This is a genomic window from Periweissella fabaria (assembly GCF_918814575.1).
GTDB classification, from domain to species: Bacteria; Bacillota; Bacilli; order Lactobacillales; family Lactobacillaceae; genus Periweissella; species Periweissella fabaria.
In genome coordinates, this window is sequence record NZ_CAKKNS010000005.1 from 57672 (window position 1) to 115342 (window position 57671).

The following is a 57671-nucleotide window of genomic DNA, read 5'->3' on the forward strand; positions in this document are numbered from 1 at the left end:
GATTTAAATTAGCTAAAGTCGTGGCTGTTGTTGCAATTTGATCATTGGTGGTCCTGACCATCTCGCTAACTTCGGTTAATTTAACCAGTAACGTTTGTTTTTGGGCATTATTTTGCGCAAGCTCTTTTTGTTGAACTTCGAGTTGTTCAATAGCCGTTTTAATTTCAGTATCAGTTACTGTTTGATGATTAATATCATTAATTGCTGGGTGCTCTAATGCCCCACAAACAATACATGCTTGCCCATCTGTAAGTTCATTTTGTAATTGCGCAATCATGAGTGCTTGCCGGCGCTCGCGTTGTTGCTTGACTGCGGTAGTAGCCGCAGCAATGTCACTCGTCAATTGTTTAATTTGGTCATTAATCGTCTTAATTTGGGCCGCTTCTTGACTTGCTTGGTGTTCCAATTGGGTTAATTGTTCAGCAACCTTAGAAGCTTGTTTAATATCGGCAATCACATTCACACTTGCTGTCTGAAGTTTTGGCAAATCCGCCAATTGGGTTAATTGTTCATCATTAGCTAACAATTGTGCTTCAATTGTTCGTAATACCGCATTTTGTGTTCCAATTTGTCCTTGAATATTGTGGGCATTTATATCGGCTGCATCCATGTTAGCAGTCAAGCGCATTTTACGTTGAGCCAAAGGAATTAACTGGTTCGTAATTTTACTTTGCTTAGTAATTGCTTCTTCGATGGCTGGTTTTTGGCTGGCCAGTTGTGCTACGGCGGTCGTTAATTCTTCATTTTGCGTTTGTAACGTTGCTACCGTTGCAGCAGCAGTTGTTACTTGCTCAGCTAACGTCGGTAATGTTTGTTGCGCTTGTTGATAGCGGGCGATTAAGCTTGTTTGTTGACTCACCCATTGTAATTTAGCTAGTTGTTCGGTATTGGCGGCCATCTCAGCTTGTTGCTCAGTTAACCCCGCCTGTTCCACTTGTAATGTCGCCAAACGGGCAAAGTCCTTTTCCAAGACCTTCCCAGCAGTTAAAGCTTGATTTTGAGTCGTTAACTGTTCATCTAAACGGGCTAATTCAGCTTGAATTTTGGCATGTTCAGCTTGTTGGGCTGTGACCCGATTGGCTAAAAGAACTTGTTTTTCAGCTACCGTCCGTGTTGCTACCATTGCATTGGTTTCCGTTACTGACCAATCTACTTGGGCAAATAAATTATCAATTTGGCTATTTTGGGCAGCTTGTTTTTTGCCAAGTTCACTTGCTTGAATTTTGAGCCGTTCACTAAACTCTAAAAATATTTTCGTCCCAAATAAATCACGTAACACTTTTTCTTTGTCACTACTATCGGCCGTTAGAAATTTTTGAAATTGGGCTTGGGGTAGTAAAATAATTTGCCGAAATTGCTCGGCCGTTAATGATAATAATTCTTCGATGAATTCATCGACATCTTTTTTCTTAGTATAGCTTGTACCTTGCTCTTGTGCTGTAGCGATATCATATTCAGATACCGCACACCGGGCACTAGCCATCGTGGTCCCACCACCCCGCTTAGCTGCGCGTTCTTGGGTTGGCGTCCGTGTTACTAAATACGTTGTTCCTTGATGTTCAAACCAAAAGCGGACACTAGTCGTATCATTTAACGTTGCAAAATCTGAGCGCATTGCTTCAGGTTTACGATTTCCACTACCTTCACCAAATAACGCATATGTCATCGCATCAAAAATCGTAGTTTTACCCGCCCCTGTTTGGCCACTAATTAAAAATAATGGACTAGCCGTGAACTGATCAAAATCTACTACTCCATGCGCATAGGGGCCAAAATAATTCATTTCAATTTTAACTGGTCGCATTATTGTTGGTCCTCACTTTCACTACGTAGGGTTGTTAATGTCTCATCAATCAATGTTGCTTGCGCTGAACTCAATTCGTTTGGTGCCATCACCGCTGCATAGAATTGTCGAATAATTTCGCTATCGGATACTTGCGCACGCGCTTGGACTTGTTGGTGACTTGGCATCGCTAAAGTCGTGGTAACGTGATATTGAATTTCGACAACATCCCCATAAATATCTTCCAATTGTTGGCGGATATTTTTTTCTTGTGGCCGATCTAGTAATTGGATACTAAAAAAAGCCGCTCCTTTGGCTGGGTATTGTTCATAAGTGCTTGCCGCTGTTAATTCTGCAAATGTTCCACGTAAAACATATAAGTCTTTGTTTGGTTTAATCGGTTTAAACGTATATGTAACGGGGCCGTTGGTTGGAATATCGACAATATAAACACCTTTTTCATTCTGGGCTTCCTTCGTATTGAATTTAACTGGCGAACCACTATATCGAATATGTTTGCTTGGCGAAGCTTGCCATAAGTGTAAGTGTCCCAAAGCGACATAGTCAAAATCAGCAAACAAACTAGCGGCAACCGTATTCAACCCACCAACCGTTGAAGTTGTTTCAGAGGTTAGTTCATAGTCTTCATTATCGGTTCCTTGGACATTAAAATGGGTTACTAAAATATGCCGTTTTTGTGGGTCAAATTGGGCCACAATATCGCTAATTACCCGTGTCATTGCTTGTTGAATTGTCCGTAATTCATTACTCTCAACCGACACGTTATAAAAAATACGAGCATCTTGTGGATCAAAATATGGTAACAAAAAGATCTGGGCCGTCGGTGTTTCAACCGGTATAAGTGCTTCCTTAATTTTTGTATTTAAATATAATTTCTGAGCCCCAAACCAGTCACGCGCAAAGTTCAAACGATTCGCCCCATCATGGTTACCAGAAATTGCGTAAATGGGTAAATTTTGCTCTAAGTTTAAGTGTTTCAACATCGCATCAAAGTTTTTAACTGCGTCTACACTCGGAATTGCCCGATCGTATAAATCACCAGCAATGATAATGCCATCAACAGCCTCAGCATGGGCAATCTCACTTATTTGTTGAAAAGCATCTTTTTGCACATCCATTAAATTAAATTGATTTAGTTGTTTACCGATATGCCAATCGGCGGTATGTAACAGTTTCATCTCTAATCCCTCCAAGCTAATAGCATACGTTGTTATTTTCCAGTATACCGTTTTAAATTCTATTGATTAAGTCTAAAATTTCGGATATTCCCGAATCTTTCAAATTGTAATATAATTATTTTAATTGATTTCTCATTTAATTAACGTTAAGATGGCACTAGTAAATATTTCGGAGGTTGGTATCATGAAAAACTTTTTTGGGATTATCGGTGGAATGGGCACAAAAGCCACTGAGACATTCATTACTGCGATCAATGACTTAACACCTGCCCATTCAGATCAAGAATACCTAAATTATTTGGTTATCAATGATGCCCAAGTTCCTGATCGTACGGCCTACATTTTAGGAACATCAGCTGCTGATCCGCTCCCATATCTTTTAGATGACATTGAGAAACTTAACGCTTGTGGAGCTGATTTTGCCGTCGTTACTTGTAATACGGCCCATTACTTCTTACCACAACTAAACCAAGCTGCTAACTTCCCTATTCTCAATATGCCTGAGTTAGCCGTTGCACAATGTTTCAAACCAACAATCAAACATCCCCGAATTGGTTTATTAGCAACTAAAGGCACGATTGATGCCCACATTTATCAACATTATATTGAAGCCCTTGGTGGTGAAGTTGTCGTACTTGAACCAGCGTGGCAAAAAATGACCATGCAACTAATTTATGAAGATATTAAAGACAATGACTATGTCGATCAACCTAAATACCATACGTTAATTAATCGTTTATTACTTGATGCGCGCTGTGATTATGTCATTCTTGGTTGTACTGAATTATCTGTCGCACAGGCTCGCGAACCATATCCTTCAGAATTCGTCATTGATGCTCAAGCTATTTTGGCCCAAACGGCTGTGACAATGGCACTTAACACAAGAAATAGTACGCAACCATTACATAATTAACCACAAAAAATCCTCCTTGAAGAAAATGTCTTCAAGGAGGATTTTGTCGTATTGCTATCAGGCTTCTAGAACCTATTTTGGCAGTAAAATACTACTAAAATTTAGTTATATCTCACCCGTTTTAATTAATGATTATTTTTCTTCATCTTGCTTGGCTTCAGTAATCACTTCATCTGCAAGAGATTGAACCTTGGTTACATCTGCTTCAGTACTTTCACTAATTACGACTTCTTCAGCATCAAGTTCAAGCACGATTGCTTCGGATGTATCAGCTTCAGCTTCTTTATCAACTTTAGCTAAAGTAGCCACTTTAGCACCATCTTCAAGACGAATCAAACGAACTCCCAACGTTGCCCGACCAGTTTCAGAAACATTTTCTGCTCCGAAACGAATCATTACACCGCGATCAGTAGTCAACATAATGTCTTCGCTACCATTAACAATCGCCATGCCTGCAAGTGGCCCATTCTTTTCAGTGATATTTGCGGTTTTAATCCCTTTACCACCACGGCCCTTAATTGGGTATTCACTGATTGGGGTTTGCTTACCATAACCATTTTCAGTAATAACTAAGACTTTGTGATCAGGAAGTAAGATATCCGCCCCAATTACATAATCACCTTCACGTAAGCGAATTCCACGAACTCCGGCTGCAGAACGGCCCATTTGACGTACATCTGCTTCCGCAAATGAAACTGCATATCCAGCATGCGTTGCAATCATCATATTAGCCGAACCATCAGTGATGTTAACACTAATTAATTGGTCGTCATCATGCAAGCTAACGGCCCGTAAACCACTCGTCCGAATGTTACTAAAATCAGCCACCGCTGTTCGTTTAACAACCCCGTTTAACGTTGTAAAGAATAAGAAGTCTTTACTTGTTTTGGCATCGCCACGTACATTAATTACGGCTTGGATTTTTTCACCACCTTCAACTCCGAGTAAGTTAATTACTGGAATTCCCTTGGCATTGCGACCGTATTCAGGGATTTCATACCCCTTCAAACGGTAAACTTTCCCAAGGTTCGTGAAGAATAAGAGCGTGTCGTGGGTTGATGCAGAAATTAAGTGTTCAACGAAATCATCATCGTGCACCCCAGTTCCTTGCACGCCACGGCCACCACGGTGTTGTGACTTGAATTCTGAAGTTGCTAAGCGCTTAGCGTAACCATTATGTGTCAACGTAATAATCACATCTTCTTCTTCAATCAAATCTTCATCTTCAATTGAGGTAACATCCCCCACTTGAAGTTCCGTCCGGCGTTCATCTCCAAATTTATCTTGGATTTCAAGTAATTCTTGGTAAATAATTTCATTGATTCGGGCTGGTTTAGCCAAGATATCTTGTAAATCAGCAATCAATTCCATCAAATTATTGTATTCATTTTCAATCTTATCGCGTTCCAAACCAGTCAAACGAACCAAACGCATATCTAAAATTGCTTGCGCTTGCTTGTCTGATAATTTGTAATTGTCCATTAATTGCTTTTTAGCAACTTCGGCCGTTTCTGAAGAACGGATAATTTTAATAATCGCATCAATATGGTCTAAGGCAATTCGTAAACCTTCTAAAATGTGCGCACGTGCTTGGGCCTTTTTCAAGTCAAATTCCGTCCGACGACGAATAACTTCTTGTTGGTGTTCCAAGTAGGCAACTAACATTTCTTTTAGGCCAAGCACTTTTGGTTGCTTGTCTTTGATAGCCAACATGTTAAAGCTAAAGGTTGTTTGTAATAACGTGTTTTTGTACAAGTTATTTAAGACGACACTCGCTGACGTATCACGACGCACATCAACAACCATCCGGTAACCGTCACGGTCAGATTCATCGTTAACCCCAGTAATTCCTTCAACCCGTTTATCACGCGCTAATTCGGCAATCCGTTCAACTAACTTCGCCTTGTTAACCATGTATGGGAATTCAGTTACGATAATGCGTTCACGACCATTCTTTTCGACTTCAATATCGACTTTGGCCCGAACCGTTACCGTGCCTTTACCAGTTTCGTAAGCTTTACGAATACCGGCTTTCCCCATCACAATTCCCCCGGTTGGGAAATCGGGACCAGGAATGGCTTCCATCAAGTCAGCCGTAGTTGCTTCTGGATTATTCATCAAGATGTGCAATCCGCCAATAACTTCATGTAAGTTGTGTGGTGGAATATTGGTTGCCATCCCTACGGCAATCCCAGATGCCCCATTAACTAGTAAGTTGGGGAAACGGGCTGGTAAGACTAATGGTTCACGCTCAGTACCATCATAGTTAGCGCCAAAATCAACCGTATTTTTGTTGATATCACGCAACATTTCCATGGCAATTTTTGACATTTTTGCTTCGGTATACCGCATGGCGGCAGGACTGTCACCATCGATTGATCCAAAGTTACCGTGCCCATCAACTAATAAGTAACGGTAACTCCAGTCTTGGGCCATCCGGACCATTGATTCATAAATTGCGGAGTCCCCATGGGGGTGATATTTCCCCATGACGTCACCAACGATACGAGCTGATTTCTTGTATGGTTTATCAGGGGTCACCCCAAGTTCATTCATTCCGTACAAAATCCGGCGGTGTACCGGCTTCATCCCGTCACGAACATCTGGTAACGCCCGTGCGACAATAACTGACATCGCATAGCTTAAAAATGATTCGCGCATCGTGCTGCCAAGATTAACATCGGTGATGCGTCCATCTTGTTTTGAAAAACTTTCTTCAGTCAAAATATGTTCCTTTCCGTACTATGACAACGTTAATTATCACTACGTACCAAATCGTATTTAGAAATCCAAGTCCTTAACAAAGACGGCATTGTTTTCAATAAATTCTCGACGAGGTTCAACTTTGTCCCCCATCAACATTTCAAATACTTGGTCAGCTTCAATTGCATCAGCTGGGTCAACCCGTAGTAACCGACGACGTTCTGGATCCATGGTTGTTTCCCACAATTGTTCGGCATCCATTTCCCCAAGCCCTTTATACCGTTGAATGGCTGGCTTAGGTGATACTGGTAATTGACCAAGTAATTCTTCTAATTCTTCATCAGAATCAACATACTTTTCAAACTTACCTTGGCGCACTTGGTACAAAGGTGGTTGCGCAATGTAAATGTACCCAGCTTCAACGAGCGGACGCATGTAACGATAGAACAACGTCAACAAGAGCGTCCGAATGTGGGCGCCATCAACATCGGCATCGGTCATAATAATTAATTTGTGGTAGTGGGCTTTTGAAATATCAAAATCACCACCAAAACCAGTTCCCATGGCTGTAAAAAGAGAGCGAATTTCTTCGTTTGCTAAAACCTTATCAATCGAAGCTTTTTCAACGTTCAAAATCTTACCCCGAATAGGCAAGATTGCTTGTGTCAACCGTGAACGACCTTGCTTAGCAGAACCCCCGGCTGAATCCCCTTCGACAATAAATAATTCTGAAATAGCGGGATCTTTTGAAGAGTTATCCGCTAATTTACCTGGTAAGTTAGAGATTTCCAAACCAGACTTTTTACGCGTCATTTCCCGGGCCCGCTTCGCAGCAACTCGTGCTTTAGAGGCAATTAAACCCTTCTCAACGATTTTGCGGGCCACATCCGGATTTTCCAACATAAAGCGTGAGAAAGTTTCTGAGAACATCCGATCAGTCGCTTGACGCGCATCTGAGTTCCCAAGTTTTGTTTTTGTTTGACCTTCAAATTGGGGGTCAGGGTGTTTAACTGACACAACGGCTGTTAAACCTTCCCGCACATCTTCCCCACTCAAAGCATCTTCATTTTCTTTAATTAATTTATTTTGGCGCGCATAATCATTAATCACGCGTGTCAAAGCAGTTTTAAATCCAGTTTCGTGCGTTCCACCTTCATACGTGTGAATGTTGTTAGTAAATGACAACAAGTTTGAGTGGTAATCATCCGTATATTGCAACGCAACTTCAACCATGATGCCCTTTTCCAAACCTTCAACGTAGACGGGTTCTTCAAATAAAACATCTTTCTTTTCGTCCAAGTATTTAACATACTCTTTGATCCCACCTTCGTAGTGGAATGATTGTGTTACGGGTTCTGCTTCACGTTTATCTGTGATTGAAATCCGTAAGCCTTTGTTCAAGAAGGCCAATTCACGTACCCGTGTTGTCAAAATTTTGGCATCAAAAACTTGCGTTTCTTGGAAGATATCTGGATCTGGCAAGAAGTGGACAATGGTCCCACGTTCAAAATCTGGTGTTTCGTCCAAAATATGCATGTCTTTGATTACGTGACCACGTTCAAACTTCATGGCATAGACTTTACCTTCGCGGACAACTTTCGCATCTAAACTCGTTGATAAGGCATTAACTACAGATGCCCCCACCCCGTGGAGCCCTCCAGAAACCTTATATCCGCCACCACCGAATTTACCCCCGGCGTGCAAGACTGTAAAAACGGTTTCTAAGGCAGGTTTTCCAGTCTTAGCTTGGATATCAACGGGAATTCCCCGACCGTTATCGGTCACAGTGATTGAGTTGTCAGCTTCAATTGTCACAGTAATGTGATCAGCAAACCCTGCGAGGGCTTCATCAATCCCATTATCGACAATTTCCCATACTAAGTGGTGAAGACCTTGTGACGTAGTTGTCCCAATATACATTCCGGGACGCTTACGAACTGCTTCCAGACCTTCAAGCACTTGAATTTGACTTGCATCATATTCAGCAGCATTGGTTTGCATTTGTGTTGCTTTGTCAGCATCGACCTCGGCATTTTCAGCTGCTAAATCTTGGATATTCTCTTCAGCCATCATTTTCCTCCGTTAATCGTCCTGCTTTAATTGCAAAGACTTTTGGTTCGTTGATTAATTGTTGGGCAATATCACTCAGACTAGGAGTCGTTATGAATGTTTGCACTTTATCTTGAATCGTTTTTAATAAATGTGTTTGCCGATGCGTATCTAATTCTGATAACACATCGTCTAACAATAGCACTGGATATTCACCAGTTTCATCTTTCATCAAGGTGATTTCAGCAAGTTTAACTGCCAAAGCAGTTGTTCGTTGTTGTCCTTGTGAGCCGTATGTTTGAACATTTTTACCATTGACGATGAATTGTAAGTCATCGCGATGCGGCCCCACTAAAGTTGTCCCCTGTTGAACTTCACTGGCTCGCTGCTTCATGTAGCGTTCAGTCAACGCCGTTTTAATCGCTGCTAAATCAGGTAGTTCTGCTAAATTGATTGGTGAAACATATTCAAAAATCAATTGTTCACGCCCATCAGTAATTGATGCTTGCACCGGAGCAGCTGCGGCCTCTAATTTAGCTAAAAGCGTTTTACGGGCAAATAAAATTTCCGCTCCAAATTCAATTAATTGTTCAGTTAAAACATCCAAATAAATTAAATCAGTTGCTTGTTTAGTCATTAATTGCCGCAAATAATTATTCCGTTGGCGCAAGACATTGCGATACTGGCTTGCGTTATATAAATATTTAGGATTAATTTGGCCAAATTCACGGTCAATAAAATTCCGTCGGACGCTTGGCGCTCCTTTGACAAGTTCTAAATCTTCTGGCGCAAATAAAACCACATTCAAATGACCAATATATTGCGATAATTTCGCTTGTTCAAGATGATTTACTTTGGCTTTTTTGCCTTTTTTTGTAAATTGTAATTCGAGTGGTACATCCCCATGTTGACGGTGGACTTTCCCACTAATGCGGGCGTCATCAGCCTGCCAACTAATTAATTCTTTATCGCTACTCGTTCGATGTGAACGTGCCAAAGCTAATACATAAATGGCTTCTAATAAATTGGTTTTCCCTTGGGCGTTAGGGCCTAATAAAACGTTAACCCCAGGGGCAAAAGAGACTGTTAAATCAGGATAATTACGATAATTATGCAGCGTTAAATTCGCTAATTGCATCGGCTGTATTACTTAGCACGAATGACAAATTCGCCAAAGTCTGGAATTGATACTGTATCTGCGGGATACAACTTCCGACCACGCCGTTCATCGTGTTCACCATTAACAAGTACTTCAACTTCGTATAAAAACCATTTAGCTTGGCCACCAGAGCTAATCACGTTTTCAATCTTCAACATTTGTCCAAGTGTTATGTATTCTGTATCAATCAATACTTCTGTTGCCATCTAAACCGTCCTATTTTCTCTTGCAGCCAAGTTTATGACTGGCTACCCCCATGGGCACCCAATAACTCGACTCGACACTATTCTATACTAGCTAATTATACCGTTTTTTAGTGATTAAAACAATTCAATTAGCGTTTTAAAACGATTTGAACAAAAAGCAATGCTCTTAGATAGATTTATTATATTTCGTAAAAATTAGCTCATTTTAGCTTAAAACGCCATTTTGTTATTTTTTACGCTTTTTTGGCCTTTACATAAAACGAAATTAAGCATCCTTAAATTATTTACCCCCTTAACGCCACGCATATTGAGGCGTAATTGAAACTAACTTTGTCCACATGTGGATAAGTTAGTTTGCCTAATTCAAATAAAAAAACCTTGGAAAATATTTTTCCAAGGTTTTTTATGCGCTTATTTAAAATGTTCGCACTGGTGTGATCAATTGAATAAAACTTTCGCCATTTTCGACTGGAATTAACGTAAATGGTCGTAAAGCAGTCGTAAAGCTTACTTCAATATCGATATTTCCAAATGAGCGTAACGCATCTTTCATATAATCGGGATTAAATGAAATTGCCAATTCATTACCTGCTTGCGCCTTAACATTCAAGACTTCTTCAACTTGACCAACATCGGGAGAATTACCAGTAATTTTGGCCCCACTTGGATCAATTTCTAACTTAACCACATTATTACGTGATTCGTGAGAAAGTAATGACGCCCGGTTAATTGCTGAAAGTAATTCAGTAGCATTAAAAGTCACCGTTATGTCACTTTCTTTTGGAATTAAACGTGTTGTATCAGGGTAATTACCTTCAAGTAGTCGTGAGTAAAATAACGTTTTGCCTAAAATAAAGAGTACTTGATTTTCAGCGATACGCATTTCAACAGTTTCGACACTTTCAAGCATTTTAGCTAATTCGTTAAGTGATTTTCCTGGAATAATGACATCAGCCGCTTCGGCCAATGTATCTTCTAAGACCACTTTCCGTTGGGCTAACCGGTGTGAATCAGTGGCAACAGCTAAAAACTCATTGTTATTCAAGCTAAAGTGGACCCCAGTTAAAATCGGGCGACTTTCTTGGTTTGAAACCGCAATTACTGTTTCAGAAATGATTTCACGTAATGTTTCAGCACTTAAAGTTACGGAATTAGTAGCTTCAATTTCTGGCAAATTAGGATATGTATTTGCATCCAAGCCATTAATTGTAAATGATGCTGATCCAGACGTAATTTTAGTTTGAAAACCAGTTGTCATTTCTAAAGTCATTGCTTGTGCTGGTAATTGCTTAACAATGTCAATGAAAAAACGCGCTGGTAAGACAATCGCACCAGGTTGTTCAATATTTAAAGCAGCAGCTTCATCAGCAATACTCAATGTTGTTTCAATCGAAATATCTGAATCGCTACCTGTTAAAGTGATACTGTCTTGATCAACGACTAATTTTAAACCTGTTAAGACAGGAATTGTTGTTCGTGATGCAATGGCACGTGAGACATCGTTAAGTTCTTTGATGAAGGCTGCACGATTGACCGTAAATTTCATTAGTTTGAGCTCCAATCTGAGTGTTTAAGTATATAGATATTATATATAAAAAGTTCGTAGTAGTAATAGGGCCTGTGAATTCTGTGGATAACTATTACGAGAACTTTAAATGCAACGAAAATGGTTGTGAATTAGTGTGTGGATAATAGGTGGAATTTTCGATACTTATCCACAAGTGGAAAACTTATTCGCCGTTGATTTGTTTTTTCAAACTAGCAATATTTTTTTGTAAAGTGCTGTTTTTTTCTAAATTAAGGGAGATTTTTTCAGTTGCATGCATCACAGTGGTGTGATCTTTACCACCAAATTCCCGGCCAATATTGGGTAACGAATTATCTGTTAATTCCCGTGATAAATACATAGCAATCTGACGTGGAATTACGATTTCTTTGTTCCGTTTCTTACCCTTAAGGTCTGTCACGGAAACATTAAAGAATTTTGCGACCGTTTCTTGAATAAAACCAATGGTAATTTCTGATTTTTGTGCAATATCAAGTTCTGCCAAAATTTTGGTAGCATCATCAATCGTAGCTTTAACACCGCTATCAAATTTAGAAATAACAGCGACCCTTTTGAAGACCCCTTCAAGTTCACGCACGTTACTATCAACTTGCTTTGCAATAAATTCAATAACATTACGATCGACTTCGATATTTTCTTTTTCAGACATTTCAAGCAAAATGGCAATTCGTGTTTCAAAATCAGGCTTATTAATGTCAACTGATAATCCCCATTGGAAACGTGAAACTAACCGGTCTTCCAAGTCAGGGATGTCTTTTGGTAAGCGATCAGAGGTCATTACAATCCGACCACTGTGGCCCAAAATATCATTAAATGTGTGGAAAAATTCTTGTTGAGTTGATTCTTTTCCTGACAAGAATTGCACATCATCAACTAATAACAAGTCCGCATTACGATATTCTTCACGTAATTTTTCGGTGGTCCCATTACGCACGGCACTAATGAAATCATTGGTAAATTGTTCAGATGTTACATATAACACCTTTTGATTGGGATCATTTAATAAAGCATTATTGCCCGTAGCTTGCATTAAGTGGGTTTTACCCAGCCCAACACCCCCATACAAAAGTAAGGGGTTGTATTCTAAAGAACCTTCAGAGACTGCTAATGCAGCTCCATAGGCTAATTGGTTAGTTGCCCCAACAACGAACGTATCAAAAATATATTTTGGATCCAAGTTGTTACCGTGTTTTAACACTGCTTGGCGTTGTAAGTCAGGATTATCATTTTTTTCAATTTCTTCAATCAAGTCAACAACTGGTTCCACGACGCGGACTTCAATATTTGCAAGTAACATTTGATTAGTTTCAAATGCAAAGGTGGTAAATTCTTTGGAATACGTTTTTAACCATCGATCACGCGATAATTCATTTGGAACTTCAATCACAGCCGTATGTTTGCTGGCATCAAATTGTGCTAGACGTGCTGGCTGGATGAAATTGTCATATGATGGACGCTCCAGTTTGTTTCTGAAGCGGTCAGCAATTGCCGACCATAATGCGTTCCGTTCAACCATATTATTGTGGTTCCTCTTCTCAATCATAAATTTAACTTAATCTAGAATAGCATAAATAAAAAAATTTTCCAGTGTTATCCACAGGTGTGGACAAAAAAAGAAAAAAATCCACACAACTGTGTGTTACTTTTCCACAAGGATGTGGAAAAATCAGTGGAAAACTAGACTTTTTTCAGTTATCCACCGTTTTTTGTGGCTTATAAAAGCACTACCATCAAGAGATAAGAGAGTTATCCACGTTATCCACAAGACAGTGTTAATAACTATGCACACCCTGGGGATTTTGGGATAACCTGTTTAAAAATCTTGTAAAACTAACCTTTAAAAAAACGTAATTCACAGGCCTGTTGACAACAGACTGTTAGATTGGGGATAATCTATGAAGGTAAAAAAAATATATTCCGTTTTTTTTAGTTCACAAGTACCTACTTTTGTGCTATGATATTACGGAAATGCAAAGGGATGTTACAATTTCGATGTAAATATATAGAAAAGAATGGAGGTGTCTTCTCAATGAAACGCACATACCAACCAAAGAAACGTCACCGTGAACGTGTCCACGGCTTCCGTAAGCGCATGAGCACTTCAAACGGACGTAAAGTATTAGCACGTCGTCGCCAAAAAGGCCGCAAGGTGTTATCTGCATAAGAAGGTCACTGGTCACAGTGACTTTTTTTTATCGCTAATTCCAGGATTGAGAGGGAAAAAATGCGGAAGTCATATCGCGTAAAAAAAGAAGCGGAATTTCAAAAAGTATTTGATCGCAAACATTCAGTTGCTAATCGCATGTTTATCGTATACAAGATGGAACAGCTGACCGCTAAACACTTTCGAGTGGGAATTTCAGTGGGGAAAAAGGTCGGCAAAGCTCACGACCGTGTATATGTAAAGCGGCGTATTCGGCAAACTTTATTGGAATACAAAGCACAGATTGATCCGCATGCCGATTTTTTAGTGATTGCCCGCCCATCTGCAAATGGCCGTCCAATGGCTGAAATTCGGGAAAATTTGGTCCATGCCTTACAATTAGCAACGCTTTTGCCAGCTTCAAATAAGTAATTATTCGTAAATCTCAAGTATGTAGGAGAGAATTTATGCACACAGCAAAGAAACGGTCACAAAAAAAGCTTAGCTTACTTGTGGCTATGGTGGCAGGGTTAACAGTCTTTTTAGCTGCCTGTAGTAATAAACCAATCACAGAACACTCAACGGGTATCTGGGATGGTGGTATTATCTTGAACTTCTCACGCGCTTTAATTGGCTTATCTCACTGGTTGGGAAACAATTATGCGTTTGGGATTATCGCTTTCACGATAATTATTCGGATTATTATTTTGCCATTGATGATTTACCAATCAAAATCAATGTTAAAAATGCAAGATTTACAGCCACAAATTAAAGCCTTGCAAGCAAAATATCCAGGTCGGGATAATGACTCACGCTTAGCGATGCAACGTGAATCACAAGAATTATATAAAGCAGCAGGGGTTAATCCATTTGCAAGCTTGTTACCATTGTTAGTACAAATGCCAATCTTGATTGCCTTGTACCAAGCGATTTTCCGGACACAAGAGTTACGGACTGGACATTTCTTGTGGTTACAACTTGGACATCAAGATCCCTACTTGGTATTACCAATTTTAGCGGCTATTTTTACGTTTGGTAGTTCATGGTTGGCGATGGCTTCAACACCAGAGCAAACCGGAGTTACTAAATCAATGACCTTTATGATGCCAGTAATTATTTTTATTACGGCGTTATCATTGCCATCAGCCTTATCACTTTACTGGGTGGCTTCGAATGCCTTCCAAATGGTCCAAACTTGGTTTATCCAAAATCCATTTAAGATTAATGCAGCGCGCGCTGAAAAGAAAGCGGCTGAAAAAGCACGCCAACGTAAACTTGAAAAAGCCCGTCGGAATGCGCTTAAAAAGAAGTAATTAATATTAAAGTGCCAAGATTATAAATCTTGGCACTTTTTTTGTATAATAACGTAATAGAGAACTTTGTCGGGAAATAATCACAATGAATTTGAAAAAATAGTGAAAAGAAGCACAATGTCCTTGAAACCAGGCTTGTCAGGCTTTTTTAGAAAATTAATAAATCAAATAAAAAATTGTGAAAATAACAACAAAGTTAAATAAACGTGTTATCATGACTACAAGTAATCCAAAATAAACCAGTCACGACTTACGTTAAAACCTAAGAAAGCGATGGATGTAAGCATGCATGAAGAACGGACATTAATTTTAGTAAAACCAGATGGGGTTAGCCAAGGACATATTGGTGAAGTAATTACACGTTTAGAACGTAAAGGGTATCGAATTGAAGCACTTAAAGTAACTAATGCCACGCGGGCCCAATTAGATCAGCACTATGAAGATAAAGTTGATAAACCTTTTTATCCTGAAATGGTTAAATATATGCAAGAAGGTCCAATTGTCGCAATCATTGCCGCTGGAATCAGTGTCGTTAGTGTATTTCGGCGGATGGCTGGGAAAACGAATGTGTCTGAAGCTGATTTTGGAACAATTCGTGGTGATTTTGGCCGTGAATGGGGCGATGGTATTATTCGAAATGTTGTTCACAGTTCAGATAGTGTTGAACATGCTGAACGTGAAATTGCGATTTGGTTTGAATTAAAGAATGTTTGCTTTTAAATATTGAAAAAGCTCGTGCGACTGAAAAGTGTAATTTTGGTCGCATTTTTATGTTGCAAGGAGTCATTTAGTAAAAAGTGTAAGACAAATCAGGTAAAATTTAGCTAAAGAAGATAGCGATGTTAATAGTTAGTGCAGGATTAAAGAATTATTTGTAATATTTGTAAATTTAACACGTACAAATGAGTTTAGATTGGGTATAATTAAGTATTAGAATATAGTAAGCGGGAAATAAAATGGCACGATTTAAAGGTAAAACAATAGAAGAAGCAACTAAGCGAGGATTAGAGATTCTCGGTGTAAACCGTGATGCGGTTGAAATATATGTAATTAATGCCGGCCAGGCCAAGTTTTTTGGGTTATACCACGTGGCGGCCGAAGTTGAAATTATTATTAAAGAACAAGGACAAGTCAACCAGGCTGTGATGGCTTCAGCAGTCGGAACACCTAGTAGTAAGCCACTTGATGATATAACAAGTACCACTCAAATTGATGCGGATGCCCAAGCATTATTAGAACGACAAGCCAAGAACCGTCAACGTTGGGAAAAGGCCACTGATGAAGTTATTGATTATTTAGTAACTATCTTAAGTGCGTTAGGCATTGAAGGTGAACTTGATGCAACATGGGGACAAAATACCTTAAATATCCAATTTGAAACAGCAACAGAGGGTTTATTAATTGGTAAATATGGGCGGACTTTAAATGCAATGCAAACATTGGCGACCGCTTATTTAAGTGAAGCTGGTATTAACCATCCCCAAGTAATGTTAAATGTGGGAAATTATCGCGAAGAACGGACTGAAAAGTTGGAACGCTTAGCATATCGTTTAGCTGATAAAGTCGTTAGTCTTGGCCAAAGTGAAACGCTTGAACCAATGCCTGCTTTTGAACGGAAAGTAATTCATAGCGTTTTGGCTGATGATTCAGATATTTTAACGACCTCAATTGGTAAAGAACCATTCCGGTGCGTTAAGATTGAATTAAGTCAAGCCGCCGCCAAGCGCCTAGATGCGTAAATTACATTAAAAGTAATTTGATTGGTTGACATGTGTAAGTTGACTGCTTAGAATGTATCTGTTATCGGTTAAATAGGGGCCTTTTTTGAGTGTATCCTAATGACCGACATAGATTGTTAAATATATAAGTAATAAAATGTGCGCTATCAAGCAGCTAGTTTGTATCGTACTTTATATCACCGAAGTAGTGAAAGTGCTTCGCCACCCAATAAATCAATGGGGTGGTGTAGGCACTTTTTTAGTACCCAGAAAGGAATTATCATGGCTAACGCAGGAGATGCATTAACAGAATTTGACACAATTGCCGCAATTAGTACGCCACCTGGTGAGGGGGCAATTTCAATTATTCGTTTAAGTGGAGAAGAGGCCGTTACGATTGCTAATCGTGTCTTTAAAGGTAAGAATTTAACGAAAGTTGCTAGTCACACGATTAACTATGGCCACATTGTTGACCCCGATCACGACAATCAAGAAGTTGATGAAGTGATGGTGTCAGTAATGCTAGCACCTAAAACTTTTACGCGTGAAGATGTTATTGAAATTAATGCCCACGGTGGGATTGTCGCCACTAACAAAATTTTGCAACTATTACTTGCCAATGGTGCACGGATAGCCGAACCTGGTGAATTTACTAAACGGGCCTTCCTAAGTGGGCGGATTGATTTATCGCAAGCCGAAGCTGTGATGGATTTAATTCGAGCAAAAACGGATCGTTCAATGCAAGTTGCCTTGAATCAACTTGATGGAAATTTATCAAATTTGATTCGCAAAATTCGCAAGGATATCGTGGATACTTTGGCAGTCGTGGAAGTTAATATCGACTATCCGGAATATGATGCGGTTGAAGAAATGACGACCAAATTGTTGTTAGAACAAGCCGAAAATGTGAAGGCCTACGTGGAACAATTATTACGGACAGCTAAACAAGGTAAAGTTCTCCGTGAAGGCCTTGCGACGGCGATTATTGGGCGACCTAATGTTGGTAAAAGTTCAATTTTGAACCACTTATTACATGAAGATAAAGCGATTGTCACTGATATTGCGGGGACTACGCGGGATGTGATTGAAGAGTATGTCAATGTCCGCGGGGTACCATTGAAATTAATTGATACCGCTGGAATTCGCGATACCGAAGACGTGGTTGAAAAAATTGGGGTTGAACGTTCACGGGCCGCAATTACTAAGGCTGATTTGGTCATGTTAGTGTTAAATACTAACCAACCATTAACGGCCGAAGATCGCCAATTAATTGAAATTACCAACGATAAAAAACGGATTGTTATTTTAAATAAAACTGACCTTGAACAAAACATTGATCAAGCGGAATTGGCTAGTTTAATTGCCGCTGATGAAATGATTGCTGTATCGGTTTTACGGAATGATAACATGGACAAATTAGAAGAAAAAATTGCCCACTTGTTCTTTGATGAAGGGATTGAAAATAACCAAACTACTGTGATGGTTACTAATGCCCGCCATATTGGTTTATTAGCACAAGCGGCTAAATCATTGCAAGCCGTCATTGATGGGATTGAAATGGGGATGCCAGTTGATATTGTGCAAATCGACATGACCAATGCCTGGGACAAACTTGGTGAAATTACTGGAGATTCTGTCCAAGACGACTTATTAACCGAATTGTTTAGTCAATTCTGTTTAGGAAAATAACTTAGATTATAAAAATAGGAGAAATAAAAATGGCTGTAATTCCATACGAAGCTGGCGCATATGACGTAATCGTTGTTGGTGCTGGGCATGCTGGTTCTGAAGCTGCTTTAGCGGCTGCCCGCATGGGAAACAAAACTTTATTGATGACCATCTCACTTGAAATGGTTGCCTTCATGCCATGTAACCCGGCCGTTGGTGGTCCAGCCAAAGGGATTGTGGTACGTGAAATTGATGCCCTTGGTGGTGAAATGGGTCGCAACACGGATAAAACATATGTCCAAATGCGGATGCTTAACACCGGTAAAGGTCCAGCGGTGCGTGCTTTGCGGGCCCAATCTGATAAAGATGAATACCACATCAGCATGAAGCACACGATTGAAACAACGCCTAACTTAACGCTACGCCAAGGAATTGTGGAAGAAGTGATTGTTGAAGATGGGGTCGCCACTGGGGTACGGATCAACACTGGGGCAGTTTACAAGGCGAAATCAGTCGTGTTAACCGCTGGAACTTCATCACGTGGGAAGATTATTATTGGGGAATTGATGTACACATCAGGCCCTAATAATTCACAACCATCAATTAAGTTATCAGAAAACTTATTAGATCTTGGTTTTGAATTGAAGCGTTTCAAAACGGGTACCCCACCACGGGTTAACGGTAAAACAATTGATTTTTCTGTTACTGAAGAACAACCTGGGGATGTTCAAGCCAACCACTTTAGTTACACATCAAAGGATGAAGACTACTTGGCCTTGGAACAACAATTATCTTGCTGGTTGACGTATACTAATCAACATACCCATGCAATTATCAACGAAAACTTGCACCGGGCACCGATGTTTACCGGTGTGATTGAAGGGGTTGGTCCGCGTTACTGCCCATCAATTGAAGATAAAATTGTCCGGTTTGCTGATAAGTTACAACACCAATTGTTCCTTGAACCAGAAGGTCGGACAACTGATGAATGGTATGTCCAAGGATTCTCAACTTCAATGCCTGAAGAAGTGCAATTGAAGATGCTTCATTCAGTACCTGGATTGGAAAATGCTGAATTGATGCGCCCTGGTTACGCCATTGAATATGACGTGGTTGCGCCACACCAATTACGGCACACTTTAGAAACTAAAATTATCAAAAACCTTTACACGGCAGGGCAAATGAACGGAACTTCTGGGTATGAAGAAGCCGCTGGTCAAGGAATTATTGCCGGAATTAATGCTGGTTTACGTGCGCTTGGTCGGCCTGATTATGAAATGAAGCGTTCTGAAGGTTACATTGGAGTGATGATTGATGATTTAGTTACTAAGGGAACTAATGAACCATACCGGCTCCTAACTTCACGTGCCGAATACCGTTTATTATTACGCCATGATAATGCTGACTTGCGTTTAACTAAGGTTGGTCACGAATTAGGTTTAATTGATGATGAACGTTACGCTGCTTTTGAAGCTAAAGTAGCGGCTATCGAAGCTGAAAAAGCCCGTTTACAAAGTATACGTATCAATCCTAATGGACCATTGGATGCCTACTTAGTAAGTTGTGGTTCAAATCCAATGAAGGATTCAATTTTGGCATCTGAATTGTTACGCCGGCCTGAAATTAACTACCAAAAGTTAATGGAATTTGTACCAGCCAGTGAAACACCCCTTGATCGTTATGTAGTTGAAGAAGTTGAAATTCAAATTAAATACGAAGGCTACATTGTTAAGGCCCAAGAAAAAGTTGAAAAACTTCACCGGATGGAAGCTAAGAAAATTCCGGTAAATATCGATTATTCTGCAATCGAGGGCTTAGCAATTGAAGCTAAGCAAAAACTTGGTAAAATAGAACCAGAAACATTAGCGCAAGCATCACGGATTTCTGGTGTTAACCCAGCGGATATCGCTATTTTGAGTGTTTATATTCAAAACGGTCGAATTGCCAAAACCGTTGCTGCAGATTAGTGTTTAAAAATTAATTAATAATTTTTATGAACGTGAAAATGTTGCCAAAAAAGCACAAAATTAGTTATACTATAATAGATATGGCTAAAATATGCATTTTAGCAGTATACATTGGACAGACATCAAAAAAACTTAGGAGAATTTAATCATGGCCAAGACGAAAATCGGTATTTTGGGCGCAGGTTACGCCGGATTGTTAGCATTAAAAGTATTGCAAAGCAAAGCGAAAGATGTAGAAATTACATTGATTGACCGTAACAGCTACCACAACGAAGCAACTGATTACCACGAAGTTGCTGCAGGTAGTGTTAATGCCGATAAAATCACTTACCCAATTTCAGACGTAGTAAAACCAGGTATTACTAACTTTATTCAAGCAACTGTAACTAAGATCGACAAAGCAGCTAAGACAGTTGAAATCGAAGGCCACGAACCAATGACTTTTGATTACTTAATCGTTGCTTTAGGTTTCCGTTCAGAAACTTTCGGTATCAACGGTGCAACTGAATTCGCATTACCAATGGACGACGTTGAATCATCAGAAGCTGTTTACAAGCACTTTATTGCTAAGTTGGAAGACTACCGTACATCAAAGAACCCTGATAACTTGAAGGTCTTGATTGCCGGTGCTGGATTTACTGGTATGGAATTAATTGGTGCCATGGCTGAAAACAAAGCTAAGTACGCTAAGATTGCTGGTGTTACTCCAGATGATATCGAACTTACTTGTATTGATGCTGCGCCTTCATTGTTACCAATGTTCCCATCAGACTTGGCTGACTACGCTGTTAAGCGCTTAGCTAAGCGTGGTGCTAAGGTATACACTAGCCGCGGAATCAACGAAGTTAAAGACGGTGTTGTAGTTGCCCAAAACATGGAAACTAAAGAAATCATCGAATTCCCAGCCGGTACTATTATCTGGACTACTGGGGTTTCAGGTTCTGACGTTATTGCTAACTCAGGTATCGAAGCTCGTCGTAACCGTGTGATGGTTACTTCACAACTTAAAGATCCTGAAAACGACAAGGTTTACATCATTGGTGACGTTGCTGCTGTTATGGACGCTGAAAGTGGCCGCCCATACCCAACTACTGCTCAAATCGCATTAGTAATGGGTCACGTAGCTGCAATGAACATCATTGCTGACATGAACGGTCAAGAAGGTGAAGACTTCAAGTACGTAAGTCAAGGTACTGTTTGTTCATTAGGTAACACTGATGCCATTGGTGTGCTTGGTAACGGTACTAAGGTTAAGGGTTATGTTGCCTCAGCCTTGAAGAAGATCATCATGAACAAGTCACTTTGGGAAACTGGTGGTGTTAAAGAAATGCTTGCCAAGGGTCGTTTTGACTTGTACCACTAGAAATTATAAGAGTGCAAATCACCTCGGTAGGTGCTGAGTACTAAAGAAAAGAGAGCTGTGACGGAAGTCGGGCGATATCGAAAAATACATTAAATAAGACTCTTGAAGAAAATTCTTCGGGGGTCTTATTTTTGTATTTCGAATATATCGGACTTCCTGAACGCGTTTTAGTGGCAAATTAACACTAGACCAGAGTTAAGTGCTCGGACCGCTTTTAATTTAGACGGAAGTACCTGAGGTGATTTGCACGTTTCGGCTCTTAATATTTGGTAAATTACTTAAATATTATTAATAATAACGTTAAAAATATTTATATAATATAACGAATTATGTAAAACCGAGCCGAATGTAAGCATAATATTTTTAAATGAGATATACTGTATGTTATATATTGTGGGTTTTTGCGTCAAAAAAACATAATTATTAGAATAAAACATTAGTATCATAATTTGTGTTCAAAAAAATAGACCTTGCTGCTATTTTTATTTAGTTTATGATAAATTATACCTAAACAGATAAAAATGGCTGTAACACCCTTTAAATTAACAAATTAAAAAGAGGTCCCGATTATTAAATCGGGACCTCTTTTTGTTTACGAGAATTTACGTTGAATGATAATTTCAATTCGTCGGTTTTTGGCGCGACCTGCTGCATTCTGATTAGATGCGACCGGATTATTTTCCGCAAAGGCTTCGATGGTGACCTTACTTGGATCTAAAACGTGGGCATTGGTTAGGTAATTCATAACACTAATGGCGCGGGCAGAACTTAATTCCCAGTTAGAAGCGTATTGGGGATTATTTTGAATTGGTAAGTTATCCGTATAACCAGCAATAATAAAATTATTATTTTGCAGCATTTTGATATGAGGGGCCAAGAGACTCAATGATTTGGCCATTTCACTAGTAACGGCGGCACTAGCAGTATCAAATAAAATATCGCTATTTAACGTTAAGTGAATCCCATCGCTTTGAATCGTGATCGTTACTTTATCGCGTAATGGTGAATTAGCGATGTCTTTTTTCGTTTCTTCAAAGGTTTTAGTTAACAACTGTTGTTCTTGTTGGCGTTTAAAATTTACTGAATCAATCGGTTTAATGACATTGTTGGGTTGGCCTTGGGCATTATTTTTTTCCTTAGCGATTAACGATGAATTTGGATTACTAGCTAAAATACTACCAAATTCCGATTCGAGTTGCGCTAATTTTGCAGTATCAACTTTTGAGACCGCAAACAAAACAATGAATAAAGCAAGAAGCAACGTTAACATATCCGAATATGGGAGGAGCCAAGCTTCACTAGGTTCTTCTTCATGTTTATCTTTTTTTCGCAAATTATTAACCGTCCTATTCTTCGATATATTCGTCGTCAATCATTGAATATAATTTTTTCTCGATTGTTTTGGCAGGTAAACCAGCTTGAATGGCCAAAATTCCTTCAAGCATAACTTCAAGTTCTTGCAGTTCGGTTTTAGAAGCTTGTTTAAGCCGTTCACCAAAGGGAATAAACAGCACGTATCCAAAGAAGATTCCGTATAGGGTGGCGACAAAGGCCGCTGAAATACTATGACCCAAAGCGTTGATATCATTCAGGTGTCCCAAGGCACCAATCAAACCAATTACGGCTCCCAACACCCCTAAAGTCGGTGAAGTTGTGCCGGCTGTTTTGAACATATTCGCTCCACGAGTGTGCCGTTCTTCGATTGCGTCAATTTCATTTTCAAGAATATCTTTGACTTGATCAGCTGCGACCCCGTCAACAACCATTTGTAAGCCATGAACTAAGAAAGGATTGTTATCTTCAGTCAAAACTGATTCTAAAGCAAGTAAACCATTACGACGAGCTGTGTTTGATAATTCAACAATTTCGGCAATTGTGTCAGGAATGTTTTGTTCCTGTTTTTTAAATAAGACGCGTACAATCCCGGGAAGCCGTTTGACATCCGTACTTGAAAACGTATTGAGTAACGTGGCAATGATTCCGACAAAGATAATCGTTGCCGCCGCGGGATTTAAGAGTACCGCAACATTAGCACCTTTTAGAATCATTCCGACAACTACTGACGCAAAACCAAGAATTATTCCTAAAATTAGTGAAATTTGCATGAATTGAACCTCCAAGAAAACTTTTTTTAAATACTGATAGAGTATCGGTATCAAAATTGTAAAGTTTAACGATTTTTACTAATATCGTAAATTTTTGTATGGAAATAAAATAAAAATTAAGTTATATTTAAAAACATCTGAAAATAGTTATTAACAAAATTGATAAAAAACATGTTTTGCTTACTAAAAACGTTTATTTTCCTGCGTTATTTATCTTTAGTTAATACTATTTATTGTTTCTTAACAATACATTGGGATATATAAAATACACATGGATGAGGACTCGCAATGGAAATCGACAATTTATTGAAGACCGCGCTATCAGTTTCAAATACCCGTGCACAAACAATTTCATCAAATATTGCCAATTTAAATACCCCTGCTTATAAAGCTAAGCGGGTGCAATTTGAAAATTTACTACAACAAGCGACCGGACCGGGGCAAATGGTCACTGATAATCCCCGGCATATTGGAGCGTTAAGTAATATTCAACCGCAAATTACCACGGAAACGGGTACCCAAGTCCGAGCAAATGGGAATAATGTTGATCTTGATACGGAAATGGTCGATCAAGCGCAAAATGGAATTTATTACAATATGCTCGTTAGCCAATTAAATGGACGCTACCAAATGATGAGCTATATCGTGAACCATTAAACGAATTACGAGGATAAAAAATGAGTTTTTTTAACGGATTAAATATTAATGCGAGTGGGCTAGCTTTAAATCGTTTACAGATGGATGTTAGCTCAACCAATATTGCCAATGTTAATACGAATACCACGCCTGAAGGTGGTCCGTATAAAGCCAAGACTGTTCAATTTAGTGAAAATTTGATGGCACATCAAGCCGATTTAAATGATCCAAGTAGCAGTTTGAACTCCCCCAGTTACGGCGTTAAAGTTACGGGCATCACCGCTAATCAAAATGTTAAACGTACATATGATCCAACCAATCCCAATGCTGATGCGAACGGGTATGTCGCCCAATCAAATGTCAATTTGGCTGATGAAATGGTCAAAATGATTCAAGCCCAACGCTCGTATGAAGCGAATGTATCAGCCACAGAAATGAACAAATCAATTTTACAAAAAGCCTTACAAATTTCATTAAACGGTTAATTCGAGGAGAAAATAAATGGAATCAATCAATAGTTTGTTATCAAACGTACAAGGTTATCAAGGCTTTTTGGCTAAACAAACGGGCTTAGAAAATACCGATTTTTCCGCGACCCACAGTGCTAATTTCAGCCAGTTACTCGGGAATGCAATTAACGGTCTTAACAATAATGTCAATGCGATGGAGCAAGGGACGGCGGGGTTAATTTCGGGAAATAATAATGATTTGGGTAAAGCTATGGTTCAAATGACAGAAGCCCAACTTTCAGTACAGACAGCGGTTCAGGTCCGCAATAAAGTACTTGAGGCCTATAACGATATTAAGAATATGCAATTCTAGGAACCGTGTGAAAGGGATGTAAGTAAGTGGAGCGAGTTAATAGCAGTTTTGGAAATATTAAGGACAAGTGGTCAGCAATTAGTCGCCCAATGAAGATTGGGATTATCAGTGGCTTACTTAGTTTAATAGCAATTGGTGTGATTAGTTTCACATTATTAACCCGGGTACAATATGGCGTATTGTTTGCCAATGTTAACCAAGGTGATGCGGGAAATATTACCGCGACTTTGAAATCACAAAATGTCCCGTACAAATTGGAGGATGGTGGCACAACCATCATGATTCCAGCCGACAAAGTTGACCAAACGCGGATTGATTTAGCAATGGCCAATAAATTACCAAATAGTACGAGTGGTTTTGAGTTGTTTGATAAAACCAACATGATGACCACGGATCAAGACCGTAAGATTATGTATCAACGGGCTTTAACTGGTGAATTGGAACGTTCAATTAGTTCCCTAAATGCGGTCCAATCAGCCCGGGTGATTCTAGTGACCCCGAGTCAAAGTGTCTTTGATGATTCAACGGACAAAAAAGCTTCCGCATCCGTAATTTTGACGTTAAAAGGTAATACGATTTCAAATTCCGCGGTCCAAGGGATTGTGGCTTTGACGTCGGCATCCGTTGAAAATTTAAATCCTGATAACGTTAAGGTTGTTGATAGTAATGGCCGCATTTTAGCGGATGGTGACAGTGGTAATGATAATCCACTGACTGGGGGCAATAGTAAATTCCTCCAAATGAAGCAACAATATGAAAATCAATTAACGCAAAAATTGAGTACGTTATTAACGCCAATTTATGGGGCCGGTAAGTTCCAAGTTGCCATTAATGTTGATCTTGATTTTAATTCCGTTGAACGCAACACGGTTAAATACAGTAATCCTAATATTCGCAGTGAGAACCTGCAAATTGCTGGTAATAATGCTAACAACCAACAAACAAGTGGCCAACCTGATAACGCGGCCAATGTTGCGGGGGCCAAAAATGACCAAAATGGAACGTTTAACCGCACGATTAATAATGAACTTGATACAGATACGACCAAAATTATTAATGCCCCCGGTTCGGTCCAACGAATTACCGCATCAGTTGTCCTTAATGGTGATGCCAATAATGCGGCTAGTGCGAACCAAGTCCAAACAATGGTGGCTAATGCGATTGGCTTAGATTCAAAACGGGGCGATGCCGTTAATATTCAAGATGTGTCATTTGCTAAAACGAAAATGAATACTACCAGCAGCCCTAAAGAGGCTAAGAAAGCCAATGATTTATGGATTTACTTAGCCGTTGAGGCGGGAATTTTAACTCTTGGTTTAGCAACTTTCTTCATTATTCGCAGTCGCCGCCGAAACGAAGAAGAAGATGAATATGAATACGATGACTATGAGGATGAAGCCAAAGAAGTTCCGGAAGCACCAAAAAGTGCGCCAGTTGAACTTGATGAAAATGCCGAGTCAGTTGTTGAAAGTAAAACCAACCAGGCAAAAGATTTTGCTATGAAGAATCCCGATATTGTCGCTGATTTAGTTAAGACATGGGTTCGTGAAGATAAATAAAACACTAGGAGTTATGAGTGCATGGATCAGAATGAAGGCGTAAAAAAATCCGCGGTTCTGCTAATTTCCTTAGGTTCAGAAGTTTCAGCCCAAGTTATGAAACAACTACCGGATGATTACATCCAGAAAATTAGTTACGAAATCGCTAATACTGATTACGTTAAACCAGAACGACGTGATCAAGTTTTAGATGAATTTATTAATACGGCTAACGGGCGCCAATATATTCTGGATGGTGGTTACGATTACGCCAAAAGCGTCTTAAACCAAGGGTTAGGCCCGCAGAAAGCCAAAGAAATTTTGGATGTTTTAAAGCAATTACAAATGCGTGAACGGCCATTTGATATTGCACGGACGGCCGATTTACAGCAGTTAGTTAATGTTTTAATTGATGAGCACCCCCAAGTTATCGCGTTAGTTTTATGTTATATGCAACCGGAAAAAGGGGCCGCTTTATTGGCCCAGTTACCGCGTGATTTACAAGTTGATGTGGCTGAACGGGTCGGGTTAATTACGACGACTTCACCAGAAGTAATCAAGCGCATTGAAGAATCGCTTGAAGCGCAATTATCAAACTTCGAAGTCGCCGATACCGAAAATGTTGGTGGAGTATCAGTCTTGGTTGGTATCTTGAATGCCGCCAGTCGCAGTACCGAAAAGAATATTTTGGGCGACTTGGAAGAACGGCAGCCTGAATTGGCAACTGAAATCAAAACGAGTCTCTTTACCTTTGATGACATCACATCATTATCTGATATGGATGTTCAAAAAGTATTGCGGGCAATTGATAATGAAGCCCTTAAGTTGGCCTTGAAAGGTGCCGCCGCTGATATTAAAGAATTTATCTTTAAGAACTTATCACAACGGGCCGCCGAAACGATTCAAGAAGAACTTGAATTTATGGGACCAACCCGCTTAGCAACGATTGAAGAAGCCCAACAAAAAGTGGTCGCTGAAATTCGTCGCCTAGATGATAATGGTGAAATTTATATTGAACGAGGAAATACGGATGGAATGGTCAAATAATGTTTGGAAACAAGCAGCTGTCATTGATAATAATGCGCCCAAGCCCATCATTACTGATAATTTAGTACCGTTAGCAGCGCCGAGTGAAGATGATAATATGCAGGTATTTAATGCTGAAAACCAAGCATTACGCCAACAAATTATGACAGATGCCCAACAAGCCGCCGAAGCATTAAAAGCGCAAGCCTTTGCAGAAGGGCAAGCGGCGGGTTATGAAGTTGGTTATAACGAAGGTAAAGCCGTTGGTGATCAAATGGCCCAGCAAATTAGTATGGAAGCTGAGCAAAATTATGCGGCTGCCCAAGCTGATATTGCAACTTATTTGCACGATAAGGAAGCCGAAATTGTTGCCTTTGCGGTGGCGATGGCCGGTCAAATTGTAAAAAAACAAATTGACTTAGATGAAACGACCATTGGGAACATTATTGCCCCAACGTTATTACAACTTGGCCAACCAGACCAGTTAATTACCGTCACGGCTAACCCAGCCCATCGTGAAGTGTTAACGGCTAAATTAGAAGCCAAGAAAGCTGAAATTCCAAATTTGCATTATTTATTACTCGACGATATGCAATATGAATTAACAGCGTTGAAAGTTGAAACGAGCGATACGCTAGTAGTGTTTGACTTAGAAACGGAATTAAAAAACTTACTCGTAGAATTACAAAAGGTTGGATAGACGATGACATTTGCATTAGCGACAGATAAATATTTAACCGTTGTTAAGCAACAACCTTTTACGCAAACCTTTGGGAAAGTCAGTGAAGTCGTCGGCTTAGTAATTAAGGTCGTCGGCTTAGCGAGCTTTGTGGGTGAAATTTGTGAAGTTCATTTAGCAAGTAGCCATAAAGTCGCACTAACTGAAGTGGTCGGGTTTGTTAAAAATACAGTCCTCTTGATGCCCTTGGATGACTTAGATGGCATTAGTCCGGGGTGCTTAGTCGTACCAACTGGCCGGGCATTAACGGTTAAAGTTAATCCGGCTTTATTAGGCCACACGTTAGATGGACTAGGTCGGCCGATGGATGATTTACAAATTACTGAAGAATTCACGGAATTTCCAGTCATGCGTGATGCTCCTGATCCATTTAAACGCCCGCCAATTCGAGAAACCTTACCGACTGGTGTTCGTGCTATTGATGGCTTACTCACAGTTGGTAACGGCCAGCGGATTGGGATTTTTGCCGGGAGTGGGGTTGGTAAAAGTACCTTACTCGGCATGATGGCTAAATACGCCGACGCTGATGTGATTGTGATTGGTTTGATTGGTGAACGGGGCCGTGAAGTCCGCGAGTTCATTGAAAAAGACCTCGGCCCGGATGGGTACAAAAAAGCCGTTGTCGTCTGTGCAACTTCTGATATGCCGCCATTGGTGCGGTTAAAAGGGGCGTATGTAGCAACGGCGATTGCTGAATATTTCCGTGACCAAGGTAAGAAAGTTGTCTTGATGATGGATTCGGTGACGCGGTTTGCGATGGCCCAACGTGAAATTGGGCTTTCAACGGGGGAACCGCCAACTACGCGCGGATATACGCCATCGGTTTTTGCGATGTTACCTAAATTACTCGAACGTAGTGGTCCAGCTGAGCACGGTTCAATCACGGCTTTTTATACCGTGTTGGTTGAAGGGGATGATATGAATGAACCGATTGCCGATGCGGTCCGCGGGATTTTGGATGGCCACATTATTTTGTCACGTAAGATTGCGGGGCAAAATCATTATCCCGCGATTGATGTGCAAAGTAGTTTGAGTCGATTGATGAAAAGTTTAGTCAGTCCCACTCACGCCAATGCCGCTAATAAATTACGCCAAAGTATGGCGACGTATAACGAGACCAAAGATTTAATTGAAATTGGCGCTTATCAAGTCGGTACAAATCAAGCCGTTGATCATGCGATTAATTTACACGAACCAATCAAACAAATTTTGACCCAATCGGTTGATGAACATGCTCCGTTTAATAATACGGTCCACCAGTTAGAACAACTATTTCAACAACCAACCATGATGTAACTCGAGGTAATAGTAATGCAAAAATTTAAATTTGAATTAGCAAGTTTACTTGAATTTCGCCAGCAGGAAGAACAAACCGCTAAGCAAGCCTACGCGTTAGCCAAACAATCGGTTATCCAAGCGCAAACGGCCACGACGAAGTTATTAAACGAAAAGCATCTGATCTTTGCTTATGCGTCTAAATCCGTCGAACTGCTCCAAGCCCAACGGCGCTATTTAATTGATATTGAAAATCAAATGACAACGTTAGCATTACAAAAAAACGAACGCGAAGCAGCGGTCAAAACGACCCAAGCAGCTTTAGTCCAAGCCCGCCAAGCCCGCCAAGTGATTGAAAAAATATACGTTAAAAAATTAGCCGAATATCAGGCGGAAGTTAAACGGACGGAACAAATTTTTCTTGATGAAGTAGGGACGCAAAATTATATGCGGCAGCAAGCTAGCGGCTATTAAAAATTAAGAAAGGAGTTCCGCTATGAATCAAATCACCCCGCCAACAACGAGTGCCGTAAATACTTTGTCTAAAAACAGTAACTCAGCGGCTAGTTCAAGTGATGATAACCAAGCTTTAGCAGCAATTTTTGCGAGCCTCCTAGCTCCAAGTCCGCTACCAATGGCCCAACAAGATGCACCATTACCCCCCACGGATAACCTAGTGCAAGCGGGCGATGATGGTGTGCTCGGTACGGCTTTACCAAGTCAAAGTCCTGGTAGCTTGAGTGTCGAAGAGGTGCCAATCCCCCAAGCAGCCAAGCCACTAGCTAGCCCCGTGACCGACATGGGAACTAGTAACGTGCCAGCCCCAGTAAATAGTGGCACGGCCCCAGTCGCCGAAGTAGCTGCATCGGCTGCCCCAAGTACACAATCAATGGCCGCTACTAACCAGCCAACAAGCGCACCGTTAGCAAGTGACAATAGTAAGTTAAATAAGGATTCAAAGTCGATAAGTAACCCTAGTAATGATATTTTTGCTAAAAATGTTACAAACTCAAATGATGATGTGATAAAAAACTTTGAAGCTAGTAACAGTAATGTATTTAGTGTAGAAAAAACTTTGCCGGTGACGGCCAGTGCACCGGTGGAGCTTAAAGCAATAACGCCGGCCACGGGAGGACCTGATTCGGCGACTGCGCAAAGGCAAGCTACGACTGATGACAAAGCTCCCGCGCCAACAACCGGGCAACTGCCAAGTCAGGCCCCAGAATTACCACTGACGCTGACTGGGAATATCATCCCCAACCAAGTCCCAACGATTACCAATACGCCGGTGCTAACAACGGTCAAAATTGAAAGTCAGCCACTGATGCCAACGAATCAAATTAGTAATATGGCCCAAGTTATCACCGAACAAGTTAAGACCATGGGCTCAGGGGATACCAAGGTGGTTGTTTTCCGTCTTGAACCAGCTGGCTTAGGCCCGATTAACGTTAATTTACAGATTAACCAACAGCAAGTTTCCGTGGAATTCAAAATGGAACAAAGTCAAACGCATCAAATGTTAGCAGCGGCCATGCCCAAGTTACAAGAGATTTTAAAAGCGACGACGGATATGCCATTGCAAATTAATAATCCCACCCCAACCCCAGCGGTGACCAATGTTAGTGCCCCAACGAGTCATACGCTGAGTGATATGAATCAACAGATGATGTTTAACCAGCAAGGTCAACACGGTCATGGTCAACCATTTACCGGTGATAAACGTAAAGCTTATCAAGGACCGCAAGAAGTCGTAGTTGAACCAGTTGAAACCCAACCCGCGGCCGATGCGACCGTTAGTATTTTAGTTTAAGGAGGAAGTCTGATGGATATAGCAAATAATGCCAATGCACTGAATACCGTTTTACCTGGTTCCGTCAAAATTAGTAAAAATAATGATAATGGTACCGGTATTTCAATGGATCAGTTCTTGAAAATCATGGCCGCAACGATGAGTAACCCGTCAATGGATGGCGGTTCAAGCGGTGGCGGTAGTAATACCGATTACCTCTCACAATTAGCGCAATTTAGTGAATTACAAAAAATGAATGAATTGGGCCAAAACTTGCAAGCCACGGTGATGATGTCCCAACAACAACAAGCCTTTGGTTTGATGGGCCAAAACGTGGTGGTCACAGATATTGATCCTAATACTAAAAAGCCCATTGCGATTAGCGGTCCCGTTGATCGGGTGCAGTTCAACAATGGCTATGCGACGATTCAAGTGAAGGGTAAGTATTATGACCTAAGTGCTTTAAATGAAGTCGATGGTAAATTAGGCCCTGATACAACCGATCCTATCGCCCCAACCCCCGCTCCAACTGATTCATCGGCTCCAACTAATTAAAAAATATAGCAACTTATTAATTTACTGAGACGCCCGCGTGGCGCATTACGGAGGAAAAGTAAAATGTTACGTTCATTATATTCAGGTGTTAGTGGAATGAAGAATTTGCAAAACGAACTCGATGTCGTTGCAAATAATATCGCCAACGTTAATACTATTGGTTTCAAATCTAGTCGAGTTAATTTCCAAGATATTATGAGTCAAAATATGCGCCCCGCCGCAGCTGGTAATAATGCAGCAGGTGGCCTTGGTGGAACCAACCCAATGCAAATTGGGTTGGGGGTGACAACGGCATCAGTGGATACGATGATGGGTAATGGTGCGCAACAAACTACTGGAAATGGGCTTGATGTATACCTTGATGGACCTGGATTTTTGGTGATGCAAGATACTAGTGGTAGCCAAATGTATACGCGGGCAGGATCATTGCAAGTCGATGCTAATGGCTACTTAGTTAATAACAGTGGGGTGAAAGTGATGGGAGCCGCTAACACAACTGCTAGCGATACTGTAAACACCGTCCCAACTTTAACAACATTAACATCAATTAAAATTCCCGCTACGGCCACGGTTAAGGGAGCCACAGTTAATGCTACTGGCACCCCAGAAATTGGGGCCGATGGGGTAATTACGCAATCTTATGGTGGTACTAAAATTGCCGTTGGTCGGATTGCTGTTGCTAACTTTACGAACCCGAATGGTTTGGCCAAAGCCGGTGGTACGAACTTTACGGCTAGCCCTAACTCTGGTGATCCGGTAATTAGTAATGCCGCTGCGAGTGGGGTTGCTGTCGTTCGTAGTGGGGCGCTTGAAATGTCAAACGTGGACCTGTCAACTGAATTTACGAACATGATTGTTGCGAGTCGGGCCTACCAAGCCAATGCTAAGTCAATTACGACTTCTGATGAAATTCTCCAAACTTTGATTAGCTTGAAGCAATAAGCGTGAGGAGTTGATTAATGATTCAATTAACATCATTAGTTGGTAAGCAGTTTTACGTGAATTTCAATTTAATTGAACAAATGAACGAAACACCAGATACCGTGCTGACGCTAACGGATGGTAAAACGTTCGTGGTGCAAGAAACGGCCGGCCAAGTTGTGCAGTTAATTATTGAATTTCAGCAACAGGTTCACCAAAAATTACAAGGATAGGGAAGCATGGCAAAAGCAAAAGAAGAGAATGTAAGTCGTAAACGGTCACCATTAATTTTGGTTGTGATTATTTTATTAGTCATTATTGGGAGTGCGGGTGGCGCGTTTGCGATTAGTAAATATGTTACCAAGACTCCACCATCAGCGTTAGCGCAAAGTGAATCGCAAGCACTTGCCAGTAAAGTCGTGATGTTACCGTTAGCAGCCTTCACGATTAATCTAGCGAAGACCCCAGATGACAACACCCCACACTACATGAAGATTAGTTTAACGGTTTCGTTACCGGATGATAAAGCAAAAGCGGCGTTGAAAAGTAAATTACCAATTGTCCGCGATAGTGTCATTAGTGTCTTGAGTCAAAAAAGTCAAAACGACATTATCTCAACCAATAATGATCTGCAAACTTTAAAGAACCAATTAAAGAACAAAATTAACAATAATGTCGGCTTACCAGCTATTCAGGATGTCTACATTACCGATATGGTCTTGCAATAAACGAGGAAAAACAAATGACAGTATGGTCGATTATTCAAACAATTGTAATGCTCTTAGTGGTGATTTATTTAATTAATATCACCCTTAAATTACTTGCCAAACATAGTACGCAAAAGGATGCGGCAATTCAAATTATTCAAAAAGTTGCTGTTACCAAAACGTCGGCGTTGGCAATTGTTAAAATTGTCGATCAATACTACGTGATGAGTTTAGCCGAACAGCAAAACCAAATTGTTCGTGAATTAAATCCGGCCGAACAAGCCCAAGTGGCCGCTGAGATGGCGACGCGTCAAGCCAATGCCGCTAAGCCGCAACAAGTTAGTGTTGAATTCACCAAAATATTATTGCAAAAACTAGGTAAGGGAAAGTAAATGAAAAAGCGAAATTTAGCGATTATTTTGACGTTAGTTAGCAGTATCTGTGTGCTAGCGGTCTTACCAAGCCCGGTGTATGCAATTGATATTAATCAAGTGACGGACACTAGTAACAACATTTTTAAAAATATCGGTGGCGGGGCCAATCAATACATTAATACCTTTTTATTGATGACGTTGTTATCCGTTATTCCAATGATTTTAATTATGATGACGTCGTTTACGCGCATCATCATGGTGTTGTCATTTGTTCGCAGTGCCTTAGGAACTCAACAAAATCCACCTAACCAAGTGCTCATTGGGCTGGCCTTATTTTTAACTTTTTTTACAATGAAGCCGGTGTTTACCGATGTCTATAATGACGCGATTGTACCGTATAATCAGCACCACATTAGCCAACAACAATTGCTTGATCGCACTGAAAATCGCTTTAAGAAATTCATGTACAAGCAAACTAGTCAAAAAGATTTGAATTTATTTTTACACGCGAAGGAAAATAATCTTGGTTCAAGTAAGGCGGTGCCTAAAAACCCCGACAAGATTGATTTAACGGTAATTGTTCCGGCCTTCATTATTAGTGAAATGAAAACGGCCTTTAGTATTGGTTTCTTGATTTTCTTACCGTTCATGATTATTGATATGGTTGTCTCCAGTGTCCTGATGTCGATGGGGATGGTGATGCTGTCGCCGATGGTGATTTCATTACCGTTTAAATTACTGTTATTTGTACTCGTTAATGGTTGGTACCTACTCGTCCAATCATTAATTCAAGGCTTTCAATAAGGTGGACGGCGATGTCAGTTGGAACAGTTTTAGAAGTAATCCGCGATGCTTTTATCCGGATTTTGTTAGTTGCTAGTCCAGCCCTTGGCGTGGCACTAGTTGTTGGGGTAGTCATTAGTATTTTCCAAGCCGTAACCCAAATCCAAGAACAAACATTGAGCTTTGTGCCCAAGTTAGTCGCAATTTTAGTGGCGATGATTGTTTGTGGGAATTTTATGTTAACGATGCTTTTAGAATTTACTAAATCAATCTTTAGAATGATTGCCAAAATGTGAGGTATTGATGGCGCAAGTGCAAGAAGGGTTGTTGATTTTATGTCGGATTGCGGCATTTATCGCCATTAGCCCGGTATTTTCAGAAAAAAATTTCCCGCAAACCGCTAAAGTCGGCTTAAGCGGAGCGCTAACCTTGATGGCGTGGCCGGCGGTTACTCATTTTACGGCAACGCAATCATATCTCATTTTTGCGTTGCTAGTCATCAAAGAAGTCATTTTTGGCCTCTCGATGGGCTACATCACGAAATTGATTTTTAGTGCCGTCATGTTAGCTGGTAGTGTGATTGACTTTCAAATCGGATTTTCCGCCGCACAATTGTATGATCCGTCATTTGAATCATCAATGTCACAATACGGCCGCGTTTATTACTGGTTAGCCTTATGTGCATTTTTTATAACTGGCTTGCATCGGTTATTAATCAAATGGATTCTCTTATCATTTCAAGTCGTGCCGCTCGGTGGCATTAACTACAGTGGCGCCACGATTAACGGGGTGGTCCAAACGTTTGCCGCTTCCTTTGCGATGGGGGTGAGCTTAGCCGCTCCATTAGTAGTCGCCTTAATCACGATTGATATTACCTTGGGGTTTGTCTCGCGCACGGTGCCGCAATTGAATGTGTTGATGATGAGTTTACCCGTTAAACAGGCGTTAGGATTTTTAATTACGCTGATTTTATTACCAAATATTTTGAGTATGTTGATGCGTGATATTCCTAATTCAATTCAAACGATGTGGGACTTTATTCGTTCAGTGAGGTAGCCAATGGCGGAAGATAAAGCAAATAAAACTGAAAAACCCTCCGCCAAACGCTTACGGGATGCCCGCAAACGTGGTCAAATTCCCAAGAGTCAGGATTTAGTTATTGCCCTGTCGTTGCTGGGGTTTGCGCTAGTTTTGGAACCAATGTGGTCCAATGTCGGTGGGTACTTAGTTAATTATTTAACGGCGAGTTTTGAAAATATTAGTCAAACCAAAGTCGCGTTTAATACGTTACCACGGCTTGGCACGCAATCGATTTTGATGCTGTTCATTTTAGCCGGGCCATTTATGCTACTGGCCGTCATTATTGGGTTACTCGGTAATTTATTGCAAACTGGGATTTTATTTACGGCCCAGCCGTTGAAACCGGATTTTAAGAAAATTAATCCAGTTACCGGGATTAAAAATTTTTACAGCATGACGACGCTCGTCAATTTAGGCAAAACGCTGTTTAAATTTATCGTTGTGAGCTTCATTGCCTATGGGGCGTATCAACAAGCGATTCCCACGATTGTTAATTTAGCTGCGATGGGGCCCCAAGATGTGTTCCACTTTGTCTTATCATTTGCCCATGATATCGCGTTAAAAGTGGCCTTGTTTTTATTATTTTTGGCCGTCTTGGACTATGTGTATCAACGGTATAGCTTCTTCAAACGGTTACGGATGTCTAAACAAGAAGTTAAAGATGAATACAAGCAAAATGAAGGGGATCCCAAGATTAAAGCCCAACGTCGGGCCCAATATCAACGGCTGCTGCATAACTCGGTCGCCAAAGTTAAAGAAGCCACGGTCGTCATTACTAACCCGACTCACTTTGCAATTGCCATTAAATATGATAGTGCCGTTGGGGTGCCCGTCGTATTAGCTAAAGGGGCCGATGAAATTGCCCAAAAGATGAAAGCCGAAGCGAAACGGCTTGATATTCCAATGATTGAAAATCGACCGGTGGCGCGGGCTTTATTTAAAGCCGTTGAACCGGGTGAATTCATTCCCGCTGAATTATTTGAAGCCGTTGCTGGGATTATTGCCGTCGTATACAAGTTAGAAGCCGAAAAGGCCGGTAAGATTTAAGAAATACAAGAGGATTGTCAGGATGCAAAAAGCCGCCAAAAAAAGTTCCAAATTTAAAACAGCTGATATATTAATCGCCTGCCTTGTGTTAGGAATTATGGGCTTAATCATCGTGCCATTACCACCATTTGTGCTCGATTTCTTAATTGTTATCAACTTAACGGTGGCGATGAATATCTTACTGATTACGTTATTTACTAAATCAGTGTTAGAATTCACGACTTTTCCAACGTTATTGTTAATTACGACGATGCTCAAGCTCGGTTTGAATATGGCCTCAACGCGGTTGATCTTAACAGATGGTTCCGCCGGTAAAGTAATTGAAGCCTTTGCCGATGTGGTGGCCGGGAATAATTACTTAGTCGGTATTATTTTGTTCGTGATTATCATGGTTGTCCAATTGGTCGTTGTGACAAATGGGGCCGGTCGGGTATCTGAAGTTTCAGCCCGGTTTACTTTGGATGCGATGCCTGGGAAACAAATGTCAATTGACTCGGATTTAAACGCCGGTTTGATTGATCAAAAAACGGCCCAACGTCGCCGCAATGATTTACAGCGTGAAGCTAATTTCTTTGGGGCCATGGATGGGGCTAGTAAGTTCGTCAAAGGAGACGCGATTACTAGTGTCTTGATTGTGGCCATCAACTTACTTGGTGGGGCAGCGATTTTCTCAATTGGCGGTAAGATGACGATTGTGGAAGCCCTTAGTAACTTTGGGAAGCTTTCTATCGGGGATGGCCTAGTTAGTGCCGTGCCATCATTGCTAATTTCGGTAGCGACCGGGATTATTGTGACCCGTTCGGAAAATAACAAAAGTTTTGGGTTGGAAATTAAAGCCGATGGATTACGTAATCCGAACTTATTTAAAATTGTTGGGGTAATTTTAGTGCTCTTGGCCTTAGTGCCCCACTTCCCATTCTTGCCCTTTATGTTAGTTGGGATTGGTTTGTTTGCGGCGAGTTACTTCATCAAACAAAAAGAAGATCAACGTCAAATTGAAGCGAAGCGTGAAGAACAAATTCTAGCTTTGGAACAAAAAAAGCAAGCCGAAGAAGAAGACGAATCAGTGGCGTCATTCCAAGTTGAACCGATTGCGATTGAAATCGGGTATGGCTTGATTTCAATTGTCGATGATTCGGTTGAAAACAGCTTGATGAAGCGAATTGTTGGTATTCGAAAACAAAGTGCCCGTGAACTAGGAATTTTAGTTAGCCCGGTGCGGATTCGCGATAATTTATATTTAGCAGCCAATGATTACTCAATCAAAATTCGCGGGAATGAAGTTGGTAAGGGTGATATTTACCTGGATAAATATATGATTATTAGCCAAGGGGACGATGATTTTCCGTTTGACGGGATTAAAACCAAGGAACCCGCGTTTAACTTAGATGCGATTTGGATTGAAGCCAAGGACAAAGAAAACGCTGAACTCCAAGGCTTTACCGTCATTGAACCGCTCACGGTCATTACGACGCACTTAAAAGAAATTATTTACAGTCACGCGCCAGAACTCTTGGGCCGGCAAGAAGTTAAGAAGTTACTTGAAGGGATTAAAGATCAAAGCAACGTCGTGATTGATGAATTGATTCCAGATATTATGCGGCTTGGTGAAGTTCAAAAGGTGTTGCAAAACTTATTAGATGAAAAAATTCCGATTAATGATTTGGCCACGATTTTAGAAACGCTCGCCGATTATGGGCTCGTGACCAAAGATGGAGAAATGTTAACCGAATACGTCCGCCAAGCGTTAAAACGCACGATTGCCGCCAAGTATGTTGGTGAAAATGACAAGATTAATGTCGTGACATTACACCCTCAGCTAGAAGAATTAATCAGTAACAGTATTCAACAAACTCCAACTGGTTCATACCCCGTATTACCCCCAGATACAGTTAATAAGCTCTTACAAGCCGTTGGAACCATTCAACAAACCCTGTTAGTCCAAGATTTGAGCTATGTTATTTTAACGTCACCGAAAACGCGGTTGGCCTTGCGTAAGTTAATTGCCTTTAACTTCGCGGATACCCCAATCTTGTCATTAAATGAAATTCCTAATGAAGTGGCCATTGAAGCCATTGCGACCCTTAGTCTTGACTAGGTATACAAATAAGTTAAAAGGAGTGCGTTGCTATGTACGAAATCGATGTTGAAACAAAAATTTTAAGTTATTTACCGTTAGTGCAGCGAGTAGTTAATCGCTTAGCAATTAAAAATTTTGATTATTCCAAAGATGACTTATTTAATATCGGGGTAATTGGTTTAATTGATGCCATTCATAAATTTGATCCAACTAAAAAAGTCCCGTTTGAAGCGTATGCCACTTTTCGGATTAAAGGTTCAATCATTGATGAAGTCCGGAAACATGCCAAAATTTCGCGTAATCGGATGGCTATTTTAAACCGATTTTACGCCGTTAAACATGAATTAACGATGGCTCTTGATCGTGAACCAACGGATGAAGAAGTCACCCGCAAAATGCAGATTTCTAATACCCAACTCAATGAAATCTACGATAGTATGCATTTTTTGGCGAGTGTTTCTTTAGATTCAACCTTATTTTCCGGCAGTTCCAATGGTGAAGAAGGTTTCTCACTCAAAGAAATGTTACCCGATACAACGCTCCAAAGTAGTGATTCACTGTTAGAACAAGATGAGCAACGCCAAGTTTTACGCGATAAAATTGGGCTCTTACCGGAACGCGACCAAGTTATTTTGAACTTATACTACCTTGATAACTTAACGCTCAAAGAAATTGCGATTGTCTTAGATGTTTCAATCGCGCGTGTTTCGCAACTCCACGGCAAAATTGTTGCCAAATTAAAAACTATGATTGAAGAGGAACTCGCATGATTCGTGCCCTGGATACATTACAAAATAACTTCGATTTGCTAATTCAACGGCAAGCTAATTTAGCTAGTAATATTGCTAATGCCAATACGCCTGGCTACATGGAGCAAAACCTGTTTCAATCAACTTTGCGCGAGGTGCGCTTACATAATTATCAAGGTGGTAAATATATTAACAGCTTTAATGATGCCGGTGGCTTTACCTTTGGCAATGAGCTTAGTGGTAGCCGCTTAAACACCAATAAAGGTGCGATGAAAACAACCGGTTTGCAAACTGATTTTGCGATTCCCACGGCTGGTTTTTTCAACATCCAAATGCCAAATGGTCAAACTGCCTACACCCGCAACGGGAATTTCCGTCTCAATGACCAAAACCAATTGGTAACGCAAGATGGTTATGCCGTTTTAGGTCAAAATGGCCAACCCATTGTCGGCACGGATAACCCACCATTTAAAATTACCAATTTTGCTAACATCAGCCAACTGGCTAACCTTGGCAACACATATTACACCAGTCCCACGCCGGGAACGACCGTCACGACTCAAGTTCAAGCGGGGATGCTTGAGCAAAGTAATGTTCAAATTGCTGATCAGATGACATCGATGATTCAGATTTCCCGCGAATATGAAGCCAATCAACGGGCTCTTTCAATGAATAATGCCACCCTGGATAAAGCCGTTAATCGTCTCGGCGCTCTTTAATTAATTTGAGGAAAAATAAATGAACATTCAAAGTCTCTTACAAGTCAATAAAGCCGGGATGAACGGTAACCAAAATAACTTAGATATCATTGCCAATAATTTGGCTAATTTAACCACGACCGGTTTTAAAGCCAAGAGTGGGGCCTTTGGGGCGACCCTTAACAATCAAATCAATAACCAAGAAGTGCCATTAGCGGCAACCAGTAACCCGATGACACTGAACACGGGCTTAATTGTGGGAAGTGATATCGATGACTTCCGCCAAGGGGGCTTACAAACGACCGGCCAAAAAACCGATTTTGCCCTCCAAGGGAATGGCTTTTTCGGAGTGCGCGATGCCAACAACCAATTATTGTTGACACGGGTTGGGGATTTCAAGCGTGATGCCCAAGGTACGTTGGTAACAGATACGGGCTTGCACGTTGCGACAACTGATCGCATCCCGCAAAACCAATGGCCACAAGGTGAGATGGCCGTGAGTGCGAATGGTGATATCACGATTCAGACGCCCCAAGGAAGTGTTGCGGTGGGACAGTTAAATATTTACCAACCGCGCAGCTTAAATGATTTGCAACCGGCCGGCAATACGATGTATCAAGCCCAAGGTGGGGCCGTCCAAATTATTAACGGAACCCCCGGTGCCGGTAGTATTACGCAAGGGGCCTTGGAAAATGCCAATGTTGATATGGCTAGCCAAATGGCCGATATGATTTCAACCCAACGGGCTTATCAATTAAATGCTAAAGCGTTACAAGCGACGGATAATATCTTAAATGTCACAAATAATTTCAACCAATAACTTTAATTTAGCACCATTAATTCCGATAAGTACTAATGAAAGTTTAGCTAATTAGCAAGCGTTGCTTTAGCAAATTTTTTAAATCACAGGTAGATAGCGGAAGGAAGTTATTATGGTTCAAAAAAACAGTCGTAAACGGGCCCAGGTTGGCCGGATTATTAATTACAGCATGCCAGTAATTACGTTATTAGTGGGAATTATTTTCCTATTTAGTAATGGGGTTACCATGGGTACGCTATTAACTTACAGCATCATTATGGTGCTTTGCTGTGTCCTTGCTTATAGCGGCTTAGTTTTAGCTAAGCCCACGAGTACTACTCCAGGAGCACCGGCGTTACCAACTGAAGCACCAGTTGAGGCCGTCGTTGCTGAACCAACTGCCGAGGCCGGCATTCCTGAAGCGACCCCAGTGTTTGATATGCAAATTGCGGAACACTTAGCTGCGGCGCAAGAAATCAGCACTAATTTGCAAACTAGCTTAGTGGCCCTTGGTGGTACCAATGGTCACCGCACGCTAGCTGCTGATGAAATTAGTAAGCAAATTCAAGCGTTACAAGCCCAAGTGGCCCTAGTTACCGAAAGTATTAGTACCTTGGGTGATTTCAACCGGGAAGTTGTTGCGGCTGATCAAACGGCAATTACTGATTTAGAAAATTTAGGCACGGCGTGGAAAGCAGACCGTGACAATAGTAATCAATTGATTCAAGAAATGGTTGATATGGACCAAGACGTTCAAAGTATTGTTAAGATTGTCAGCTTAATTAACGATATTTCTGAACAAACTAATTTATTAGCCCTTAACGCCTCAATCGAAGCCGCCCGCGCTGGTGAAGCTGGCCGTGGGTTTGCAATTGTGGCCGAAGAAGTGCGTGATCTAGCCGAACAAAGTGGTCAATCAGCTAAGAGCATCACGTCAATTATGGAAGCAATTCGCACTAAGTCAGAACACATGGTGGTGGCATTAAACGAATCATATTCAAGTAACACCGAACGGACAACGAAGCTTGATGACATGGTTAATGATATGCAAGCCATCTTAGTTAAAACGGATGCCCTTGGTCCGCAAATGGCTACGATTGGTAACGGCTTAGCTGAAATGAAGACCATCAACGGGACGCTGACGCAAAAAATGGCCCAATTTGGCCAACGCGAGGCCACGCAAGTTAGTGCTAAGATTGCCGAAGTTACAAATGGCTTATCAGAAATTAATGCTAACTTAGCGGTGATTGAAGCCCGCCAAGCAAGTCAAAATAACTAAGGGAAGGCAAATAGTATGGGGCAATATGTAGTATTTAAAAGTAATGACCAAGCATTTGCAATCGACGTGCATGTCGTAAAACGGGTCGTTGAATCCGATAGCTTTATCAAAATTCCCGAGGTTGCCGATTATGTAATGGGCGTTTATGAATATGAAGGCGCCATGATTCCAGTCATTGATTTACGCCAAAAATTATTTAATATCGCTACCGAAATGACGTCGGAAGCCAAAGTTATTTTGTGCCGTTGGCAAGACCGCTTACTAGGCGCATATGTCGCCGATATTGATGGCATCTTTGAATTACAAGAAGCCAATTATGAAGAAGAATTACGCAAAGCCAACTTAAAGAATGGTTACATTGATAAATTCTTGAAGTTAAATGGGGATGTCGTTATTTCACTAGAATTAGAATACTTATTTAACAATGAACAAGCTGATCAGCTGTTAATGCTTGAGGCAGAACCTGAGCCCGCCAACCATGACTGAGCAACTGCACGCTGGTATCGCCGAATATAAAATTGGTCACGCCCCGCAAACATTAGCCGCCCTCGGGTTAGGCTCATGTGTTGCGACCGTTATCTATGATGAAGAACACCATCTTGGCGGGATTAGTCATATTATGTTGCCCGATAGTACCGCATTTAGGGCCAGTCAAACAACCAATCACGCGAAGTTTGCTAACTTGGCATTACCAGAAATGGTGACGGCACTACGCCAAGCTGGAGCGACGGGACCATTAACTGCCAAAATTGCTGGTGGGGCGCAAATGTTTAAAACCGCGAGCACCCAACTCAATATTGGCCAACGTAATATTATGGCCGTGGAAGCTACGTTAGCTCAATTGGCAATTCCAATTGTGGCCCGCCATGTTGGTGGGACCCAAGGGCGGACGATGATGGTTGATTTAGGTGATTTTTCAACGATGATTCGGATTGTGCACGAAGGGACCATCTATATCTGAGGTAAAGGAAATCGGGGATGATTAAAGTTTTATTAGCGGATGATTCCGCGTTTATGCGTAAAGTTATTAGCGACATTATTACCCGCTTCCCAGGCGTTGAAGTTACCAAAATTGTGCGTAATGGCGCCTTAGCAGTTGAAGCGGTGCAAACCGAAATATTTGATGTTGTGATTTTAGATGTTGAAATGCCAGTGATGGATGGCTTGACGGCCTTAAAAGGGATTAAAGCGGTTCGCGATATGCCAGTCATTATGTTAAGTGCGTTGAATAATCAAGCCTTAACGATTGCGGCCTTGGAAGCCGGGGCGTTTGATTTTATTGAAAAGCCACTGAATTTACATGCGATTGATCCAGAATGGTTAATGATGTTTGCCGACCAAATTATTGCCAGTACCAAGCAAAAAGGTGTCGGCACGGCCCGCGTTAGCCAACCAGCCATGGTGCACCCAGTTGCTGTTGAACCAGCAATTATTGTAATTGGGGCGTCAACGGGGGGACCAAAAGCATTGCTGCAACTAATTCAAGGTTTACCGGCCAAGCTGAAAATGCCGATTTTAATTGTGCAACATATGCCTAAAGGGTTTACAACGCACTTTGCCAATCGGTTGCATGAATTTACAGCCAATAACGTTTATGAAGCCGCCGATGGCATGGTCGTGGAAAATGCGATTTACTTGGCGCCAGGTGATTACCATATGGAAATCATTGGTGGGCGCATTAAGTTACATCAAGCGGAAAAGATGCATGGCACGCGCCCAGCCGTGGATTATTTATTTAAATCTGCGGCCGCCCAATATGGGGCCCGCGTCACCGCCTTTTTATTAACCGGCATGGGTCATGATGGGGCGGATGGGATGGCGACAATTAAACAACATGGTGGCTATAACATTACCCAAGACGAAGCCACGTGCATCGTTTATGGCATGCCTAAGAGTGCGGTGGCGTTAAAGGTCGTCGATGAAGAATTAAGTTTGGCGGCCATTAGCACTAAATTAAATCAATTGGTAGGAGCGTAATGATGATCCAAAATTTTGAACAGTTTAGTACGTGGGTGGAAGCAACGTATGGCCTCCATTTGACGGCGTATAAAGAACGTCAAATGGAACGCCGCTTACTAACTTTAATTGATAAATTAGCACTCAGTGGCTTTGACCAGTATTGTCAATTATTGCAAAAAGACCCCCAAGCACGGGAAGCTTTCTTTCAATATGTGACGATTAATGTCACTGATTTTTATCGGAATCCGGAAATATTTGAAATTTTTGAACGTTACTTAGTGGCCCACCAAGCAACCCAAGCCGGCCCAATTCGGATTTGGAGTGCCGCGTGCTCAATTGGTTCCGAACCATACACCTTGGCGATGATGGCGACCAAACATCAATTAAGCAATATCAGCATTACGGCGACGGATTTGGATAAAGCCGTTTTGGCGACAGCCCAAGCCGGCCGCTATTCGCCGGTCGAAGTGCGCAATGTTCCTGGTGCTGATTTGGTGCGCTACTTTGACTTAGTTGGTCCCAATCAATACCAAATTAATCCGCGCATTCAACAGTTAGTGACATTTAAACGCCACGACTTGTTGGGGGATCCATATGGTCATGATTATCACTTCATCGTTTGTCGCAACGTTACGATTTATTTCAAACCGGAGGCCCGCGATGAAGTTTATCAAAAATTCAGTGATGCCTTAGCCCCCGGAGGAATTTTATTTACCGGGGCGACGGAAACTATTAATTTCCCGGAAAAATTTAATTTAAAAAAGATTGATAACTTTATCTACCAAAAAGTTAATTAGGAAAGGAGCCGATACCATGGATGATAATAGCGTTTATTTAAACCTATTTTTTGAAGAAAGTGACGACAACTTAGCGTTACTAAACGATAGTGTCTTGCAGTTAGAATCAGATCCCCAAAACATGGATTTGATTAATGAAATTTTCCGGGCCGCCCACACCCTTAAAGGTATGTCAGCGACGATGGGCTATGACGTGATGACGAAAATCACGCATAAGATGGAAAATTTATTTGATTTTTTCAAAACTGGTAAGCTCCAAGTTACGAGTGAATACATCTCAATTATCTTTGATTGCTTAGACACTTTGTCACAATTAGTTGAAGATTTACGTGAAGGAAACGAACTCCAAGAAAGCCAAATTAGTGGTCCGTTAGCGAAGATTGCCGTTGTTGAAGCCCAAGTTAATGGGGCAGCCCCCGTTGCTGCCTCAAGTACGGTGGTTGAAACGACAGCATTAGATAATACCTTCCCCAACCTTGATGCCGCGGATGTTGATGTTATTAACGTAGCAGTTAATGATGGGCACAACGCCTTTCAAATCGGGGTGCGCATTGATCCTGAATCAGCTTTAAAAGGCGCCCGCGTCTTCTTAGTAATGGAAAAGCTTGGCCAAGGTGGGGATGTGATTGTTGTTGAACCCGATACCGAACGTCTTGAAGCCGGCGATTTTGATACCGACTTTAAGTTTATCTACGTGACTAAAAATGCCCAAGCTGAGGTTGCAAGCAGCATTGCCAACATCAGTGAAATTGACCAAATTTTAGTTGATCCGTTTGGGACGGTCACCGCAGCTGAACTGACACCAAGTGCCCCAGTTGCAACGCCAGCACCGGCCCAATCAACACCGGCTGCGGTTGCGATTCCCGCAGCCCCAGTTGAAAAAGCGGAAGCTAAAAACAACCACCCACAAAAAGCGGCGAACAACCAATCAATTCGGGTTGATTTAAACCGCTTGGATTTATTCTTGAATATTGTGTCGGAATTAGTGGTTTACCGGAATCAATTAGAAGATGCTAGCAAGCGCGATAGCATGGATGATGTTAAAGATTCACTCGAACACGTTTCCCGCTTAACTTCCGAACTCCAAGATTTAGTTTTGAAAATTCGGATGCAACAAGTCAATGTCGTCTTCAGTCGGTTCCCACGGATGGTGCGTGATTTATCACAACAACTCGGTAAAGATATTGAGTTGATTATCAAAGGGGAAGAAACGGAATTGGATAAGACGGTGGTCGCGGAATTAAGCGAACCATTGATTCACTTGTTCCGCAATTCCTTAGACCACGGGATTGAATTACCTGATGTGCGTGAAGCGCATGGTAAGCCACGCCAAGGGGTGATTGAATTATCCGCGATGCAAGAAGGTAACAAAGTCCACATCACCTTAAAGGATGATGGTAAAGGGCTTGACCCGGTTGCTATTCGAGCTAGTGCGGAACGCAAAGGAATCAACACCGAGGGCATGAGCGAAGATGAAGTTAAGAAACTGGTCTTCCACCCTGGTTTCTCAACTAGCCAAGAAGTTACCAACATTTCTGGGCGCGGGGTTGGACTGGATGCCGTGGTGGCTAAGATTGTCGAACTCGGTGGGGCATTTGACTTAACGAGTGAAGTTAATGTCGGCACGACGTTCACGATTAAATTGCCATTAACGCTTTCAATCATTCAAGCTTTATTAGTCAAAGTCGGCACGGAAACTTTTGCCACACCCCTGGATGTTGTTGAACGGGTTGTGATGGTCACGGAAGATGAAATCACGATGACGGGTAACCAAGAAGTGTACGCTTTCCAAGGAATGTTGATTCCAGTGTTACGGACCGATAAAGTCTTGGATATTCCAGGTCAAGCCATCCAACGCCGCTATGGAATTGTTGTGAAACTTGAAAATGATTATTTCATGGTCTTAGTTGATCAACTCCTTGGCCAACAAGAAATCGTTATTAAAAAGATTGATAGCTTGTTGCAACAACTTAACCGTTACCAAGGAGCAACCATTCTTGGGAATGGGTCAGTCGCCTTGATTTTGGATGTTAATGCCATTTGTCACGCGACTAAAGGCGGTACCTTAAACGAAGTAGGCCCATTAAATGAAATTTGATGACCAGCGCCTGGATAGTTTACGGGAAATCGTTAATGTTGGTGGTGGGCATGCGGCCACTAGTTTGGCGGTTTTGACCGGTAAACGGATTGAGATGGCGCTACCAGACGTTAAACTGCTAGCGTATCAAAGTTTGTTTACGGAAGTCTTAGCCGCTGATGAAGTGGTGGAGGCCGTTTACAACCAAATTGAAGGTGATTTAACCGGTGTGTTTCTTTTCGTTGTTTCACATGAAACATCCAATTTATTAGCCCAATTTATGACGGGTAGTTCGGTTGTCAGTCCGGAATTGCAACAATCAGCGGTAAATGAACTCGGTAATATTATTGCCAATTCATTTTTACGCGCCGTTGGTGATTTAATCGGCCTCCAAGTCCAAGCTAACGTGCCAACCCTAATGCACGACGTCTTTGGAGCTTTGATTACGAGCACCTACATGGAATTAGAACAGTACGATGACCAAATTTTGGTAATTCGGAATGAATTTAAATATGCACAACAAAACTTAGATGCATCATTATTCTTTATTCCTGCGAGCGGGAACTTAGAAAAAATGTTTGATGCAATAGGACTTTAAGGAGAAAAATAATGGCAAAACGAGTATTGATTGTAGATGACGCGGTATTTATGCGCATGAAGTTAAAAAACATTTTGGAAGCAAATGGTTATGAAGTAGCGGGTGAAGCCCAAAACGGTCAAGAAGCTTTTGATTTGTACCAAGCAACTAAGCCTGATTTGGTAACCATGGATATCACAATGCCAGAAGTTGATGGGATTGATGCGTTGAAGATGATCAAAGGGGCTGATGCCAGTGCTCGCGTCGTGATGTGTAGCGCCATGGGTCAACAAGGCATGGTTATGGACGCGATTCGTTCCGGGGCCGTTGACTTCATCGTGAAACCTTTTGATACTGATCGCGTTATTAAAGCCCTTGAAAAGGCCCTCGCATAAAGTTAGCTAGGAGAATAAGCTATGCAAATGATTCTATTTAAAATGAATCAGCAGCATTACTTGATTTCGGCCGATACGGTTGAAGAAGTTGTCGATACGATTGCGATTACACAAGTTCCCCTAGCACCTAAATGGGTCGAAGGCTTAATTAACCTCCGGGGAACCGTGATTACCGTGGTCAATTTGGCGACCTTAATAGGTGTTGCTGAATCAGCTACCAATAAAAATATTTTGGTATTAAATCATGAAGGTAATCGTAAAGGATTATTGATTGAAGAAGTGATGGAAGTCTTGGATATCGAAGACCAAGATGTCCAATTGGCGGGTATTAATAGTGATTCGCACTTTGTCGGGGTTGTCGCCGTTGAAGATGTAATTGCTGATGTTATTGATGTTGCAAAATTAAGTTTTTAGTTAGGAGGAGGCCTTGTGGATCAAGTATTATCACAACAAGAAATTGATCAGTTATTAAACGCCATGAATAATGGTGATATTACGCAAGAAAGCATCGCGGAAGATCCCAATGATGTCAAAATTAAAACATATGATTTCCGGCGGCCAACCAAGCTTTCCAAGGAATATATCAATACTGTTCATTTGATTTTTGAGGATTTTGCTAAAATTGCGACTAACGTCCTATCTACGCAACTTCGGACCAATGTACGCCTCCAGTTGGCCTCCATTGAACAAATTAGTTATGATGAATTTATGCATTCAATTCCGCGCGTGACTTTGATGGGTATCATGCAATCGGCGCCTCTCAATGGGATGCAGTTGATTGAAATTAACCCCCAATTAAGTATGCTCCTCGTCGATCTATTATGTGGAGGTCAAGGGGTTAGTTCTAGTGGTCAAGCGATGATTGTTGATAAAGAACGCTTCTCAGAAATTGAGTTATCGTTATTGCAAGACAGCGCCCGGCGGCTCGCGGATACCTTTAAGCAAGCGTGGTCTGGCATCGTTGAACTAGATACTAAGCTTGAAGGGGTCGATACGAATCCCCAATTATTACAAACAATGTCACCAAATGAGCCAGTCGTGTTGTCAACAATTGAAGTTGATATTGTCGGGGTTAAGTCATTTATCAATGTTTGTATCCCGTATGTGTTCTTTGAAAGCATTACGGATAAGTTGAGTTTCCATAACTGGTTTGATAATACTAATTCAGCGAATGAACATGCCCCTGAAGATTTGCGGGCGCGCATGAATGATGTTGAATTAGAAATTGAAACTAAACTCGGACAGGCCGAAGTTAAGTTATCAGAATTTCTGGCGATGGAAGTCGGCGATGTGATTAAGCTTAATCGTCGGACTACTGAACCATTGGAAACGTATGTCCAAGGGCATGAATACTTTAAAGTTAAGCCAGGTAATAGTAGCCATGGCCAATACGCAATTGAATTATTAGAAAGATCACAAGGAGCGCTAGAAAATGACTGATACTTTATCGCAAGCCGAAATTGATGCAATGATGAATGGCTCATTTGAAGAACCAACACCAGCACCAGTTGAGGAAAATCATATCCCGGAAGCACCCAAGCCAGTTATTGATACAACGGATGAAAGCACCCGTTGTGATTTGCTTGGTGAGGTCGGTAATATTTCAATGTCGCAAGCGGCAACGACATTATCATCAATTTTGAACCGGCGGGTTAACATTACGACACCGCGGGTTAAAAAATGTCTCTTTAGTGAAATTATGGGCAGTTTAGTCACCCCTAAAGTGGCCACGATTGTCGAGTTTAAAGAGGGCTTACTTGGTTCTAACTTAATGGTGCTTGACGTCAATGATGCCAATATCATTGCCGACTTAATGATGGGGGGCGAAGGGAAACCAACGTCAACCGAATTTACGGACTTACAATTAAGTGCCGTCGCTGAAGCAATGAACCAAATGATTGGCTCAGCTTCAACTTCAATGTCAACGATGATTGAACGCAAAGTTGATATCTTGCCACCGCACGTGCGGATGTGGAATAATCCGCAAAGTATTGATTACGATGCGATTGATCCTAGCGAATACGTCTACCGGATTTCCTTTAATCTTTCAGTTGAAGGGTTGATTGAAAGTGAGATTATGCAAATTTTCTCAAACGAAGTCGTAGAAGAGATCGAAAAATCAATGTTGGGGATCAGTGAACCAGCGGCCCCAACTAGTGCTGCTCCGGTGACCGCTTCGGTTGAACCGGTGCAACCAATCGCCCAGCCAAACCCACAACCAGTGGCGCAACCAATCGCCCAGCCAAACCCACAACCAGTGGCGCAACCAGTCGCCCAACCAACCCCGCAACCAGCTGCTGCCCAAGTTAGCCAACCCCAGTTCCAACCATTGGCGGATGCGACGGTTAAGACTGGTGATAACCTTGATTTGATCTTGGATGTACCGTTGAACTTGAGTGTGGTCCTTGGTCGTAGTCAAAAGAAAATCCGTGATATTCTGTCATTGAATGTCGGTTCGGTGGTCGAATTAGATAATTTAACTGATGAACCACTCGATATTCTCTTGAATGGTAAATTAATTGCCCAAGGGGAAGTCGTTGTTATTAATGAAAACTTTGGGATCCGGATTACTAACATTTTAACGATGAGTGAACGATTGCATTCGATTAATAAATGATAGAGCGCTCCAAAAGTTTTTATGCAATTAAAATTAGTTATACCTTTAATTAACTTAATTTTTTGCCGATATATCTCTTTTAAGGAAGACAGTAGAGGAGAGAATTAATGAAACACAGCAAACGCAAGAGTATCGCCCCTGGATTGCGGATAGGCTTATTAGCTATCGCAATTATCCCGGTTATTTTAATGACGATTGGGTCATTTATCATATCAAATAAATTAATTGATGATCGGGTGGAGGTTGATGAACAGAGTGCGACATCAGTTTTGGTCGCCACCAAAGATAATATGCAAGCTAAAGCGTTTTTGGAATTACGCCGCATTGCCCAGCAATCAGATTTTACTGGTGATAAATTTGATATTGATGGTATTGGTAAAACGTTAGGCTACATTAAAGACGATGGTGACCCTGATATTGTTAATTTAGGGTTTGCGACTACTGATGGTAAGTTTGCTTTCACTTCACAATTACCAACCGGCTATAATGCCCAGACCCGCCCATGGTATCAAGGGGTGATTGCCCGCCCAAGTCAACCATATGCGGCCCCCGCTTATAGTGATCCGTTGACTGGGTTGACCTTATCTTCATACTCAATTATGGTGACGAACAAAAGTGGTCAACAAGGGGTCTTGGTGGCTACCTTCCCATACCGTTCGATTGAACACGTCATTAATGCCCTTAAAGTTGGCCGCACGGGGAGTACCACTTTAATTAGTTCGACAGGGTTGGTCTTAGCTTCTAAAGGCGTTGACCGTAAATTAATCCACCAACCTAATACCAATTTAAAAGGCACGGCCTTATATCAAGCTATCGCGGCAGCCAAAACCCAAACTGGTCATTTAAAAATCGGTACGGGGAGCAACCGCCATGAAATTTACTTTAATAAAGGTGGTGTCGACAGTACCACTTGGGCGATTGCCGAAATTTCCCATAAAGAACTCGCCAAAGAGCAACGCAGTACGTTAATTGCAGCCGGCATTATTTTATTGTTAATTTTAATTGTGGTTAGTTTGTTAACGACGATTATTATTCGCGTAATTCGCCGCTTGATGGCCTACTACATGTACTATTTTGATCAAATTGGTCACGGTAAATTGATTACCTTTAGTGACCAACAACACGCCAAAGGCTTTGTTAATTCAATGGTTTACCGGATTTGCCGGCCGGATGAAGAAGGGCATGAACTCAATCGTTTAGGCCAAGAATTTAACACGATGATTGACGGCATGAAAGTGTTGATTGAACGTGTGCAAAATAACAGTCAACACGCCGCTACGAGCAGCCAAGATTTATTTGAATTAGCTAAGCAAACGGATGCAGCGACAGAAGAAGTGGCCAGCACGATTACCGGGATTGCCGAAGTTACCGGGAACCAAGCTCGTGAAACGGAAGCAAGCGTTACCCAAGTGCAAAACTTATCAACAGTCGTCAAAGAACTGCACCAAAATGTTGTAGCGATGACGGATAAATCAAATCATTCCGCACGCTTAAATCAACAAAACTTAGCCTTAACTGATAATGTTAACCAAAACTGGCAAACCGAATTGGCCAAGATGGAACAGTTGATGCACAGTACTGAAGACTTGAACCAAAATGTGCAAGCAATTAACAGAATTATCGGCGTGATCAATGATATCTCGCAACAAACGAATTTATTAGCGTTGAATGCCTCAATTGAAGCGGCCAGTGCGGGTGAAGCGGGACAAGGTTTTGCGGTCGTGGCAGCTGAAATTCGTAAGCTCGCCGAAGAAAGTAAGACCGCAACCAAAGATATTGCCGCCATTATTAAAAAGATTCAAACCAAGTCCGAAGCGATGGTCGAACAAACGGCTACTTCAGTGGCTGGGGGCGAAAAACAATCCCGCTTGATCAGTGAATCAATTGTGTCAACTAAAGAAGTCTTCCAAAATAATGAAGAAATGGTCGCTGGAATTCAAATGATTGAAACGGCGAGTGCCCAAATTGAAAAGATTCAACATGAAGTCCTTACGAGTCTTGAAAGCATCTCGGCTTCAACGGAAGAAAATTCCGCCGGAACAGAGGAAGTCTCAGCTAATGCCGAAGAAGTCTTGGCCACGATGGATGAATTCACAAATAACGTTAATGAATTGCAGCAAATTGCCAGTGATTTAGCGACGGCGACAAGCTTCTTTAAACTCGATGCCCAACCAGATGTGACAGCAATCAAAGATATGCAATAAATTTTGTAAATGTTATGTAAATAAAGTTAAAGGTAAGCGATTGGTACCGATAAATGGCATATAGAACTAAATTTTGGCATTTGGAAGGTTTTAGATAATGAAATTTAAGCGAGCTACCCAGAACTCAAGCCGTCGCGGGCGGTTACCGTGGTCACCAAAATTGGCCCGACCTAAGTGGTTGGTCAAATTAAAATGGGGCCAGCGGACAACGCGTGGCAAACGCAATAGTGGGATGTTCTTAGGGAGCGGCTTGATTTTACTAGTCGTGCTACCCTTAATTGTGATGATGCTTAGTGCCAATATTATCACGCGGCAATTGATGTATAATCGCTTGAATGTTGATAAAATAAGTGCGACTTCGGTGTTAATTGCCTCAAATAATAATTTGCGCAACAAAGCCGCCGCCGAGTTAACGCAAATGGCGAAGTTACCAGCATTTACGAATGATAAAGTTGATTTAACGCAAATCCAAACCATTTTAAATCAGTTCCAAGCCACGGCGGGCACCGATTATCTTAGCTTTACCTTTAGTACCCCTGATGGGCAATATGCAACAACCGCCGGTGTGACGGTGGGCTTTGATCCACGCACCAAGGATTGGTTTAAAGGTGCTTTGACCCAAAAGCACGGGGTGTTCTTTGCCCCAGCCCACCAAGATATTACGACGGGTAAATTTGTGACAAGTGCTGCATTACCAATTAAGGCCGCTAATGGGGATGTTAACGTCATTAGTATTGATTATTTAAACGATGCGACGAGTAATATCACTAAAGCAATCAAAGTTGGGCACACCGGAGCCGTTACGCTAGCGACGCCAACTGGGACGGTCATTACCGCGGCTGGGACAACTAAAGCTTTAGTGAACAAGCCAGGGACTGATGTCGCCACTCAACCAGTCTTTGCAGCGATTGCTGCTAGTAAGCAACTACGCGGGGTTGTGCGGGTACCGGGGCAAGGCCGGATTAGTGAAGTGTATTTTGATAAATCATCCAAAACGAGCCAAGCGTGGGCCTATGCCCAAGTTGCTCCCAGTGAAATGCGCCAAGAACTCGGCTTATTAAACGGGGCTTCACTAATTGTGCTCATTGGTATGGCGCTCGTGATTATTGCTATCACGGTGCTACTCGTTAAGTTGTTAGAACAATTAATCGCCAATTATGAACGCTACTTCATGCAAGTTGGGGCGGGGAAGTTGGAACAAATTCATCCCGCAGCCAAGCACCGCTGGAGTTTGGCCGGAATTGTGGCCCATCTCAGTACGCCCAAAGCCGATGGACATGAACTTAATCGCTTAGGTGAACACTACAACGCCATGATTGCCTCAATTAGTATTTTGATTTTGCGCTTGCAAGCTAACAGCCAACAAGTCGCTCAAGGGGCTAGTAGCTTACTGGAACTAGCTAAGCAAACGACGGCAGCAACTGAAGAAGTGACGAACACGATTGGGGCGATTTCAAACGTCTCAATGAGTCAAGCAACCGAAACTGAGCACAGTGTGACCCAAGTGCAAACACTCGCTAAAGTTGTCGATGAATTGGATCAAAATGTTCACACAATGACGAGCACATCCAACCATGCTGCGGATTTAAACCAAACTAATCTCGTGACCACGAATAATGTCCGCGATAATTGGCAAGCTGAATTAGCCAAGATGGAAGCGTTGATGGCTAAGATGACGCAAATGGATGCCAAAGTCCAAAATATCGATAGCATTATTCATGTTATTAACCAAATTGCGAAGCAAACCAATTTACTAGCCTTAAATGCCGCGATTGAAGCCGCTACGGCCGGAGAAGCGGGTAAAGGCTTTGCGGTGGTGGCCAATGAAGTGCGGACATTAGCCGAAGAAAGTAAGGCCGCCACGTTAGATATTAGTAAGTTGATTGCCGAAATTCGCCTTGATTCGAGTGCGATGGTGACGGCCACGACTAATTCGGTGGCCGGTGGGGCCAAGCAATCTGACCTTTTAGAACAAGCGATTACCGCCACGCAAGAAGTCTACCAAGCTAACCAAAGTCTGTTAGCCGAAATTGAACAAATTAGTACCGCGATGAGTGATATTACGAGCGTTAAGGATCAAGTTTCAACGAGCCTAGCTACGATTGCGGCGGCCGCGGAAGAGAATGCGGCCGGGACCGAAGAAGTTTCTGCCAATGCCGAAGAAGTTCTGGCCACGATGGATGAATTTACTAACAATGTGGCGGAATTTGAAACGATTGCCGCGGAATTAAAGACGCTTAGTGCGCAATTCCAGATTAAAGAATAATATGTAAAAACTGGAGAGCGTGACAGAAGTCGGGCGATACCGAGAAATACACTAAAAATCCTCATGAAGAAAAGTCTTCATGAGGATTTTGTCGTATTTCGAATATATCGGACTGCTAGAACGCTTTTTGGCTAAAAATTAGTTAGGCTGAAACCCTTTAATTCGCACCCGGATGAGCCGATAATATAGCAAGCAAACTTACGGAGGGTCCGCTATGAATATTAACCGCATTGACGACTATAATCGCAACTTCACCGCGCTTAATGCGGCAGGGAAGACAACCCCAATGTTACACTTAACCCAGCAAGTCTTACCAGAAATCAACGTGACACCCAAAGACAGCTATAATATTTCATTTGCGGCCCAAGAACGTGCGCGGACCCATGCCCATGAAGCATCCTTAACTAAGTTGGCCGCCCAGGTGAATCAAAAGATTAACGCCCACGCGGAGCACTTTAAAGCTTAAGAAATTAGTAAATCCTGTGGGCTGACTTAAATTCTGGTCACAAGCGCCGATAGTATAAGAGATAATCAAAATTAACCATCTATATAAATCTAACCTGGAGGAAATGAACCGATGAACATTGATCGAGGATACAACGAATATAACAAGCAAGTTAACTTGATGGCCAAGCAAAATACGGCGCTCCCAACAAGTACCCCCGCCACAAGTATGAGCGCTAAAGTCGCGAAGTTACTTGAATTTTCACAGACCGCCCAACAAATTGCCCACCCAACGGCTGCAACTACGGGCGAAGAACATGTTGATCATGCGAAATTAATGGCGATTCGCAGTCAAATTGCGACTGGTGAATACAAAGTCGATCTGGATAAATTAGCAGCTAAATTAACAACTGAAATGCACGACCAACAAAAGTAGTTAGGTGGAAACGATGAACGAACAACATTTTTATGGTAAATTAACCCAATTTTTGCGCTTATTGCAAACGGAAAATAAAGTTTTAAAAGCCAATCAAGCTGATAAATTACCAGCCATCGTGGCCCAAAAAGAAACTTTTGTAACCGTGTTAAATGATTATCTTGGTGAAGTGACGCCGCGCATTAAGGCGGTGGTTGCCCAAATTAAATTATTGCAGGAACAAAATTTGTTATTAACGCAATTGGAAATGGATTATCAAAAAATGTTAATGGATGCGGTGCGTGAATCAGTTAAAGCGACCCGCAATCCATATGGTAAAGCTCAACCCGCCCAAGCCCCCGCGGCAACGCTAGTGGTCAATACGGATATGTAGGAGAACGATATGAATTTATTTGGAACATTAAATACGGCTACGACTGGTTTAGGGGTCAATGAAATGGCCTTGCAAACGACGAGTCACAATATAGCCAATGCTAACAATCCGTATTACTCACGGCAACGCGTTGATATTGAAACGATGCCGGCGATGCACTTTGCGGGGGTTGGTGACATTGGGATGGGGGCGCGGGCTGGTTCGGTGCAACGGATTAGTGATAGCTTCGTCCAAGGTCAACTCAACCAAGTTGGTGGCGTGTTAAACAGTTATAGTGAGCGCGCGAATGTGTTAGGCCAATTGGAAGGGTACTACAACGAACCGTCATCAACGGGGATTTTGAGTCAGATTGATAAAATGAATGCCGCTTGGACTAATTTTGCCAATGACCCATCGGTTTCAGGGATTCAAACGACCGTGGTAGGGGCAACGCAAACCGTGGCCAATTCAATTAACCAATTGGCTAACAATGTGCAAGCCTTACAAAGTAACACCGTCAGTACCGTTGCTAAAAATGCGATGGACTTCAACCAAACAATTAACCAACTAGATACATTAAACAAGCAAATCTATAACATGAGCCAAAATGGTGACCAACCAAATGATTTGTTGGATACCCGTGATCAAATTATTCAAAAGCTCTCAAGCATGGCTGATACGACGACGACAATTGACCAATACGGTCGTGCCACGGTGGCCCTTAATATGCCAGGAACTGATGGTAAAGCAACCCCGACACCCATTTTGGATGCGGATGGGGTCAAAGGGACCTT

General features: G+C 41.5%; 58 protein-coding genes (2 of these 58 cut by a window edge). 48 read left to right on the forward strand and 10 right to left on the reverse strand.

What is annotated here, in order from left to right; genetic code table 11:
* Together LQZ75_RS06265 and LQZ75_RS06270 are read right to left on the reverse strand one after the other, a co-directional pair.
* Nucleotides 1–1804 carry the 5' portion of an AAA family ATPase gene (locus LQZ75_RS06265; protein WP_230096981.1) on the reverse strand. The gene continues 1376 nt to the left of window position 1, outside the view, so only the first 1804 of its 3180 coding nucleotides appear in the window; the start codon lies at nt 1802–1804; the stop codon falls past the left edge of the window.
* Nucleotides 1804–2982, reverse strand: a complete 1179-nt coding sequence (locus LQZ75_RS06270; protein WP_230096982.1) for an exonuclease SbcCD subunit D — start codon at nt 2980–2982, stop codon at nt 1804–1806. Before LQZ75_RS06270 ends, LQZ75_RS06265 begins: the two co-directional genes overlap by 1 nt.
* Before the next feature lie 184 nt (nt 2983–3166).
* Between LQZ75_RS06270 and LQZ75_RS06275 the strand changes: the two genes are divergently transcribed.
* Nucleotides 3167–3895 carry an aspartate/glutamate racemase family protein gene (locus LQZ75_RS06275; RefSeq protein WP_230096983.1) on the forward strand — a complete coding sequence of 243 codons (729 nt, stop codon included), beginning with the start codon at nt 3167–3169 and terminating at the stop codon, nt 3893–3895.
* A 132-nt stretch (nt 3896–4027) separates the two neighbouring features.
* Here the strand turns inward: LQZ75_RS06275 and gyrA are convergent, their stop codons facing one another.
* The 6 genes from gyrA to dnaA form a co-directional block, all read right to left on the reverse strand.
* A complete protein-coding gene (gene gyrA / locus LQZ75_RS06280; protein ID WP_230097055.1) occupies nt 4028–6556 on the reverse strand; it encodes a DNA gyrase subunit A in 2529 nt (842 codons plus the stop codon).
* A 120-nt stretch (nt 6557–6676) separates the two neighbouring features.
* Nucleotides 6677–8599 (reverse strand): DNA topoisomerase (ATP-hydrolyzing) subunit B, encoded by a 1923-nt coding sequence (gene gyrB, locus LQZ75_RS06285; RefSeq protein ID WP_230097056.1) that lies wholly within the window; start codon nt 8597–8599, stop codon nt 6677–6679.
* 61 nt (nt 8600–8660) lie between these two features.
* The gene (gene recF, locus LQZ75_RS06290; RefSeq protein ID WP_230096984.1) at nt 8661–9785 is read right to left on the reverse strand and encodes a DNA replication/repair protein RecF; all 1125 of its coding nucleotides are present in this window, start codon (nt 9783–9785) and stop codon (nt 8661–8663) included.
* 8 nt (nt 9786–9793) lie between these two features.
* A complete protein-coding gene (yaaA, locus tag LQZ75_RS06295) occupies nt 9794–10012 on the reverse strand; it encodes a S4 domain-containing protein YaaA (RefSeq protein ID WP_230096985.1) in 219 nt (72 codons plus the stop codon).
* Between the two features lie 415 nt (nt 10013–10427).
* Nucleotides 10428–11558, reverse strand: coding sequence for a DNA polymerase III subunit beta (dnaN, locus tag LQZ75_RS06300; protein WP_230096986.1), 1131 nt, complete (start codon nt 11556–11558; stop codon nt 10428–10430).
* Between the two features lie 184 nt (nt 11559–11742).
* On the reverse strand, nt 11743–13095 hold the full coding sequence (gene dnaA / locus LQZ75_RS06305; RefSeq protein WP_230096987.1) for a chromosomal replication initiator protein DnaA: 1353 nt from the start codon (nt 13093–13095) through the stop codon (nt 11743–11745).
* A 513-nt stretch (nt 13096–13608) separates the two neighbouring features.
* Between dnaA and rpmH the strand changes: the two genes are divergently transcribed.
* The 8 genes from rpmH to LQZ75_RS06345 all read left to right on the forward strand — a co-directional run bounded on the left by rpmH (nt 13609) and on the right by LQZ75_RS06345 (nt 21751).
* Entirely contained in the window at nt 13609–13743 is a 135-nt protein-coding gene (gene rpmH, locus LQZ75_RS06310; RefSeq protein WP_002828338.1) for a 50S ribosomal protein L34, read from the forward strand.
* A gap of 60 nt (nt 13744–13803) precedes the next feature.
* Nucleotides 13804–14154: a ribonuclease P protein component gene (gene rnpA / locus LQZ75_RS06315; protein WP_230096988.1), complete on the forward strand. Its 351-nt coding sequence runs from the start codon at nt 13804–13806 to the stop codon at nt 14152–14154.
* 35 nt (nt 14155–14189) lie between these two features.
* A complete protein-coding gene (locus tag LQZ75_RS06320; RefSeq protein WP_230096989.1) occupies nt 14190–15035 on the forward strand; it encodes a membrane protein insertase YidC in 846 nt (281 codons plus the stop codon).
* A gap of 285 nt (nt 15036–15320) precedes the next feature.
* Nucleotides 15321–15755, forward strand: a complete 435-nt coding sequence (gene ndk, locus LQZ75_RS06325) for a nucleoside-diphosphate kinase (RefSeq protein WP_230096990.1) — start codon at nt 15321–15323, stop codon at nt 15753–15755.
* 236 nt (nt 15756–15991) lie between these two features.
* The gene (gene jag / locus LQZ75_RS06330) at nt 15992–16774 is read left to right on the forward strand and encodes an RNA-binding cell elongation regulator Jag/EloR (RefSeq protein ID WP_230096991.1); all 783 of its coding nucleotides are present in this window, start codon (nt 15992–15994) and stop codon (nt 16772–16774) included.
* Between the two features lie 261 nt (nt 16775–17035).
* Nucleotides 17036–18442, forward strand: a complete 1407-nt coding sequence (mnmE, locus tag LQZ75_RS06335; protein WP_230096992.1) for a tRNA uridine-5-carboxymethylaminomethyl(34) synthesis GTPase MnmE — start codon at nt 17036–17038, stop codon at nt 18440–18442.
* Between the two features lie 29 nt (nt 18443–18471).
* Nucleotides 18472–20388, forward strand: coding sequence for a tRNA uridine-5-carboxymethylaminomethyl(34) synthesis enzyme MnmG (gene mnmG, locus LQZ75_RS06340; RefSeq protein WP_230096993.1), 1917 nt, complete (start codon nt 18472–18474; stop codon nt 20386–20388).
* A gap of 148 nt (nt 20389–20536) precedes the next feature.
* A complete protein-coding gene (locus LQZ75_RS06345) occupies nt 20537–21751 on the forward strand; it encodes an NAD(P)/FAD-dependent oxidoreductase (protein ID WP_230096994.1) in 1215 nt (404 codons plus the stop codon).
* Between the two features lie 592 nt (nt 21752–22343).
* Here LQZ75_RS06345 and LQZ75_RS06350 read toward each other — a convergent pair.
* Both LQZ75_RS06350 and LQZ75_RS06355 read right to left on the reverse strand, forming a co-directional pair.
* Nucleotides 22344–23084, reverse strand: coding sequence for an OmpA/MotB family protein (locus tag LQZ75_RS06350; RefSeq protein WP_230096995.1), 741 nt, complete (start codon nt 23082–23084; stop codon nt 22344–22346).
* 13 nt (nt 23085–23097) lie between these two features.
* Nucleotides 23098–23856 (reverse strand): MotA/TolQ/ExbB proton channel family protein, encoded by a 759-nt coding sequence (locus LQZ75_RS06355; RefSeq protein ID WP_230096996.1) that lies wholly within the window; start codon nt 23854–23856, stop codon nt 23098–23100.
* Nucleotides 23857–24144: 288 nt separating this feature from the next.
* On the opposite strand from LQZ75_RS06355, the gene flgB reads away from it, so the two are divergent.
* The 39 genes from flgB to flgK form a co-directional block, all read left to right on the forward strand.
* A complete protein-coding gene (gene flgB, locus LQZ75_RS06360; protein WP_230096997.1) occupies nt 24145–24513 on the forward strand; it encodes a flagellar basal body rod protein FlgB in 369 nt (122 codons plus the stop codon).
* Between the two features lie 20 nt (nt 24514–24533).
* Nucleotides 24534–24977 (forward strand): flagellar basal body rod protein FlgC, encoded by a 444-nt coding sequence (gene flgC, locus LQZ75_RS06365; RefSeq protein WP_230096998.1) that lies wholly within the window; start codon nt 24534–24536, stop codon nt 24975–24977.
* Between the two features lie 16 nt (nt 24978–24993).
* On the forward strand, nt 24994–25314 hold the full coding sequence (fliE, locus tag LQZ75_RS06370) for a flagellar hook-basal body complex protein FliE (RefSeq protein ID WP_230096999.1): 321 nt from the start codon (nt 24994–24996) through the stop codon (nt 25312–25314).
* Nucleotides 25315–25340: 26 nt separating this feature from the next.
* Nucleotides 25341–26873, forward strand: coding sequence for a flagellar basal-body MS-ring/collar protein FliF (fliF, locus tag LQZ75_RS06375; RefSeq protein WP_230097000.1), 1533 nt, complete (start codon nt 25341–25343; stop codon nt 26871–26873).
* Between the two features lie 21 nt (nt 26874–26894).
* Nucleotides 26895–27899: a flagellar motor switch protein FliG gene (gene fliG, locus LQZ75_RS06380; protein WP_230097001.1), complete on the forward strand. Its 1005-nt coding sequence runs from the start codon at nt 26895–26897 to the stop codon at nt 27897–27899.
* The gene (locus LQZ75_RS06385; protein WP_230097002.1) at nt 27883–28578 is read left to right on the forward strand and encodes a FliH/SctL family protein; all 696 of its coding nucleotides are present in this window, start codon (nt 27883–27885) and stop codon (nt 28576–28578) included. The genes fliG and LQZ75_RS06385 overlap by 17 nt, the downstream gene beginning before the upstream one ends.
* A gap of 3 nt (nt 28579–28581) precedes the next feature.
* Entirely contained in the window at nt 28582–29913 is a 1332-nt protein-coding gene (gene fliI, locus LQZ75_RS06390; RefSeq protein ID WP_230097003.1) for a flagellar protein export ATPase FliI, read from the forward strand.
* Between the two features lie 15 nt (nt 29914–29928).
* Nucleotides 29929–30366, forward strand: coding sequence for a flagellar FliJ family protein (locus LQZ75_RS06395; protein WP_230097004.1), 438 nt, complete (start codon nt 29929–29931; stop codon nt 30364–30366).
* A gap of 22 nt (nt 30367–30388) precedes the next feature.
* Nucleotides 30389–31702 carry a flagellar hook-length control protein FliK gene (locus LQZ75_RS06400; RefSeq protein ID WP_230097005.1) on the forward strand — a complete coding sequence of 438 codons (1314 nt, stop codon included), beginning with the start codon at nt 30389–30391 and terminating at the stop codon, nt 31700–31702.
* Nucleotides 31703–31714: 12 nt separating this feature from the next.
* Complete coding sequence (locus LQZ75_RS06405; RefSeq protein ID WP_230097006.1) at nt 31715–32236, forward strand: flagellar hook assembly protein FlgD; 522 nt, start codon at nt 31715–31717, stop codon at nt 32234–32236.
* Nucleotides 32237–32299: 63 nt separating this feature from the next.
* Nucleotides 32300–33178 carry a flagellar hook-basal body complex protein gene (locus tag LQZ75_RS06410; protein ID WP_230097007.1) on the forward strand — a complete coding sequence of 293 codons (879 nt, stop codon included), beginning with the start codon at nt 32300–32302 and terminating at the stop codon, nt 33176–33178.
* Nucleotides 33179–33195: 17 nt separating this feature from the next.
* Nucleotides 33196–33390, forward strand: coding sequence for a flagellar FlbD family protein (locus tag LQZ75_RS06415; RefSeq protein WP_230097008.1), 195 nt, complete (start codon nt 33196–33198; stop codon nt 33388–33390).
* Between the two features lie 6 nt (nt 33391–33396).
* Nucleotides 33397–33885 (forward strand): flagellar basal body-associated FliL family protein, encoded by a 489-nt coding sequence (locus LQZ75_RS06420; RefSeq protein ID WP_230097009.1) that lies wholly within the window; start codon nt 33397–33399, stop codon nt 33883–33885.
* 14 nt (nt 33886–33899) lie between these two features.
* On the forward strand, nt 33900–34256 hold the full coding sequence (locus LQZ75_RS06425; protein WP_230097010.1) for a flagellar biosynthetic protein FliO: 357 nt from the start codon (nt 33900–33902) through the stop codon (nt 34254–34256).
* The gene (fliP, locus tag LQZ75_RS06430) at nt 34257–35042 is read left to right on the forward strand and encodes a flagellar type III secretion system pore protein FliP (RefSeq protein WP_230097011.1); all 786 of its coding nucleotides are present in this window, start codon (nt 34257–34259) and stop codon (nt 35040–35042) included. It abuts the gene before it with no gap.
* Between the two features lie 11 nt (nt 35043–35053).
* Entirely contained in the window at nt 35054–35317 is a 264-nt protein-coding gene (gene fliQ / locus LQZ75_RS06435) for a flagellar biosynthesis protein FliQ (protein ID WP_230097012.1), read from the forward strand.
* 7 nt (nt 35318–35324) lie between these two features.
* Complete coding sequence (gene fliR, locus LQZ75_RS06440; protein WP_230097013.1) at nt 35325–36077, forward strand: flagellar biosynthetic protein FliR; 753 nt, start codon at nt 35325–35327, stop codon at nt 36075–36077.
* Nucleotides 36078–36080: 3 nt separating this feature from the next.
* Nucleotides 36081–37148: a flagellar biosynthesis protein FlhB gene (gene flhB / locus LQZ75_RS06445; RefSeq protein WP_230097014.1), complete on the forward strand. Its 1068-nt coding sequence runs from the start codon at nt 36081–36083 to the stop codon at nt 37146–37148.
* 22 nt (nt 37149–37170) lie between these two features.
* Nucleotides 37171–39246 carry a flagellar biosynthesis protein FlhA gene (gene flhA, locus LQZ75_RS06450; protein ID WP_230097015.1) on the forward strand — a complete coding sequence of 692 codons (2076 nt, stop codon included), beginning with the start codon at nt 37171–37173 and terminating at the stop codon, nt 39244–39246.
* Nucleotides 39247–39278: 32 nt separating this feature from the next.
* Nucleotides 39279–39998 carry a sigma-70 family RNA polymerase sigma factor gene (locus LQZ75_RS06455; RefSeq protein ID WP_230097016.1) on the forward strand — a complete coding sequence of 240 codons (720 nt, stop codon included), beginning with the start codon at nt 39279–39281 and terminating at the stop codon, nt 39996–39998.
* On the forward strand, nt 39995–40696 hold the full coding sequence (locus LQZ75_RS06460) for a flagellar hook-basal body protein (RefSeq protein WP_230097017.1): 702 nt from the start codon (nt 39995–39997) through the stop codon (nt 40694–40696). The genes LQZ75_RS06455 and LQZ75_RS06460 overlap by 4 nt, the downstream gene beginning before the upstream one ends.
* Nucleotides 40697–40715: 19 nt before the next feature.
* On the forward strand, nt 40716–41495 hold the full coding sequence (locus LQZ75_RS06465) for a flagellar hook-basal body protein (protein WP_230097018.1): 780 nt from the start codon (nt 40716–40718) through the stop codon (nt 41493–41495).
* Nucleotides 41496–41607: 112 nt separating this feature from the next.
* On the forward strand, nt 41608–42753 hold the full coding sequence (locus LQZ75_RS06470) for a methyl-accepting chemotaxis protein (RefSeq protein WP_230097019.1): 1146 nt from the start codon (nt 41608–41610) through the stop codon (nt 42751–42753).
* A 15-nt stretch (nt 42754–42768) separates the two neighbouring features.
* Nucleotides 42769–43239 (forward strand): chemotaxis protein CheW, encoded by a 471-nt coding sequence (locus tag LQZ75_RS06475; RefSeq protein ID WP_230097020.1) that lies wholly within the window; start codon nt 42769–42771, stop codon nt 43237–43239.
* On the forward strand, nt 43232–43714 hold the full coding sequence (locus LQZ75_RS06480; protein ID WP_230097021.1) for a chemotaxis protein CheD: 483 nt from the start codon (nt 43232–43234) through the stop codon (nt 43712–43714). Before LQZ75_RS06475 ends, LQZ75_RS06480 begins: the two co-directional genes overlap by 8 nt.
* Nucleotides 43715–43731: 17 nt before the next feature.
* Nucleotides 43732–44730, forward strand: a complete 999-nt coding sequence (gene cheB, locus LQZ75_RS06485) for a chemotaxis-specific protein-glutamate methyltransferase CheB (protein ID WP_230097022.1) — start codon at nt 43732–43734, stop codon at nt 44728–44730.
* A gap of 2 nt (nt 44731–44732) precedes the next feature.
* Nucleotides 44733–45509: a CheR family methyltransferase gene (locus tag LQZ75_RS06490; protein ID WP_230097057.1), complete on the forward strand. Its 777-nt coding sequence runs from the start codon at nt 44733–44735 to the stop codon at nt 45507–45509.
* Between the two features lie 16 nt (nt 45510–45525).
* A complete protein-coding gene (locus LQZ75_RS06495; protein WP_230097023.1) occupies nt 45526–47607 on the forward strand; it encodes a chemotaxis protein CheA in 2082 nt (693 codons plus the stop codon).
* The gene (locus LQZ75_RS06500) at nt 47597–48184 is read left to right on the forward strand and encodes a chemotaxis protein CheC (protein ID WP_230097024.1); all 588 of its coding nucleotides are present in this window, start codon (nt 47597–47599) and stop codon (nt 48182–48184) included. The genes LQZ75_RS06495 and LQZ75_RS06500 overlap by 11 nt, the downstream gene beginning before the upstream one ends.
* A gap of 11 nt (nt 48185–48195) precedes the next feature.
* Entirely contained in the window at nt 48196–48558 is a 363-nt protein-coding gene (locus tag LQZ75_RS06505) for a response regulator (RefSeq protein WP_230097025.1), read from the forward strand.
* Between the two features lie 21 nt (nt 48559–48579).
* Nucleotides 48580–48972 carry a chemotaxis protein CheW gene (locus LQZ75_RS06510; protein WP_230097026.1) on the forward strand — a complete coding sequence of 131 codons (393 nt, stop codon included), beginning with the start codon at nt 48580–48582 and terminating at the stop codon, nt 48970–48972.
* 15 nt (nt 48973–48987) lie between these two features.
* Nucleotides 48988–49998 carry a flagellar motor switch protein FliM gene (gene fliM, locus LQZ75_RS06515; RefSeq protein ID WP_230097027.1) on the forward strand — a complete coding sequence of 337 codons (1011 nt, stop codon included), beginning with the start codon at nt 48988–48990 and terminating at the stop codon, nt 49996–49998.
* Nucleotides 49991–51175: a flagellar motor switch phosphatase FliY gene (gene fliY, locus LQZ75_RS06520; protein WP_230097028.1), complete on the forward strand. Its 1185-nt coding sequence runs from the start codon at nt 49991–49993 to the stop codon at nt 51173–51175. The genes fliM and fliY overlap by 8 nt, the downstream gene beginning before the upstream one ends.
* 107 nt (nt 51176–51282) lie before the next feature.
* A complete protein-coding gene (locus tag LQZ75_RS06525; RefSeq protein ID WP_230097029.1) occupies nt 51283–53379 on the forward strand; it encodes a methyl-accepting chemotaxis protein in 2097 nt (698 codons plus the stop codon).
* A gap of 97 nt (nt 53380–53476) precedes the next feature.
* Nucleotides 53477–55645 carry a methyl-accepting chemotaxis protein gene (locus LQZ75_RS06530; RefSeq protein WP_230097030.1) on the forward strand — a complete coding sequence of 723 codons (2169 nt, stop codon included), beginning with the start codon at nt 53477–53479 and terminating at the stop codon, nt 55643–55645.
* Between the two features lie 214 nt (nt 55646–55859).
* Nucleotides 55860–56111 (forward strand): hypothetical protein, encoded by a 252-nt coding sequence (locus LQZ75_RS06535; protein ID WP_230097031.1) that lies wholly within the window; start codon nt 55860–55862, stop codon nt 56109–56111.
* Between the two features lie 111 nt (nt 56112–56222).
* Nucleotides 56223–56525, forward strand: coding sequence for a flagellar biosynthesis anti-sigma factor FlgM (gene flgM / locus LQZ75_RS06540; RefSeq protein ID WP_230097032.1), 303 nt, complete (start codon nt 56223–56225; stop codon nt 56523–56525).
* A gap of 13 nt (nt 56526–56538) precedes the next feature.
* Nucleotides 56539–56898 (forward strand): hypothetical protein, encoded by a 360-nt coding sequence (locus tag LQZ75_RS06545; RefSeq protein ID WP_230097033.1) that lies wholly within the window; start codon nt 56539–56541, stop codon nt 56896–56898.
* Between the two features lie 9 nt (nt 56899–56907).
* Nucleotides 56908–57671: the 5' portion of a flagellar hook-associated protein FlgK gene (gene flgK / locus LQZ75_RS06550; protein WP_230097034.1), read on the forward strand. Its footprint extends 823 nt past the window's final position; 764 of the gene's 1587 nt are visible here — the first part of the coding sequence; its start codon is at nt 56908–56910; the stop codon falls past the right edge of the window.

Excerpts from the sequence above, each read along its gene's own strand:
- LQZ75_RS06410 (WP_230097007.1), top strand. The coding sequence starts at position 32,300 with ATGTTACGTTCATTATATTCAGGTGTTAGTGGAATGAAGAATTTGCAA.
- LQZ75_RS06530 (WP_230097030.1), top strand. The coding sequence starts at position 53,477 with ATGAAATTTAAGCGAGCTACCCAGAACTCAAGCCGTCGCGGGCGGTTA.
- LQZ75_RS06400 (WP_230097005.1), top strand. The coding sequence starts at position 30,389 with ATGAATCAAATCACCCCGCCAACAACGAGTGCCGTAAATACTTTGTCT.
- LQZ75_RS06425 (WP_230097010.1), top strand. The coding sequence starts at position 33,900 with ATGACAGTATGGTCGATTATTCAAACAATTGTAATGCTCTTAGTGGTG.
- LQZ75_RS06500 (WP_230097024.1), top strand. The coding sequence starts at position 47,597 with ATGAAATTTGATGACCAGCGCCTGGATAGTTTACGGGAAATCGTTAAT.
- yaaA (WP_230096985.1), bottom strand. The coding sequence starts at position 10,012 with ATGGCAACAGAAGTATTGATTGATACAGAATACATAACACTTGGACAA.
- fliQ (WP_230097012.1), top strand. The coding sequence starts at position 35,054 with ATGTCAGTTGGAACAGTTTTAGAAGTAATCCGCGATGCTTTTATCCGG.
- gyrB (WP_230097056.1), bottom strand. The coding sequence starts at position 8,599 with ATGCAAACCAATGCTGCTGAATATGATGCAAGTCAAATTCAAGTGCTT.
- LQZ75_RS06455 (WP_230097016.1), top strand. The coding sequence starts at position 39,279 with ATGTACGAAATCGATGTTGAAACAAAAATTTTAAGTTATTTACCGTTA.
- fliY (WP_230097028.1), top strand. The coding sequence starts at position 49,991 with ATGACTGATACTTTATCGCAAGCCGAAATTGATGCAATGATGAATGGC.
- LQZ75_RS06545 (WP_230097033.1), top strand. The coding sequence starts at position 56,539 with ATGAACGAACAACATTTTTATGGTAAATTAACCCAATTTTTGCGCTTA.
- fliG (WP_230097001.1), top strand. The coding sequence starts at position 26,895 with ATGGATCAGAATGAAGGCGTAAAAAAATCCGCGGTTCTGCTAATTTCC.
- cheB (WP_230097022.1), top strand. The coding sequence starts at position 43,732 with ATGATTAAAGTTTTATTAGCGGATGATTCCGCGTTTATGCGTAAAGTT.
- LQZ75_RS06320 (WP_230096989.1), top strand. The coding sequence starts at position 14,190 with ATGCACACAGCAAAGAAACGGTCACAAAAAAAGCTTAGCTTACTTGTG.
- LQZ75_RS06420 (WP_230097009.1), top strand. The coding sequence starts at position 33,397 with ATGGCAAAAGCAAAAGAAGAGAATGTAAGTCGTAAACGGTCACCATTA.
- mnmE (WP_230096992.1), top strand. The coding sequence starts at position 17,036 with ATGGCTAACGCAGGAGATGCATTAACAGAATTTGACACAATTGCCGCA.
- LQZ75_RS06490 (WP_230097057.1), top strand. The coding sequence starts at position 44,733 with ATGATCCAAAATTTTGAACAGTTTAGTACGTGGGTGGAAGCAACGTAT.
- LQZ75_RS06405 (WP_230097006.1), top strand. The coding sequence starts at position 31,715 with ATGGATATAGCAAATAATGCCAATGCACTGAATACCGTTTTACCTGGT.
- LQZ75_RS06270 (WP_230096982.1), bottom strand. The coding sequence starts at position 2,982 with ATGAAACTGTTACATACCGCCGATTGGCATATCGGTAAACAACTAAAT.
- LQZ75_RS06415 (WP_230097008.1), top strand. The coding sequence starts at position 33,196 with ATGATTCAATTAACATCATTAGTTGGTAAGCAGTTTTACGTGAATTTC.
- LQZ75_RS06395 (WP_230097004.1), top strand. The coding sequence starts at position 29,929 with ATGCAAAAATTTAAATTTGAATTAGCAAGTTTACTTGAATTTCGCCAG.
- gyrA (WP_230097055.1), bottom strand. The coding sequence starts at position 6,556 with ATGCGCGAATCATTTTTAAGCTATGCGATGTCAGTTATTGTCGCACGG.
- dnaN (WP_230096986.1), bottom strand. The coding sequence starts at position 11,558 with ATGAAATTTACGGTCAATCGTGCAGCCTTCATCAAAGAACTTAACGAT.
- mnmG (WP_230096993.1), top strand. The coding sequence starts at position 18,472 with ATGGCTGTAATTCCATACGAAGCTGGCGCATATGACGTAATCGTTGTT.
- fliR (WP_230097013.1), top strand. The coding sequence starts at position 35,325 with ATGGCGCAAGTGCAAGAAGGGTTGTTGATTTTATGTCGGATTGCGGCA.
- fliP (WP_230097011.1), top strand. The coding sequence starts at position 34,257 with ATGAAAAAGCGAAATTTAGCGATTATTTTGACGTTAGTTAGCAGTATC.
- LQZ75_RS06460 (WP_230097017.1), top strand. The coding sequence starts at position 39,995 with ATGATTCGTGCCCTGGATACATTACAAAATAACTTCGATTTGCTAATT.
- LQZ75_RS06355 (WP_230096996.1), bottom strand. The coding sequence starts at position 23,856 with ATGCAAATTTCACTAATTTTAGGAATAATTCTTGGTTTTGCGTCAGTA.
- fliE (WP_230096999.1), top strand. The coding sequence starts at position 24,994 with ATGGAATCAATCAATAGTTTGTTATCAAACGTACAAGGTTATCAAGGC.
- fliI (WP_230097003.1), top strand. The coding sequence starts at position 28,582 with ATGACATTTGCATTAGCGACAGATAAATATTTAACCGTTGTTAAGCAA.
- flhB (WP_230097014.1), top strand. The coding sequence starts at position 36,081 with ATGGCGGAAGATAAAGCAAATAAAACTGAAAAACCCTCCGCCAAACGC.
- LQZ75_RS06465 (WP_230097018.1), top strand. The coding sequence starts at position 40,716 with ATGAACATTCAAAGTCTCTTACAAGTCAATAAAGCCGGGATGAACGGT.
- dnaA (WP_230096987.1), bottom strand. The coding sequence starts at position 13,095 with ATGGTTGAACGGAACGCATTATGGTCGGCAATTGCTGACCGCTTCAGA.
- flgM (WP_230097032.1), top strand. The coding sequence starts at position 56,223 with ATGAACATTGATCGAGGATACAACGAATATAACAAGCAAGTTAACTTG.
- LQZ75_RS06385 (WP_230097002.1), top strand. The coding sequence starts at position 27,883 with ATGGAATGGTCAAATAATGTTTGGAAACAAGCAGCTGTCATTGATAAT.
- rnpA (WP_230096988.1), top strand. The coding sequence starts at position 13,804 with ATGCGGAAGTCATATCGCGTAAAAAAAGAAGCGGAATTTCAAAAAGTA.
- LQZ75_RS06345 (WP_230096994.1), top strand. The coding sequence starts at position 20,537 with ATGGCCAAGACGAAAATCGGTATTTTGGGCGCAGGTTACGCCGGATTG.
- flgB (WP_230096997.1), top strand. The coding sequence starts at position 24,145 with ATGGAAATCGACAATTTATTGAAGACCGCGCTATCAGTTTCAAATACC.
- LQZ75_RS06470 (WP_230097019.1), top strand. The coding sequence starts at position 41,608 with ATGGTTCAAAAAAACAGTCGTAAACGGGCCCAGGTTGGCCGGATTATT.
- ndk (WP_230096990.1), top strand. The coding sequence starts at position 15,321 with ATGCATGAAGAACGGACATTAATTTTAGTAAAACCAGATGGGGTTAGC.
- LQZ75_RS06505 (WP_230097025.1), top strand. The coding sequence starts at position 48,196 with ATGGCAAAACGAGTATTGATTGTAGATGACGCGGTATTTATGCGCATG.
- LQZ75_RS06495 (WP_230097023.1), top strand. The coding sequence starts at position 45,526 with ATGGATGATAATAGCGTTTATTTAAACCTATTTTTTGAAGAAAGTGAC.
- LQZ75_RS06525 (WP_230097029.1), top strand. The coding sequence starts at position 51,283 with ATGAAACACAGCAAACGCAAGAGTATCGCCCCTGGATTGCGGATAGGC.
- recF (WP_230096984.1), bottom strand. The coding sequence starts at position 9,785 with ATGCAATTAGCGAATTTAACGCTGCATAATTATCGTAATTATCCTGAT.
- LQZ75_RS06480 (WP_230097021.1), top strand. The coding sequence starts at position 43,232 with ATGACTGAGCAACTGCACGCTGGTATCGCCGAATATAAAATTGGTCAC.
- LQZ75_RS06275 (WP_230096983.1), top strand. The coding sequence starts at position 3,167 with ATGAAAAACTTTTTTGGGATTATCGGTGGAATGGGCACAAAAGCCACT.
- flhA (WP_230097015.1), top strand. The coding sequence starts at position 37,171 with ATGCAAAAAGCCGCCAAAAAAAGTTCCAAATTTAAAACAGCTGATATA.
- LQZ75_RS06475 (WP_230097020.1), top strand. The coding sequence starts at position 42,769 with ATGGGGCAATATGTAGTATTTAAAAGTAATGACCAAGCATTTGCAATC.
- LQZ75_RS06535 (WP_230097031.1), top strand. The coding sequence starts at position 55,860 with ATGAATATTAACCGCATTGACGACTATAATCGCAACTTCACCGCGCTT.
- jag (WP_230096991.1), top strand. The coding sequence starts at position 15,992 with ATGGCACGATTTAAAGGTAAAACAATAGAAGAAGCAACTAAGCGAGGA.
- flgC (WP_230096998.1), top strand. The coding sequence starts at position 24,534 with ATGAGTTTTTTTAACGGATTAAATATTAATGCGAGTGGGCTAGCTTTA.
- rpmH (WP_002828338.1), top strand. The coding sequence starts at position 13,609 with ATGAAACGCACATACCAACCAAAGAAACGTCACCGTGAACGTGTCCAC.
- LQZ75_RS06510 (WP_230097026.1), top strand. The coding sequence starts at position 48,580 with ATGCAAATGATTCTATTTAAAATGAATCAGCAGCATTACTTGATTTCG.